The organism is Geomonas diazotrophica, assembly GCF_018919385.1.
In the GTDB taxonomy this organism is placed as follows: domain Bacteria; phylum Desulfobacterota; class Desulfuromonadia; order Geobacterales; family Geobacteraceae; genus Geomonas; species Geomonas diazotrophica.
Genome location: NZ_JAHLMF010000021.1, coordinates 1 through 45,339, shown reverse-complemented (window position 1 = coordinate 45,339; position 45,339 = coordinate 1). Strand labels below are relative to the sequence as shown.

At 61.3% G+C, this 45,339-nt stretch carries 44 protein-coding genes and 1 rRNA gene; 34 read left to right on the top strand and 11 right to left on the bottom strand.

The genetic code is table 11. From position 1 onward, the window contains the following. The 3 genes from rrf to KOM00_RS19030 form a co-directional block, all read left to right on the top strand. Positions 1-114 (top strand): 5S ribosomal RNA (gene rrf, locus KOM00_RS19040); the annotation flags it as partial. A 221-nt stretch (positions 115-335) separates the two neighbouring features. Beyond that, positions 336-674 (top strand): hypothetical protein, encoded by a 339-nt coding sequence (locus KOM00_RS19035; protein WP_236027082.1) that lies wholly within the window; start codon positions 336-338, stop codon positions 672-674. A 14-nt stretch (positions 675-688) separates the two neighbouring features. Beyond that, a complete protein-coding gene (locus tag KOM00_RS19030) occupies positions 689-1,594 on the top strand; it encodes a L,D-transpeptidase family protein (protein ID WP_216500599.1) in 906 nt (301 codons plus the stop codon). Positions 1,595-1,636: 42 nt separating this feature from the next. On the opposite strand, the gene KOM00_RS19025 is transcribed toward KOM00_RS19030, so the two are convergent. Next, positions 1,637-1,966 (bottom strand): cytochrome C, encoded by a 330-nt coding sequence (locus KOM00_RS19025; protein WP_216500598.1) that lies wholly within the window; start codon positions 1,964-1,966, stop codon positions 1,637-1,639. A 323-nt stretch (positions 1,967-2,289) separates the two neighbouring features. Between KOM00_RS19025 and KOM00_RS19020 the strand changes: the two genes are divergently transcribed. Then, positions 2,290-2,748: a response regulator gene (locus tag KOM00_RS19020; RefSeq protein ID WP_216500597.1), complete on the top strand. Its 459-nt coding sequence runs from the start codon at positions 2,290-2,292 to the stop codon at positions 2,746-2,748. Next, positions 2,745-4,292 carry a SpoIIE family protein phosphatase gene (locus tag KOM00_RS19015; RefSeq protein WP_216500596.1) on the top strand — a complete coding sequence of 516 codons (1,548 nt, stop codon included), beginning with the start codon at positions 2,745-2,747 and terminating at the stop codon, positions 4,290-4,292. The genes KOM00_RS19020 and KOM00_RS19015 overlap by 4 nt, the downstream gene beginning before the upstream one ends. A gap of 46 nt (positions 4,293-4,338) precedes the next feature. Here the strand turns inward: KOM00_RS19015 and KOM00_RS19010 are convergent, their stop codons facing one another. Together KOM00_RS19010 and KOM00_RS19005 are read right to left on the bottom strand one after the other, a co-directional pair. After that, a complete protein-coding gene (locus tag KOM00_RS19010; protein WP_216500595.1) occupies positions 4,339-4,755 on the bottom strand; it encodes a secondary thiamine-phosphate synthase enzyme YjbQ in 417 nt (138 codons plus the stop codon). Beyond that, positions 4,712-5,617 carry a D-alanyl-D-alanine carboxypeptidase family protein gene (locus tag KOM00_RS19005; RefSeq protein WP_216500594.1) on the bottom strand — a complete coding sequence of 302 codons (906 nt, stop codon included), beginning with the start codon at positions 5,615-5,617 and terminating at the stop codon, positions 4,712-4,714. Before KOM00_RS19005 ends, KOM00_RS19010 begins: the two co-directional genes overlap by 44 nt. Before the next feature lie 141 nt (positions 5,618-5,758). Between KOM00_RS19005 and mutL the strand changes: the two genes are divergently transcribed. The 4 genes from mutL (at position 5,759) to KOM00_RS18985 (ending at position 10,521) form a co-directional block, all read left to right on the top strand. Further along, a complete protein-coding gene (gene mutL, locus KOM00_RS19000; protein ID WP_456264256.1) occupies positions 5,759-7,765 on the top strand; it encodes a DNA mismatch repair endonuclease MutL in 2,007 nt (668 codons plus the stop codon). A 38-nt stretch (positions 7,766-7,803) separates the two neighbouring features. Then, positions 7,804-8,718: a tRNA (adenosine(37)-N6)-dimethylallyltransferase MiaA gene (gene miaA / locus KOM00_RS18995; protein WP_216500592.1), complete on the top strand. Its 915-nt coding sequence runs from the start codon at positions 7,804-7,806 to the stop codon at positions 8,716-8,718. Positions 8,719-8,730: 12 nt separating this feature from the next. Then, the gene (gene hfq / locus KOM00_RS18990) at positions 8,731-8,955 is read left to right on the top strand and encodes an RNA chaperone Hfq (RefSeq protein WP_012529414.1); all 225 of its coding nucleotides are present in this window, start codon (positions 8,731-8,733) and stop codon (positions 8,953-8,955) included. 267 nt (positions 8,956-9,222) lie between these two features. Continuing rightward, a complete protein-coding gene (locus KOM00_RS18985) occupies positions 9,223-10,521 on the top strand; it encodes a DUF512 domain-containing protein (protein WP_216500591.1) in 1,299 nt (432 codons plus the stop codon). 85 nt (positions 10,522-10,606) lie between these two features. Here KOM00_RS18985 and KOM00_RS18980 read toward each other — a convergent pair whose 3' ends face one another. Continuing rightward, positions 10,607-11,701 carry an AAA family ATPase gene (locus tag KOM00_RS18980; RefSeq protein WP_216500590.1) on the bottom strand — a complete coding sequence of 365 codons (1,095 nt, stop codon included), beginning with the start codon at positions 11,699-11,701 and terminating at the stop codon, positions 10,607-10,609. Positions 11,702-12,002: 301 nt separating this feature from the next. On the opposite strand from KOM00_RS18980, the gene KOM00_RS18975 reads away from it, so the two are divergent. The 5 genes from KOM00_RS18975 (at position 12,003) to KOM00_RS18955 (ending at position 15,873) form a co-directional block, all read left to right on the top strand. Continuing rightward, positions 12,003-12,797, top strand: coding sequence for an amino acid ABC transporter substrate-binding protein (locus tag KOM00_RS18975; protein ID WP_216500589.1), 795 nt, complete (start codon positions 12,003-12,005; stop codon positions 12,795-12,797). A gap of 61 nt (positions 12,798-12,858) precedes the next feature. Next, positions 12,859-13,878: an ABC transporter permease subunit gene (locus KOM00_RS18970; RefSeq protein ID WP_216500588.1), complete on the top strand. Its 1,020-nt coding sequence runs from the start codon at positions 12,859-12,861 to the stop codon at positions 13,876-13,878. After that, positions 13,865-14,644, top strand: a complete 780-nt coding sequence (locus tag KOM00_RS18965) for an amino acid ABC transporter ATP-binding protein (protein ID WP_236027081.1) — start codon at positions 13,865-13,867, stop codon at positions 14,642-14,644. Before KOM00_RS18970 ends, KOM00_RS18965 begins: the two co-directional genes overlap by 14 nt. 189 nt (positions 14,645-14,833) lie before the next feature. Beyond that, positions 14,834-15,562 (top strand): BON domain-containing protein, encoded by a 729-nt coding sequence (locus tag KOM00_RS18960; RefSeq protein WP_216500587.1) that lies wholly within the window; start codon positions 14,834-14,836, stop codon positions 15,560-15,562. Further along, positions 15,559-15,873 carry a transcriptional regulator gene (locus tag KOM00_RS18955; protein WP_216500586.1) on the top strand — a complete coding sequence of 105 codons (315 nt, stop codon included), beginning with the start codon at positions 15,559-15,561 and terminating at the stop codon, positions 15,871-15,873. Before KOM00_RS18960 ends, KOM00_RS18955 begins: the two co-directional genes overlap by 4 nt. A 2-nt stretch (positions 15,874-15,875) precedes the next feature. Here KOM00_RS18955 and KOM00_RS18950 read toward each other — a convergent pair whose 3' ends face one another. The 3 genes from KOM00_RS18950 to KOM00_RS18940 all read right to left on the bottom strand — a co-directional run bounded on the left by KOM00_RS18950 (position 15,876) and on the right by KOM00_RS18940 (position 18,146). Next, positions 15,876-16,307, bottom strand: coding sequence for an archease (locus KOM00_RS18950; RefSeq protein ID WP_216500585.1), 432 nt, complete (start codon positions 16,305-16,307; stop codon positions 15,876-15,878). A 12-nt stretch (positions 16,308-16,319) separates the two neighbouring features. Next, entirely contained in the window at positions 16,320-17,780 is a 1,461-nt protein-coding gene (locus KOM00_RS18945; protein ID WP_216500584.1) for an RtcB family protein, read from the bottom strand. Positions 17,781-17,969: 189 nt separating this feature from the next. Next, positions 17,970-18,146, bottom strand: coding sequence for a GSU3473 family protein (locus KOM00_RS18940; protein ID WP_216500583.1), 177 nt, complete (start codon positions 18,144-18,146; stop codon positions 17,970-17,972). 292 nt (positions 18,147-18,438) lie between these two features. Between KOM00_RS18940 and rpsA the strand changes: the two genes are divergently transcribed. Continuing rightward, positions 18,439-19,641 (top strand): 30S ribosomal protein S1, encoded by a 1,203-nt coding sequence (rpsA, locus tag KOM00_RS18935; RefSeq protein WP_216500582.1) that lies wholly within the window; start codon positions 18,439-18,441, stop codon positions 19,639-19,641. A gap of 3 nt (positions 19,642-19,644) precedes the next feature. Next, entirely contained in the window at positions 19,645-19,872 is a 228-nt protein-coding gene (locus KOM00_RS18930; protein WP_216500581.1) for a DUF3820 family protein, read from the top strand. A gap of 78 nt (positions 19,873-19,950) precedes the next feature. Here KOM00_RS18930 and KOM00_RS18925 read toward each other — a convergent pair whose 3' ends face one another. After that, entirely contained in the window at positions 19,951-20,445 is a 495-nt protein-coding gene (locus tag KOM00_RS18925; protein ID WP_216500580.1) for a BCAM0308 family protein, read from the bottom strand. Positions 20,446-21,498: 1,053 nt separating this feature from the next. Here KOM00_RS18925 and KOM00_RS18920 point away from each other — a divergent pair. After that, positions 21,499-22,164: a protein-L-isoaspartate(D-aspartate) O-methyltransferase gene (locus KOM00_RS18920; RefSeq protein ID WP_216500579.1), complete on the top strand. Its 666-nt coding sequence runs from the start codon at positions 21,499-21,501 to the stop codon at positions 22,162-22,164. Here KOM00_RS18920 and KOM00_RS18915 read toward each other — a convergent pair. Then, positions 22,161-23,072, bottom strand: coding sequence for an RluA family pseudouridine synthase (locus KOM00_RS18915; RefSeq protein ID WP_216500578.1), 912 nt, complete (start codon positions 23,070-23,072; stop codon positions 22,161-22,163). The two genes, KOM00_RS18920 and KOM00_RS18915, sit on opposite strands and share 4 nt — an antisense overlap. 153 nt (positions 23,073-23,225) lie before the next feature. Continuing rightward, complete coding sequence (eno, locus tag KOM00_RS18910) at positions 23,226-24,515, bottom strand: phosphopyruvate hydratase (RefSeq protein ID WP_216500577.1); 1,290 nt, start codon at positions 24,513-24,515, stop codon at positions 23,226-23,228. 250 nt (positions 24,516-24,765) lie between these two features. On the opposite strand from eno, the gene KOM00_RS18905 reads away from it, so the two are divergent. From KOM00_RS18905 to ftsH, 15 genes are all read left to right on the top strand, one after another. Next, positions 24,766-27,141 carry an HD family phosphohydrolase gene (locus KOM00_RS18905; protein ID WP_216500600.1) on the top strand — a complete coding sequence of 792 codons (2,376 nt, stop codon included), beginning with the start codon at positions 24,766-24,768 and terminating at the stop codon, positions 27,139-27,141. Then, entirely contained in the window at positions 27,128-27,493 is a 366-nt protein-coding gene (gene ybeY, locus KOM00_RS18900; protein ID WP_236027080.1) for an rRNA maturation RNase YbeY, read from the top strand. Before KOM00_RS18905 ends, ybeY begins: the two co-directional genes overlap by 14 nt. An 18-nt stretch (positions 27,494-27,511) precedes the next feature. Further along, positions 27,512-28,219: a diacylglycerol kinase gene (locus KOM00_RS18895; protein WP_216500575.1), complete on the top strand. Its 708-nt coding sequence runs from the start codon at positions 27,512-27,514 to the stop codon at positions 28,217-28,219. A 42-nt stretch (positions 28,220-28,261) separates the two neighbouring features. Next, positions 28,262-29,119 (top strand): hemolysin family protein, encoded by an 858-nt coding sequence (locus tag KOM00_RS18890; RefSeq protein ID WP_216500574.1) that lies wholly within the window; start codon positions 28,262-28,264, stop codon positions 29,117-29,119. Beyond that, complete coding sequence (gene lnt / locus KOM00_RS18885) at positions 29,116-30,654, top strand: apolipoprotein N-acyltransferase (protein ID WP_216500573.1); 1,539 nt, start codon at positions 29,116-29,118, stop codon at positions 30,652-30,654. Before KOM00_RS18890 ends, lnt begins: the two co-directional genes overlap by 4 nt. A 57-nt stretch (positions 30,655-30,711) precedes the next feature. After that, a protein-coding gene (gene prfB / locus KOM00_RS18880) for a peptide chain release factor 2 (RefSeq protein WP_216500572.1) occupies positions 30,712-31,828 on the top strand; the annotation gives its coding sequence in 2 pieces (ribosomal slippage) (positions 30,712-30,780 and positions 30,782-31,828; 1,116 coding nt in all). Positions 31,829-31,904: 76 nt separating this feature from the next. After that, positions 31,905-32,711, top strand: a complete 807-nt coding sequence (locus tag KOM00_RS18875; RefSeq protein WP_216500571.1) for an NlpC/P60 family protein — start codon at positions 31,905-31,907, stop codon at positions 32,709-32,711. A gap of 196 nt (positions 32,712-32,907) precedes the next feature. After that, positions 32,908-34,149 carry a DUF1015 domain-containing protein gene (locus tag KOM00_RS18870; protein ID WP_216500570.1) on the top strand — a complete coding sequence of 414 codons (1,242 nt, stop codon included), beginning with the start codon at positions 32,908-32,910 and terminating at the stop codon, positions 34,147-34,149. 31 nt (positions 34,150-34,180) lie between these two features. Then, the gene (locus KOM00_RS18865) at positions 34,181-34,651 is read left to right on the top strand and encodes an FKBP-type peptidyl-prolyl cis-trans isomerase (RefSeq protein WP_216500569.1); all 471 of its coding nucleotides are present in this window, start codon (positions 34,181-34,183) and stop codon (positions 34,649-34,651) included. Between the two features lie 86 nt (positions 34,652-34,737). Continuing rightward, positions 34,738-35,670, top strand: a complete 933-nt coding sequence (locus KOM00_RS18860) for a DUF4140 domain-containing protein (RefSeq protein WP_216500568.1) — start codon at positions 34,738-34,740, stop codon at positions 35,668-35,670. A gap of 87 nt (positions 35,671-35,757) precedes the next feature. Then, positions 35,758-37,041 carry a class II fructose-bisphosphate aldolase gene (locus KOM00_RS18855; protein WP_216500567.1) on the top strand — a complete coding sequence of 428 codons (1,284 nt, stop codon included), beginning with the start codon at positions 35,758-35,760 and terminating at the stop codon, positions 37,039-37,041. 78 nt (positions 37,042-37,119) lie between these two features. Next, positions 37,120-37,494 carry a PilZ domain-containing protein gene (locus KOM00_RS18850; RefSeq protein WP_216500566.1) on the top strand — a complete coding sequence of 125 codons (375 nt, stop codon included), beginning with the start codon at positions 37,120-37,122 and terminating at the stop codon, positions 37,492-37,494. Then, positions 37,487-38,299: an HD domain-containing protein gene (locus KOM00_RS18845; RefSeq protein ID WP_216500565.1), complete on the top strand. Its 813-nt coding sequence runs from the start codon at positions 37,487-37,489 to the stop codon at positions 38,297-38,299. The genes KOM00_RS18850 and KOM00_RS18845 overlap by 8 nt, the downstream gene beginning before the upstream one ends. Positions 38,300-38,311: 12 nt before the next feature. Next, positions 38,312-39,184 (top strand): CRISPR system precrRNA processing endoribonuclease RAMP protein Cas6, encoded by an 873-nt coding sequence (cas6, locus tag KOM00_RS18840; protein WP_216500564.1) that lies wholly within the window; start codon positions 38,312-38,314, stop codon positions 39,182-39,184. Positions 39,185-39,285: 101 nt separating this feature from the next. Further along, positions 39,286-41,136 (top strand): ATP-dependent zinc metalloprotease FtsH, encoded by a 1,851-nt coding sequence (gene ftsH / locus KOM00_RS18835; RefSeq protein ID WP_216500563.1) that lies wholly within the window; start codon positions 39,286-39,288, stop codon positions 41,134-41,136. A gap of 90 nt (positions 41,137-41,226) precedes the next feature. Here ftsH and KOM00_RS18830 read toward each other — a convergent pair whose 3' ends face one another. Beyond that, positions 41,227-41,388: a hypothetical protein gene (locus KOM00_RS18830; protein WP_216500562.1), complete on the bottom strand. Its 162-nt coding sequence runs from the start codon at positions 41,386-41,388 to the stop codon at positions 41,227-41,229. Between the two features lie 136 nt (positions 41,389-41,524). Here KOM00_RS18830 and malQ point away from each other — a divergent pair, with 136 nt between their 5' ends. Next, a complete protein-coding gene (gene malQ, locus KOM00_RS18825) occupies positions 41,525-43,012 on the top strand; it encodes a 4-alpha-glucanotransferase (RefSeq protein ID WP_216500561.1) in 1,488 nt (495 codons plus the stop codon). Between the two features lie 112 nt (positions 43,013-43,124). Then, complete coding sequence (locus KOM00_RS18820) at positions 43,125-44,408, top strand: O-acetylhomoserine aminocarboxypropyltransferase/cysteine synthase family protein (RefSeq protein WP_216500560.1); 1,284 nt, start codon at positions 43,125-43,127, stop codon at positions 44,406-44,408. Positions 44,409-45,339: the final 931 nt, after the last annotated feature.

Here is a 45,339-nt window from a genome sequence, read left to right as displayed (position 1 = left end):
TGTGGCTATGCCGAGAGGGTCACACCCGTTCCCATCCCGAACACGGAAGTTAAGCCTTTCAGGGCCGATGGTACTGCATTGGAAACGATGTGGGAGAGTAGGTCGCCGCAGGGAATTTAATAGAAAAAGCCCCGTCTGAAAACAGACGGGGCTTTTTCGCGTTCTGCGCATGGGCTGCTTGCCCAGAGCCTCTGACGTTGTTCCTTTCTCCTGCAGCTTCGCCCCTCGAAACACGTCCCTCCGCCCCCACTTCAATCTCTCACAGGTTCACGTTGCAAATGCCGGCATGGTGTATAAAATTGGCGAATGTCAATTATTATGCGTGGAGGTTCATCTTGAAGCTCACCTTCCTTATCGTTATTGCAGTCCCCTTCATGGTGTCTGGTTGTGCCACCAAGGGCTACGTCAGCAGGCAACTTGATCAAGTTTCCTGCAAGGTTGATGTTCTCGAAGCAAAGAGTGCCTCGCTCGCCGAGCGAGTTAACTCTTTAGAGAGCAGGCTTGCCACGCTTGAGAACCAAGTCTCTCAGGCGCAACTTGCTAACAAGGCCATGCTCGATGATGCTACAGCTAGGGCGGATGGCAGCGCACAAAGAGCAGAAGCTGCTGCGACCATTGCCACGCAGGCTGCTGAAAGAGCGGAAAAGATGTTCGAGCTTGAGCAGAAGAAATAGCGACGACAATAGCCATGGTTTGCAACGTGCTTGTCGTCCTCTGTGCCGTGGTAGCGGCGCTTGTGCTGCCGACCTGTTCCGCGCGTGCAGGTGAGGCGGCTGCTGCGTTGCCTCCCTACTACGCTGGCGGGTATATTGGACAACTACGCCAGTACAAAGTGCGTCCAAAGGAATCCCTCATTGAAATCGCCCGGAGGTTTGATCTCGGCTACAACGAGATGCGGGACGCGAATCCCGGAGTCGACCCGATTCTCCCTAAGTCTGGTACGGTTGTTACCATACCTTCGGCGTGGATCCCCCCGGCAGTATCTGAACGTCCTTCCATCGTGGTCAACTTGGCTGAGTTGCGGCTATTCGTTTTTCCAACGACCGATGCCTACGGGGTCGAGTCCTACCCTATAGGCATAGGCGATGAAGGCACCGACACGCCGGTTGGAAGGTTTGTCATAGTTGATAAAATCCTCGATCCTAGCTGGCATGTCCCCGCTTCCATCCGGCGTCAGCGACCACAACTTCCCGCGGTGGTCGCGCCTGGAGAGCGTAACCCGCTCGGGCGACATGCTTTGCGCCTGTCCCGCAAGGAAATTCTTATCCACGGGACGAACCGTCCCTGGGGGATTGGCAGACGGTCGAGTCACGGTTGTTTGCGCCTGTATCCAGATGACATCGCGTCGCTGTTTGCCAAAGTTCAGCAAGGGATGCGGGTATGGATTATAAACCAGCCGGTGAAGGTGGGAGTGAAGGAGGGGAAGGTATTCATTGAATTCCACCACCAGGATAGAGACACGGTGGGGGTTGGAGATATCCTGCACATGTTGGCAGATCAGGGACTGCTGCAACGGGTTGACATGGGGAAACTGGTTCGTGCCTATTATGAGAATAAGGGGTATCCGGTGGAAATAACCTGGACAGATCCATAGGTAAGGGGGGGCGGTCCCCCCCCCGGTCCTGGTTGGCGTTGACTATTTCTTTGGTTTCAGCGGACTCTGCTTGTAGAAGATTCCCAGCACGGACTGTTCGTCGGCAGTCAGCTTTACTCCCTTGAGTTCCATTCTGTGCTGGATCTTTTGCATGTCCTTGCCGGCGACGATCGCGCTTTCGATGCGCTCAGCGGTGTGGCACGAAACGCACTTTTTGTCGATAACCAAGTGTGCTTCCTTGAACACGCCACCAGTGACACTGCCAAGATTGGTCCCAGATGTGGGCGCAGATTTGGGTGCTTCCTGTGCAGCCTGGAGGGTGGTGATGGAAAGTGCGGTTACCGCTAATGCCACAACAATCAAATCTTTCATTGCTTCTCCTTTTACTCGTGATGTCGAGCGTAACTTTGCATTAAGATATAGCAGAAAATCATGTCCTTGCTCCTAAGGAAAGGTATTTTCACCACCTGCATAGGGATAAGCCAAACTTGAAAAGGGATGGCAGCCTGTTTTTTCCGTTAAAAATGATCTGTTCCACAGTAGTCTCTGTCCTTCAGTTGTAGGCATGAGGAGTCCCCAAGGGGCAAAGGCCATTGGTGTATCTCAGACAGGACGTGGTAAAATCTGTGTGTCCAACGGATATTTTCCTTGCATGTTTTCCTGGTATGCGGTGAGGGGACTAAGGAGATACGGGGATGTTAAAGCTAAAGCGGATATTGTTGGTTGAGGACAACGCCAATGATGCTGAACTTACCTTGGAGGCCCTCGCTGAGCATAATCTTGCCAACGGGGTCGATGTTGTCAGAGACGGTGCCGAAGCCCTCGATTATCTTTACAGGCGTGGGGCGTATGCCGGTGAGGCGTCATTGAACCTGGCGGTCATACTTTTGGACTTGAAACTGCCGAAGGTGGACGGTCTAGAGGTGCTCGGCATTCTCAAACGGGATGAGAAGCTCAAATGCATCCCGGTGGTTGTGCTGACCTCTTCACGGGAGGAGAGGGATGTTGTGGACAGCTACCGGTTGGGGGTCAACGCATACGTCGTAAAACCGGTGAACTTTTCCGAGTTCATTACAGCTGTCAAGGAAGTCGGCGCCTTTTGGGCCATAATCAACGAGCCTCCTCCGCTACCTCATAAGGGCCATAATCAATGAAACAGGAGCGTCTGCGCATACTGCACCTTGAAGATGATCCAATGGATGCGGAACTGGTTCTGCTGACACTCACCTCGGAGGGGCTCGATTGCGAGGTCCAGGTAGTGTCGAGGCGGGACGAGTTCAGTGTCGCTTTGGAGCGCGGCGGGATGGACCTGATCCTGGCTGATTTTGCGCTTCCCGCTTTCGATGGCATGACCGCCTTGGCGATGGTGCGTCAGAAACTGCCCGATCTGCCCTTCGTCTTTGTATCGGGGAAGTTGGGCGAAGAAGCGGCCATCGAGTCTCTTAAGAGCGGTGCAACGGATTACGTCCTCAAGAGCCGCTTATCCCGGCTGGTTCCCGCGGTGCAGCGCGCGCTTACCGAGGCACAGGAACGGGCCAAGCAGCGGCAAACCGAGCGGGACCTGGAAGTAGCGCACGCCGAAATCGAGAAGCGAGCCGAAGACTACCGCAACTTGTTCAACAGCATTCGCGACGTCATCGTGGTCGCCGATCACAACCGCACCATACTGCATGTGAACCAGCCCGCGCTTCACGACATCTTCGGCTACGATTCGCCGGAGGTGATCGGCAAGAGCAGCAGAATTCTCTATGCCAAGGATGACGATTACGACAGTACCGGCAAGGAGGTTTTCGACGCCAAAACCCGGGTGAAGGGAAAGCTGGTGGAACTGCATTTCCGTAGGAGAAGCGGCGAAGTCTTTATCGGCGAGCTTTACGCGATGAAGCGTCTGGATCGCTTTGGCAACGTCACCGGCAACATCTCCATCTTCAGGGACATCAGCGAACGGAAAAAGGCGGAGGCTGATCTACGGGAGAGCGAGCTGCGCCGCATGCAGCTGCAGCTTGAGTTGGTGTATGCCGCAGAGATCCAGGCCAAGCTCCTGCCGAGGGTATATCCCCAAATCACGAATTTCGAGATCGCCGCCCGCTGTCTCCCTGCCAAACAGGTTGGCGGCGACTACTATGATTGGCAGCAGGTGTCGCCTACGCTCTTCAACCTGACCCTCGGGGATGTAATGGGGAAGGGGATGGCCGCCGCCATGTTGATGGCCACGGTCCGGGCGGCGCTTCATGCAGTCACTCTTTACAATCCGCCGGCGCAAGCTGTGCACCTGGCCGAAAACTCGCTGAACGAGGATCTGGAGAATTCTGAGAGTTTCGTGACCCTGTTCCACGCCCAGTTGGACTCCGCGTCACGAACACTCTCGTTTGTCGACTGCGGTCACGGCTACGTTTTCGTCAGACGTGCCAACGGTGCAGTAGAGACTTTGAACCCTCGCGGGCTCCCTTTGGGGATACAGAGTGATGAGGTGTACCAGGAGGGGGCGGTGCAGTTCGGGAAGGGCGATGTGATGGTCCTCTACAGTGACGGCTTGGTAGATGCGAAGCCGGAACTGGAACTCACTCACGAGAAGCTGGCAAGGAAGCTTTCGGGAAAGAAGAGCGCCCAGGAGATGGCCGACACTCTCATTGCCCTGATAGGCAAGCCTGACCCGCAGCCCGACGACATTACCGTTTTGGTGCTGCACGCTGTGTGAGGGGGGGGGTATAAGTGCTTCGCCCAGTGGCCCGGTTCCCATGTGACTACTCGCCGATGATCTTTACCAGGACTCGCTTTTTGCGCATGCCATCGAACTCTCCGTAAAAAATCTGCTCCCAAGGCCCCAGATCCAGCTTTCCGCCCGTTACCGCAACGACCACTTCCCGCCCCATGATGGTTCTTTTCAGGTGCGCGTCGCCGTTGTCCTCGCCATAGTTGTGGCGGTACCGGCTGTGCGGTTTCTCGGGTGCCAGTCCTTCCAGCCATTCTTCAAAGTCCTGGTGCAGCCCGGATTCGTCATCGTTTATGAAGACGCTGGCGGTGATGTGCATGGCGTTGCACAACAAGAGCCCCTCGCGTATTCCGCTTTCGGCCAGGGCGGCTTCGAGGTCAGGGGTGATGTTGACAAAGCCGCGCCTACTCTTGATTTGGAACCATAACTCCTTCCGGTGATGCTTCATCCTCTCTCCTTCCTGGTGTCGCTGATTCGGTGACTCTTTTTGCGGCATGACGCGGTGAGGAGACCGCGAAGGCGGCATCGAGCAGGGCCGGTGCCGCCTGCCACCTGTTCCTGGAGTGCATGATAACCAGCAGGACCCTCCTGTCCTCCCGCTCGGCCAGAGCAACGAGGCATTGGCCGGCGTTGGGCGTGGTCCCCGTTTTGACTCCAATAGCCCCAGGATACCTGCCGATCAGCCTGTTTTTATTCCTCAGATAATAACTGTGCCTGCCGTCAAGCGTGGCGATGCGCATGTTGGGGCTCGCGACTATCTTCGCGAATTGCGGCAGTTGCATCGCCCTCTCGGCCAGGCGCGCCAGGTCATGCGCATTGGAATAGAGCCCCCTGTTGTCGTGGCCGCAGGCGTTGGCAAAATGGGTGTTTTCCAGGCCAAGGGCCCGGGCCCGCGCGTTCATCTGTATCACGAAATCGCGTTGATTGCCACAGGCGTGCTCGGCGAGGGCTCGGCAAGCGTCGTTGGCCGAAGCGATCAGCGTCGCCGCCAGCAGGTCGCGCACCCGGAACTTCTCACCACGCCTCAGCCCGATCCTGCTGCCGGTTTCCCGTGCGGCGCTGCGGCTCACTACGACCACCTCGTCCAGGTCGCACCTTTCCAGGACGACCAAGGCGGTCATCATCTTGGTGAGGCTGGCCGGCGCCCGGCGGATGGCGGCGTTTCGCTGGCGAAATATCTGGCCGTTGATCTTGACCAGGTAGGTCGTGGCGGGATGGTAGGAGCGTGCAGTGGCTGGCTGAGGAAGGACGAAGCCGTAGATTACTGTCGCGATGAAAATATATCTTTTGGTAGATGAGAAAATTTTCATTCTGCATGTTATAGCATCGTTTCCCGCTCCCGCAATGAGTGCAAAGGCACGCGCGCGGGGTTGCCTGCGACAGCGAATCTTGGATTTACAAAGGGGCGCCCCTTAAGGTATCTTGCTCACTTCGATTACCGCAGCGAGAGGATGACATTGGCAACCAAGATACGAATACTTCCCGAGAACCTGACCAACAAAATCGCCGCCGGCGAGGTGGTGGAACGGCCGGCCTCCGTGGCCAAGGAACTGGTGGAGAACGCCCTCGACGCGGGCTCCAAAGAGGTCGTGGTGGAGATCGAGTCCGGCGGCCGGCGGCTCATAAAGGTCACCGATTCCGGCAGCGGGATGTCGCGCGAGGACGCGCTCCTGGCACTCGAGCGACACGCCACCAGCAAGATCGCCAGCGACGAGGATCTCTTCGCCCTCTCAACCCTCGGTTTTCGCGGCGAGGCGCTGCCCTCGGTGGCTTCGGTGTCCCGCCTCACCATCTCCACCCGCACCAGCGACAGCCTGGAGGGGACCGAGATCTACGTCGAGGGGGGGCGCATCAAGGAGGTCAAGGAGTGTGGCATGGCGGCCGGGACGGTCATCGCGGTCCGCAACCTCTTCTTCAATACGCCGGCGCGACTCAAGTTCATGAAGAGCGCAGAGACCGAAGGGGGACATGTGGGGGAGCTGCTGACCCGGCTGGCCATCTCCCGCCCCGACGTCCGTTTTACCTATAAAAATGACGGCAAGGTGGTGTTCCGCGCGCTCGACGCCGACCTCAAGGAGCGGGTGGCGACCCTGCTTGGCCGGTCCATCGCCTCCTTCCTCTATCCGGTGTCGTACGAGGTGCCGGGGGGCGTGCGGGTGACCGGCCTTGTGGCGGCACCTGAATGCAGCCGCAGCGCCGCCAGTCATCTGTACACCTACATAAACGGCCGGTTCATCAAGGACAAGGTGGTGCAGCACGCCATTCTCCAGGCCTACCGGAACTTTCTGGAGCGCGGGCGTTACCCCGTCGTCGCCGTGTTCATCGATATCGCCCCGGGCGAAGTAGACGTGAACGTGCATCCGACCAAGCACGAGGTGAGGTTCCGCGAACAGGGGAAGGTGCACGACACGATCCAGTACGCGGTGGAAAGCGTGCTGAAGCAGACCCCCTGGCTGAAACGGCCGGCCGTACCGGCTTCAGCTCCGCCGGAGCTGGGTGCCGAGCAGCGCAGCAGCACCGTCAGCGCGCCACTTCGTGCCCCGGGCCCTTCATGCGCATCGCAGGGTGCGTCGCCTCACGCCGTCGCGCCCACTCCGGCGGCGGCAGCAACAGCAGGTCAGGCACCGACGCATCCGGTGCATCAGATGACACAGACGGTACAGCCGGCGACGCAATCGGTCAGCGAGGCCAAGGTGGCCGAGATCCGCGAGCTGCTGGTGGGATATCAGCCAAAGCCCCAGCCCCCGCTGCGCCCCCAGTACCACTTCGAGGCGCCCGCCAGGAGGGGAGAGGAAGCCGCCCCCGCCCCGTGCCCCCAGGGACCAGCCTCCCAGGAGCCGGAGGTTGCGCCGAGCCAGGAGAGCGAGGCACCGGGCTATTTCTCGTCGCTTGCCGTGATCGGCCAGTTCAACGCCTCCTATATCCTGTGCCAGCGGGGCACGGACCTTGTGCTGATCGACCAGCACGCGGCGCACGAGCGGGTGGCCTTCGAAAGACTCAAAGGAGAGTTCGCAGGCAAAGAGGTGGACAGCCAGGGGCTTCTCTTCCCGGAGACCTTGGAGCTCTCCTTCAGGGAATCGGCGGTTCTCGGGGAGAACCTGGAGGAGCTGCGTCGGCTGGGCTTTTCCTTCGAGGAATTCGGGGGCAATACCTGGCTGTTGAACGGTGTGCCACAGATCCTGTCCGGCACAGACTACCTGCGCACCATCCGCGACATCCTCGAGGAACTTTCCAGCCTGAGTCGCAGCCGGACCTTCACGGACATCCAGGAGGACCTCCTGGCGCGCATCGCCTGCCATAGCGTGGTGCGCGGCCGGCGCACCCTGACCGCGCAGGAGATCTCGGCCCTGTTCAGGCAGATGGACGAGACGGACTTCTCCAGCAACTGCCCCCATGGCAGGCCGGTGATGCAGACCCTCACCCTGGCCGAGGTGGAGAAGATGTTCAAGCGGGTGTAGACCGGCAGCCGAACCGCTGCCGCGGTAGATGAGAAACCATGACGCAAGAGAAGATAAAACTGCTGGTGGTGGGGGGACCCACGGGGTCCGGCAAGAGTGACCTGGCCCTTAAGCTGGCCGAGCAGATCGACGCCGAGATCGTCAATGCGGACTCGATGCAGATCTACCGCGGTCTGGACATCGGGACTGCCAAGCCCTCCCCGGAAGAGCTGGCCAGGGTGCCGCACCACCTGATCGACATCGTGTCACCGGACCAGGATTTTACCGCCTCTGACTTCAGGCGCGAGGCGTCTGCCGCCATCGAAGACATCGACCGACGGGGGAAAAGGGCGATCGTGGTCGGCGGGACCGGGCTATACCTGCGCGCCCTGCTGGAGGGGCTTGTCGACTCCCCGACCGGTGACCCGCAATTGCGCCGTCAGTTTGACGATATCCCGGGAGACGAACTGCTCCGGCGTTTGGCAGAGGTCGACCCCGAGACCGCGGCGAGGCTTCACCCCAACGATCGGGTGCGCCTGGTGCGAGCCCTCGAAGTGTACACCCAGACCGGCCGCCCCATTTCCGCCTTCCGGGCCGAGCACGGATTCTCGGGCGACCATTACCGTGCCTTGAAGCTGGCGATCAGCGTGGACCGGGCCGAACTGTACCGGCGTATCGATGCACGGGTGGAAAGGATGCTGGAAAAGGGGCTGGTGGAAGAGGTCCGGAAACTTCTGATCCAAGGGTACAGCCGTGAATTGAAGTCAATGCGCTCCATAGGGTACAAGGAAGTGACGGCCTACCTGGCTGGTGAAATGACGCTGGATGAGGCAGTTACGCTGATCAAGCGGGACAGCCGCCGCTATGCCAAGCGGCAGATGACCTGGTTCGGCAGGGAAAATGATATTTATTGGCTTGAATATCCCGCAGGTTTTGCTAGTATCCTTGTTCATGTGATTGAATTCTTTGGGTAAAGGAGCGGAATCATGCCTAAAACGCCTTTTAACATCCAGGACCAGTATCTCAACCAGTCTCGCAAGGAGCGCGTAAAGGTCTTGGTGCAGCTCATGTCCGGTGAAAAACTGGAAGGGCATATCAAATCTTTCGATAACTTCTCCGTACTCATGGAAGTGCACGGCGATATCCTCATCTATAAGCACGCGATCTGCAGTATCACTTCTGTAGACGGCGTTTTCCGACTGCACCAGTAGCGTGATCACTTGTGCAGGAACCAGGGATCCGGATTAGCCGTATCAATCCGGACGGTACATGCTCGTCACCACGGTACCTCCTTCCAGCCGGCTCTAAAGGGCCGGCTCGTTTTTTATCTGTTGCCAAATTCCTCCTTCTCCACCTATCATTAAAGTCTGCGCGCCGCCGCTCTCACGCCAGTTGCCTCGCGGGGTATCCTGCGACTGCTGTTACCGCAGCCGGAAAATCTCGACATCCGCTGCCGGGCGCGCACCAGGAGGGATTTCATGTCAGGTCTGACTATTGATAAGGTGATGCCTGGAAGCATCGCCGACGAGCTGGAACTCGCACCGGGGGACCGGCTGCTGTCGGTGAACGGGCATCCGCTGCGGGACATTATCGACTACAACTATTTCACTGCCGACGAGGAACTGGAGCTGGAAGTCGAAAAGGCCGACGGGGAGCTCTGGGGACTCGAAGTGGAACGTGAAGAGGGGGAGCCCCTGGGGATCTCCTTTCAGGCGCCGGCGCCGGCACGCTGCGGCAACAACTGCGTCTTCTGCTTCGTGCACCAGCTGCCCCGCGGGCTGCGCGGCCCCCTTTACGTGAAGGATGAGGATTACCGCCTTTCCTTTCTCTACGGCAACTACGTCACCATGGCCAACATCGGCCGGGCCGAGCTGGACCGCATCAAGGAGCAGCGGCTCTCCCCGCTCTACATCTCCGTGCACGCGACCGACGCGGCGCTGCGTGAAAAGCTTCTGGGCAAGTCCGGCATCCTCCCCATCCTGGACGTGATGCGGGAGCTGGCCGAGGCACGCATTACCATGCACACCCAGGTCGTGCTCTGCCCTGGCTGGAACGACGGCGATGCCTTTGCCCGGACGGTGGAGGACCTCGCCGCCTTGCACCCGTGGGTGGCATCCCTGGCGGTCGTGCCGGTGGGGTTGACCGAGCATAGGCAGAACCTCCCGGCGCTGGCCCCGGTCACCAAGGAGTTCGCCGCCGAGTTCATCGGCAAGTGGTACCCGGAGTCCCGGCTGCTGCAAGAGCGCCTGGGCGAACCCTTCCTGTTTCTGGCGGATGAATTCTACATCAAGGGCGATGTGCCGTTTCCCGAACTCGACAATTACGGCGACCTGCCTCAGTTGGAGAACGGCGTCGGGATGATCCCGCTGTTCCTCTCCGAGGCGGACCAGGTGCTCCAGGAGGCCGAGGCACTGAAGCCGGGAAAACTGACCGTCGTTACCGGCGAGTCTCCCTACCGTTACCTCTCAGACTTCCTGGAACGGCTCTCCGGTGCGACCGGGGTGGCCATGCAGCCGGTGGCGGTGCGCAACAGGCTGTTCGGTCCCACGGTCACGGTTACCGGCCTGGTCTGCGGGGCCGACGTCGTTGCCGCCCTGCAGGGGATGGAACTGGGAGAATTGGTGCTCGTGCCTGACGTGATGCTGAAGGAGGGGGAAGGGGTCTTCCTGGACAACCTGACACTGGAGGACGTGGAGCGGCAGCTTGGGGCGGAGGTGCAGGTAGTGGAGTCGACGCCCTACGGCATCTATGACGCATTGGTGCAGAGGCTGGGATAAAAGCGGAAGGCAAAAAGAAAAGCAAAAGAAAAGAGCCGGAGAGGATGCGCGTCCTCTCCGGCTCTTTGTGTTTTAAGGGGGGCTCTTACCGGCTCATGGCGTCGATGACGTCGAAGTCGAAGACGCTCTCTGCGGTGGACTTTATCAGGTCGATCTTTTCGTTGTCATCCGCCGTGATCTTCGAGACATGCTCGGTGAGGGTGATGAAGGTCTCGGCGGTGTTCTGCGAGGTGCGCAGGTAGGGGATGTTGCTGTCGTCCAGGATTCTCTGGGTGATGGCCGAAACCGGAGCCGACCCCGGTATCACAACGCCGGCGAGCTTACGCCGGTATGCCGGGATGTTATAAAGGGCGGACGCGGTCACGATCAATTCGTCCCGGGAACTCGTGGTGATCAGCAGCGTGGAGTCCTGCAGGGTGTCGATCACGCGTTGCGAAGATGCGGCCCCCAACTGGATGTGGTTGATGATCCGGTTCTTGCCCTCCTGGTCTCCCTGCAACGGCAGCTTCAGGAGCTTGGAGAGGTCGAGCAGGGTGGGGTTGGCCAGGGTGGGGGAGTAATCGAAGGCGCCGGCCACGTTCTGCTGGCGGCTCTCGAAGAAGGTCCTCAGGTAGCCCAGCGTCTCCTCGCGCTTGTTGGCCAGCAGCTTGTTCACCAAGACCAGCTTGACCTCGGCGCCCTGCTGCTGGAACAGGGAGAGGTTCAACTGCACCGAGTCGATGACACAGCCGATGCCGCCGCTGGCTACCATGATCACCGGGGCATCCAGGGTGCGGGCGATCTGGGCGTTGTTGATGCCTACCACGGAGCCGACGCCGCCGTGACCGGACCCCTCGATGATCAGGAAGTCGTTCTTGGCTTCCAGTTCGGCACAGGCTTGCTTGATGGCTTCGAGCGGGGCCTCGGGTGCGATCTCGCCGGAGAGGTACCTCTTGGTATAGCCTTTTCCCACCACGACCGGCGACATGAGCTTGCGGTCCGCCTCCATGCCGTAGATGCCGGCGATGAGGGCCGCATCCATGTCCATTTCAACACCGTCCAGCATGAAGACCTTGGGGCCGATCGGCTTGATGAAACCAACGCGTGCATATTTCTTTTTGGCCAGATGAAGCAGCGACAGACTGATGGTGGTCTTGCCACAGTGCTGGCCGGTAGCAGCAATGAAGATTTTCTTACACATATGTCTAAGCCTCGTGGCCTTTCTTACGTGTTGATACGCTATCACCCGGATTATACGTTTTTGGAAAAATAGGGGCAACATGGTATACGGTACCTGCCCGGAGACTGACCCAAAAAGGGGGGGCGCTTTGCCTGCTGAGCCACGATGGAACCCTCCTCTGGAGCCTGTGGCAACTCCCGTTATCTTCTTGACGCTTGCGTGATATTCTGCAATAATCCGTCGGTCCAAACGCCTGTTTGTTTACATCAAATCTTTCTAAGCTTCACCATCACCGACCATAGCGTAGAAAAGGAGCGTAAACGTGAAAAAGATCTGGGTTGTCCTGTCGTCTCTGCTCGTCCTTGCCTGTGCCGTATCCGCCTTTGCCGGCGACGGTTCCTTCAAGAGGGTCAAAAGCCAGGGTGCTCTGACCATCGGCCTCGATGATGCCTTCCCGCCGATGGGGTACCGCAACGACAAGGGGCAGTTGGTCGGCTTCGACATCGATGCAGCCGAAGAAGTGGGCAAGCGTCTCGGCATCAAGATCAACTGGCAGCCGACCGCATGGGACGGCGTCATCCACGCTCTCAACTCCAAGAAGTTCGACTGCATCTGGAACGGCATGACCATCACCGACGAGCGCAAGAAGGAAGTCGCCTTCACCAAGCCGTACAAGATGGACGGCCAGGTCGCGGTGGTCCGTTTCGCCGACAAGAAGCTCAAGAAGCTGGCCGACCTGAAAGGCGCCAAGGTAGGCGTTCAGAAGGGTTCCTCCGCCGTCGAGGCCGTCAAGAAGCTGCCGGCAGCCCCCGCCGAGGTGCGTGAGTACGAGGACAACCCGAAGGCGCTGCTGGACCTCGAATCCGACCGTCTCGACACCGTCATCATCGACGACGCCACCGGCCGCGACTTCATCGCCAAGCGTCCCGGCAAGTTCCGCATCCTGCCGGGCAACATCACCAAGGAGCCGTTCGGCGTTGCCTTCCGCAAGGAAGACGTTGAGCTGCGCGAGGCCGTCCAGAAGACCCTGGACAAGATGGTCAAGGACGGCACCATGGCCAAGATCTCCAAGAAGTGGTTCGGCGAGGACATCACCAACCCGAAGAAGTGGAAATAGTTAACGCTTTCCCCTCCCCGTGCGCGGGGAGGGGGACTGCCACAGTTAATCAGGTGTGCCGATGAAATTTTTTACCGGCAGGGTCGTCAAAAGAGCGATCCTGCTTTTTTCGTGCTTACTGTTACTCCTGGCCTCGGTCTGCTTCGCCACGGATTACGATCAGCTCTTCACCGATGCCAACGACGCCATGGCGCAGGGGGATCTCCCCGCCGCCATCGCCCTGCTCAAGAAGGTGGAGTTCGAGAAGGGTGACGAAAGCGGCGCCTTCGTCAGGAGCAGGATGCAGATCGCCAGGCTGCAATTTGCCCTGAAGGACATGGAAAAGGCGAGTTCCGCAGCCAAGGAAGTGCTTGCCGTCTATCCCGACAACAGCGAGGCGCTCAACTTCCTCGCCTCGGTCAAGCAGGAACAGACGCCCCGCTACCAGGTGTTCATCCAGGACTGCCTCCGCTTCCTGCCGCAGCTGCTGAAGGGGGCGGTGATGACCATCACCCTCGTGGTCTGCATCATCCTGATCTCGCCGGTGGGGGGGCTTTTGATCGCGCTCGGGCGCATCAGCACCTTCAAGCCGATCTCGGCGGTCTGCTGGTTCTTCATCTGGCTCTTCCGCGGCACCCCGCTTCTTCTGCAGCTCTTCTTCATCTACTACGGTCTCCCGTCCATGGGGATCACCTTCAAACCGTTCACCGCCGCCATCCTCGGTCTCGGGCTCAACTACTCCGCCTACCTCGGCGAAATCATCCGTGGCGGCATCCAGAGCATCGAGCACGGCCAGATGGAGGCCGCCAAGGCCATCGGCATGACCTATTGGCAGGCGATGCGCCGGGTGATCATCCCGCAGACCTACAAGCGGCTCATGCCGCCGATCGGCAACGAATTCATCGCGCTCATCAAGGACACCGCGCTCGTCTCCACCATCGCCATGGTCGAGCTGATGCGCTCGGCGGACCAGATGTTCAACGCCTACTTCAACGTGACCGCGCTGATCCTGGCGGCACTCATCTACCTGCTGTTCACCACCATCTTTACCTTCGTCTTCGAGAAGATCGAGGTCCGGGCCGGCATCTATGAAAACCGCTAACCAACCGTTGTTAAGCCTCAAGGGGATCACCAAGCAGTTCGGATCGCTCACCGCCGTGAACGGCGTGGACCTCGACGTCTGCCCCGGTGAGATCGTCGTCATCATCGGGCCGTCCGGCTCCGGGAAGTCGACCCTCTTGCGCTCCATCAACTTCCTCGAGGAGATCGAGGAGGGGACCATCGTCTTCGAGGGGAACGAGATCGGCTACGTGACCAGCAAGCACGGACGCCGGCACCTGGACGCACCGCACAAGATCTGCGCGCTGCGCTCCGAGATCGGCATGGTGTTCCAGCACTTCAACCTGTTCCCTCACATGACCGTGCTCGGCAACGTGATGGAAGGGCCGCTCACCGTGCAGAAGAAGAGCCCCGAGCAGGCGCGCGAGATCGCCGTGGACATGCTGGCCAAGGTGGGACTCTCCGACAAGCGCGACGTCTATCCCGCCACCCTTTCCGGGGGGCAGAAGCAGCGCGTCGCCATCGCGCGGGCGCTTGCCATGCGCCCCAAGCTGATGCTCTTCGACGAGCCCACCTCCGCGCTCGACCCCGAGCTGATCGGTGAGGTGTTCGACACCATACGCGACCTCGGCAAGGAGGGGATGACTATGATCATCGTCACCCACCAGATGGGCTTTGCCAAGGAGATGGCGGACCGGGTCATCTTCATGGAGAAAGGCTCCTTCGTGGCCCAGGGGACCCCGGAGGATTTCTTCGCCAACCAGATGGAACACGATCGCATCAAGTCCTTCCTGAACCGCATCCTTTAAGAGAAAGGCGGCAGTGAACCTGCCGCCGTCGCCTCCCCCCCTGCAACTCCCCCCGTTTCCTCGCACCCGTTCCTTGCCACCCGTCGCACCGTCGACAACCCTTCTGCCCGTGCTACAATGTACCCTTGTTGGCTTGGTGCTTATTAATGCGCTCGGGCCGCCATTCACATGGGAAAAAGGAGGAGTGCCATGATCAGAGCGGAAGAGGTCATCGGAACTATTCGGGCAGGACTCGAGCGGGAGGCGCGGGTAAACCTCCATGACCACCCGATCGAGTTGAGTTTTGCCGACGGCGTCATCACCATTGCGGGCGAAGTGGGGGGGATCGCCGCCAAGAAGCTTGCCCTTGAGATTGCCGCCAGGCCGCAGCCGGTTTCCGGTGTGGTGGACCGACTGCGCGTCGAACCGTCGGAGCAGATGGAGGATGGCGCCATCCGCGACCATGTCTGCAACGCGCTCGCCAGCGAGCCCGCCTTCATGCAGTACGCCGTCCAGGCGATCGTGAAGCAGGGCCTGGAAGAGGTGCGCGGCACCGCGCAACGGGGACTGGAACGGGTGCTCGAGGTCGAGGTCAACGAAGGCGTGGTGACCCTCAACGGCAGGGCCGAGAGCGTCTCGCATAAGCGCTTGGCAGGCGTCCTCGCTTGGTGGGTGCCCGGGAGCAGAGACGTGGTCAACGGTATCGAGGTGTGGTCCGACACCGAGGAGAACGATGATGAACTGGTTGACCTGATCAGGATCGTCCTGGAGAAGGATCCGCTGGTGAACGCGGCGCAGATCACGGTCCGCAGCAACGCCGGCGCCGTGACCCTGGAGGGGGCGGTGCCGACCCCTAACAACAAGCGGGCCGCCGAGTCCGATGCGTGGTACGTGTTGGGGGTAAACGAGGTGGTGAACAATCTTGTGGTGACCGGGTGAAGGAGCGTCCCAGGCATCCCTTCGTCCCGGCGCGGCGGCAGGATACCGTGCGCCAGGAGCTGACCGCCTTGTTGCGGGAGGGGAGTCTCACGGCGAAGGAGCTCTCGGGGCTGGTGGGGATTTCGGAAAAGGAGGTGCTGGAGCACCTCGAGCACCTAAGAATCGCACTCCATGGCCGGCTGGATATGACCCCGCCCCGTTGCCTGGAGTGCGGTTTTTCATTTCAGAAGAGGGAGCGACTGAGAAAACCCGGTCGTTGCCCGGTCTGCCGCGGCGAGCGCATCGTGGAGCCTTCCTTCACTATCGGCTGATCCTACACATCCAGCACTACCGTTGCCTGCCACCTCTGTGCTACCTGCTCCACCTTGTAGCGCAGCATGGTCACCGCCTTTACGTCTATCCCCATCTCGTGCCGCGTCGGGTCGATTTCCTCGCCCGACAGCGTCGCCCGGACCGTCAGCCCGCCATCGGAGGGGGTGATGCTCATCTCGCCGGGGAGCAGGACCAGCCTGCGGGCATCCTTGTAGAAGATGAGTTCGTTCAAGAAGTCGAAGAGAAGCATCTCCTCGTTTTCCTGCTCCAGCTTCAGCGCCAGCGTCTGGGCTTGGCGAATCTGCTCCGGGTTCTCGACCATGACCTGCATGGTGGCCCGTGCCGCTTCGCGGAACAGCTCTTCGAGTGTCGGTGCCCAGGCGTCGAAGGCAACATCGGCGTGCGCGATGTCGCTGCGGTACTCAAACGGCATGGTTTGCCTCCCTTAACCCTTGATGTTCCCGATCGGCACCAGGCGTGCCACCCGTTTGCTCAGCCCCGCCTGCTCGGTTGTCTCCACCACCTCGTCAATGTTCTTGTACGCCGCCCCGGCCTCCTCGGCGAGGCCGCCGAAGGAGTCGGTGCGCACGTAGATGCCGCGCTGTTCCATCTCGCGCTGCAGCTTGTCGCCGCGGAAGCTCCTCTTGGCCTCGTGCCGGCTCATGGTCCTGCCGCTGCCGTGCGCCGTGGTGTACCAGGCGTCCCCCCCGGTCGACATGCCGGCCAGGAGGTAGGAGCCGGTCTCCATGCTCCCCCCGATGATCACCGGCTGTCCCGTCTCCCGGTAGCACTCCGGAAGTCCCGGGAGGCCGGGACCGAAGGCGCGGGTCGATCCCTTGCGGTGGACCAGCAGTTCCTTGCGAGTGCCGTCGACAAGGTGCTTTTCGAGCTTGGCGGTGTTGTGGGCCACGTCGTAGACCATGCGCAGGCCGAGCTCGTCCGGCGCGGCGTGGAAGACGTCGGAGAACACCTCCCGGATCCGGTGCAGGATCACCTGTCGGTTGGCAAAGGCCATGTTGACGGCGCATTTCATGGCGCTGAAGTAGGCCTGCCCCTCGGGAGAGCGGAAGGGGGCGCAGGCGAGTTCCCGGTCCACGATCTTGATGTGGTACTTGCGTTCCATGACCGAGAGGAAGAGCTTCAGGTAGTCGGTGGCGACCTGGTGTCCGAACCCCCTGCTGCCGCAGTGGAACATGATCACCACCTGGTTGGGGACGGTGGTCAGGCCGAAGGCGTCGGCAAGCCCCCGGTCCATGATGTTCTCCGGCCGCACCACCTGTATCTCGCAGTAGTGGTTGCCGCTCCCCAGCGTCCCCAGCTGGTTGTAGCCTCGCTCCACCGCTTTCTCGCTGACATGGGAGGCATCCGCTCCCGGGAAGCAGCCTCCTTCCTCTGTCATCTCCAGGTCGTCCTGCGTTGCAAAACCGTTCTTGAGGCACCAGCGCGACCCCTGCTGCACCACGGTACGGAAATCGTCCTGCTTGAGCTTGACGAAGCCGTGGCAGCCGACCCCGGTGGGGATGCGGGCAAAGAGGCGGTCGACCAGCTGGTGCAGCTTGGGCTGGACCTGCTCGGCGGTCAGGTTGGTGAGCACGAGCCGCATCCCACAGTTGATGTCGAAACCGATCCCTCCGGGAGAGATCACGCCCGAGCCGGGGTCCATGGCGGCGACCCCGCCGATCGGGAAGCCGTAGCCCCAGTGCCCGTCGGGCATGCAGTAGGCGTAGCGCTGGATGCCGGGGAGCGTGGCGACGTTGCTTACCTGCTCGAATACGCCGGCGTCCATCTCGTTGACCAGCTTCTCACTGGCGACGATCCTGGCGGGAACCAGCATCCCTTCCTTGTAGCTCACCGGCAGTTCCCATATCGTGTCGCTGATCCGCTTCAGCGCAGCTGGTACGTTCATAGGACCTCCGTCTCTCTCAGATGGCGATGCACCCGGAGATGTTACCACAACTGGAATTGCCTAGTAGGGACGGCAGGAGGGTTTTTTCGAGATGTTCTGAGGCGGGGCGGGGCCTTGTGCCGCGCGCATGGCGGCCGTTTCGTCCGTGGGCGGCGCCGGGGGCGGTGGCGGCTCCGGCATAGTGCCTCGTTACGCCGAGGTGTGCCTGTGTTGGAAAGTGGCGGCGGGTAGGGGGGCTTCCTCTTTTTTCATCCAGTGTTCGGAGCGGTCAAAGCCGATGATGCAACCGGTCGACAGCAGGTAATCCAGGAAATAGTCGTTGATCACGTCATAGGTAAAGTCGTCGTAGCAGACCAGCACTCCCATTGTCGCCCTCCCGTGTGCATGCGTGAAGTTTCATTGCTATACCTATCGGAGCTTTGCCCCGCGACTTTAAGAAAGTTTTACTTGTTGCCCCGGGCTAAGCTGCCGTCCGGGGCCTCTTGCGTGCCTTCATGTACGGTCCGCGTGCCCCAGTCGGCTCCTTTTACCCTGTTTGGCGGCGCGCACAGTCTTAAAACATGAGTTGGCAGGGGCTCAAGTAGTTGACAAGGGTACGGGGTCCCCTGTATGCTCCATGAGTGCTAAAGCGCAACAATTACGTTGAAGAGGTACTTAAATGGATAACGATCACAGGGAAGAGATGGAAACCGAAGAGGAGAGCTTTGCCGATCTGTTCGAGCGGAGCCAGAAGGACGCCGGCCGACTGGAGCCGGGTGCAAAAGTCGAGGCGACGGTACTGCAGATCGCCAAGGACTGGATCTTTCTGGACACCGGCCGCAAAGGCGAAGGGGTCCTCGACATCAAGGAGCTCCTTGACGCCGATGGCAACCTGAGCGTCAAGGTCGGTGACAAGGTCACCGCCTGGTTCGTCTCTTCGCGCAACAACGAGATGCGTTTCACCACCAAGCTTGGCGGTGGCGGCAGCCACTCCGCCGGCAACGCGCAGCTCGAAGAGGCTTACGCCGCCGGCATCCCGGTCCAGGGCGTGGTCGAAAAGGAAGTAAAGGGAGGTTTCGAGGTCAAGGTCGCCGGTTCCCGCGCTTTCTGCCCGTTCTCCCAGATCGCCCTGAGAAGGGTGGAGGACACCGCGGCCCTTTTGGGCAAGCAGATGTCTTTCAAGATCACCGAGTATTCCGAGAAGGGGCGCAACATCGTCCTGTCCCATCGCGCGCTGCTCGAGGAGGAACTGCAGCAGCAGAAGGACGCGCTTAAGGAAACCCTCAACGTGGGCGACCGCGTGAAGGGGACCGTCACCTCGCTGCGCGACTTCGGCGCCTTCGTTTCCATCGGCGCCGTCGAGGGGCTCCTGCCGGTTTCCGAGGTGGCCTGGGCGCGCGTGAACCACGTGAGCGAGGTCCTCTCCGTCGGCCAGGAAGTAGAGGTCGTGGTGAAAGGGATCGACTGGGAAAAGAACCGCATCTCCTTCTCCTTGAAAGATACGCTGGCTGATCCTTGGGAAGAGGCGGCGAGCGCCTTCCCGGAGGGGTCCTACCAGAACGGCAAGGTGGCAAGGCTCACCCCCTTTGGCGCCTTCGTGACCCTGGCCAGTGGCGTGGACGGTCTGATCCACATCTCGAAGCTCGGGGCCGGCAAGAGGATTCAGCACCCGAAGGAGGTCCTCAGCGAAGGTCAGGAGGTCGAGGTGAAGGTCGAGTCGGTGGATCGCGAGGCTAAAAAGATCTCGCTCGCCCTGGCTTCGGTGAGCCGTGCAGCAGAGGAGCAGGCCCAGAGCATGGACGCCTACAAGAAGACCGTGGCAGAGGCCCCCAAGGGGATGGGCACCCTGGGCGACCTGCTCAAGGCGAAGCTGAAGGGATAGACGTTGGAGGAGCTGTTTCCCGACCCCGCCCAACTGCTGAAGCTTGCCCGCACCCGGATGCCCTACGGCAAGTACGCCGGCTCACTGCTGGTGGACCTGCCTGAGCCGTACCTGGTCTGGATGAGGCAGAAGGGGTTCCCGGAAGGGGACCTCGGAGCCATGCTCGAGTGCATGTACGAGGTGAAGGCCAACGGCCTGGAGTACCTGTTCGATCCGCTGCGTCGCGGCTGATCGGCCGCTCCCTTCAAAAAAGAAAAAGCCCCCCCTGCCGCAAGGCAAGGGGGGCTTTTCGTTTGGGCCTTCGAGGAGTCAGCGGCTCCACTCCACGCGAACCATGCGCTGTTCATGGCTCCACTTGTAGTGCAACTCGCCGCGCTGCGACTTGTAAAGCTCGCGTCCGATCTTCTGGGCCAGCTTGTCCTCCGTCGTGGTGACGATGATGCCGCCATCCTCCTCCCTGATCTCCATGATGCGCCCCAAGGGGTTCTTCTCCCTGTGCTTCGTCTCCTGTTGTTTCACCGTGTTCAGTATCTCCTCCCTGTGCTGTGCCAGGTACGCTCCCGAAAGGGTGACGACGCCGGCCGGATCCTGCCCGACGATGCGCTGGCAGGCGGGGCAGAGTACGTCTCCCTTGGGGGCGGCAGAAGATGCGCCTTCGATTTGCCAGCGTTTGTTGTGGTAGACGATGCCGCACCCCTTGCAGACGGTTCCGTCCACAGGCCCGCGTTTGGGCAGGTAAGGCTCGGGGCTGCGGGCCGCCATTTGTCCTTTCTCTTCCATAGTTATTCTGGATCCGTGTGGCATGGCTACCTCCGTTGTTTGAATTTGACAGGATTAGCGCTGGCTAAGTATAGCACTCCCGGTTCCCGCTGCATCGCGCCTCCAGCCTTCGCCAAGGCTTCGGCCGGCGGGCCTTTTCCCTTCGAATCGGGTGCAAGCCGCATATGACAGGGGGATGCTCCATCCGTGCGCGTCTCCGGCACTTTCAACGCTTGTACAGGGGTGGTTGGGTACGGGGCCCGGTTGATGGCGGGAAGGGAGGGGCGAGGGCGGGGCGAGACGGGCGGGAAGGGCGGGAAGGGCGGGAAGGCCGGGAAGGGCCGGGAAGGGCCGGGAAGGGCCGGGAAGGGATGGGGAGGGATGGGGAGGGATGGGGAGGGATGGGGAGGGATGGGGGACGGCTGCAGGAACCGCGGACACGAAAAAGGCCCGATGCCGATGCATTGGGCCTTCCCTTTAAATGTAACTGGCGCTTAAATCTCGAGATCCTTTACCCCTATCCGCCGGTGGAAGCTTTTCCATCGGGCGTAGAGACATGCTCCGGCAGGACCATGCCACCCGTTTCTCGCGGTTTCTTCCCCTTTTTGAAGCGGTTGTTACGCGCATGACGGATGAGATTTATAGGCCAATCGGCTTGATCTCCTTAAGCGCCAGCTACTAGCTCCAAAGTGCCGTAAAGGTTTATGTGAGACCACGCTCTTTTGTAAAGCATCTCCCCGGGAAACGCTTCAGGCAATTCCTTTAGCAGCATCGGGATTGCACACCACGTCTGATACCTGGGAAATTTTCAGTGTGGAATAATCAGGGTACCTCACGCCACCTTTACCTGTACCCCAGAGCTGTTTTCAAAGAACATCTCTTTGTTACGATTATAGTGTACCCCTGCCTTGCATAAGAGTCAACAGCCTGAATGGGCGTGGTTTTTGTGATTCGAGGCGGTTTTGTCTGATGCTGTAAGACCCGCAGCTGCTACTGTTGCGACGGCTCGGAACACGGCGATCAGTCGTGCAATACTGCCGCCGTGCCGCCGTTGTTACAGAACACCACTGTGGTACCATTGACCTTTCTGGAGGAGCCATGAGCAGCAATGCGAAAAGGGAACTCGAAGCGAGGAAGGAGCAGATGCTGAGCCTGCACCTCGTGGGGCGCGGCATCCGGGACGCGGCGGTGTTGAGGGCGATGCGCGAGGTGCCCAGGGAGTCGTTTCTTCCCGCCGGCCTTGAGCTTTTGGCCTACGAGGACGGCCCGCTGCCGATCCAGGAGGGGCAGACCATCTCCCAGCCCTACATCGTCGCCTACATGATCGAGGCGCTGGAGTTGCAGGGGACCGAGAAGGTCCTGGAGATCGGCACCGGCTCCGGTTACGCGGCAGCCGTCTTGAGTCTGTGCGCGGCCCAGGTCTTCACCGTGGAACGGCTCCCGTCCCTGGCGCACCTGGCCGCGGAGCGCCTGCGCGAGCTCGGCTACGGCAACGTGGCGGTGCGCCTGGGGGACGGCACCCTGGGGTGGCAGGAACATGCCCCTTACGATGCCATCGTGGTGACCGCCGGAGCGCCCGGTGTTCCGGAGGAGCTTGAGCTGCAACTGGCGCCGGGAGGGCGGCTGGTGATCCCCGTCGGGCCGACCCCCCACCTGCAGGACCTGGTGCGTGTGCGCCGCGATAAAGAAGGTGCGCTGCACCGGGAAGCCCTCTGCGGGGTCCGTTTCGTGCCGCTGATCGGCGCGCAGGGGTGGGAGGACTAGGAAAGTGCCAGTGTCTCGGCGGCCGGGACCTCGTTCAGGGTCCTCAGGAAGGACTCGTCGCTCACCGCACCGCAGCGGGTAGCAAGCCGCAGCAGCTGTTCCGGCAAGGGCGCCGGGATGTCGATTTCCTCCCCCGTGGCCGGGTGAATCAGCGTGGTCCGGAAGGAGTGCAGCGCGTGCCCGGTGAAGCCGGAGAGCCCCCTGCCGCCGTAGCGCTTGTCGCCCAGGATCGGGTGCCCGATCATCCTGAAATGCTGCCTGATCTGGTGCATGCGCCCGGTGAGCGGGTACACGGCCAGCAGGGAAACCCCTCCCCCCTGGAAGATCCTCTGGTAGCTGGTCTGGGACTCCTTGCCGTCCAAAGCGGCATCGATGGTTCCCTGTTTCTGCAACTTCCCCTCCACCATGGCAAGGTACAGTTTGCCGAGCCCTTCCTCCTGCACCATCTTGCCGAACATCCCGGCGGCAACCGCGCTCTTGGCCAGGATGATGGCCCCCGACGTCCCCTTGTCCAGCCGGTTCACCGGGCGCAGCCTCCCGACCCCGTCGCGCTTTTTCAGCAGCGCCTCGGCCAGGTCGACCAGGGTGATCTCTTCGGGATCTTCGGTACGGTGCACGGCCAGCCCTGCCGGCTTGTTCAGGCAGAGGATCCAGCTGTCCTCGAACAGTATGTCCAGTTCCGGGGTGAGCCGGGCCAGGAAGGCCGCGGTCTTCGCGCTCTCCTTGAGCGTCACCTGGTCGGCGAAGTGCAGGGCGTCGCCGGGCTCGGCCGGAACACCGTTCACCTTGAGGTGCCCCGAGTTGATCAGCTTTTTGATGTAGGAGAACTGCGCGCTGGGAAGGAGGTTGCGCATGAAGCTGTCCACGCGCCGCAGGTGGTCTTGGGCCGTTATCTGGTAGGTTAACATGGGACGGAGTATACCTTCATGAGGAAGAAGGCGCAAGGGAATCTGCCCCGCATGTGATGATCCCGGGTCCGGGGGGAGGGACAAAGAAAAGGGCGCACCCGCTGAGGGTGCGCCCTTGGTACATCCAAAGAGCTGGCGAATGTTTATTCGCCCCTACTTTTTCACGTTGTAGAAGACCTCGGCCCCTCTGAACAGCGCGACTTCGTCCAGTTCGTCCTCGATCCTGAGCAGCTGGTTGTACTTGGCTACACGGTCGGTACGGCAGAGCGAACCGGTCTTGATCTGCCCCGCGTTGACGGCCACGGCGAGGTCGGCGAGGGTGACGTCCTCGGTCTCGCCGGAGCGGTGCGAGATGACGCAGGTGTAGCCGGCGCGCTTGGCCATCTCGATGGCGTCGAGGGTCTCGGTCAGGGTGCCGATCTGGTTCAGCTTGATCAGGATGGAGTTGGCGATCCCTTTCTTGATCCCTTCCTTGAGGATGGAGGGGTTGGTCACGAACAGGTCGTCGCCCACGATCTGGATGCGCTTGCCCAGGCGGTCGGTGAGCTTCTTCCAGCCGTCCCAGTCGTTCTCGGCCATGCCGTCCTCGATCGAGATGATCGGGTACTTGTTGACCAGGTTCTCGTAGAAGTCGACCATCTGGTCGGCGGTCTTCTTAGGCTCCGCCTCGTTCTCCAGGGTGTAGACCCCGTTCTCGAAGAGCTCGGAAGATGCGACGTCGAGCGCCAGGAGCACTTCCTCGCCCGGCTTGTACCCCGCCTTCACGATGGCCTCCATGATCACTTCGAGGGCCTCCTCGTTGGATTTGAGGTTCGGCGCGAAGCCACCCTCGTCGCCGACGGCGGTGTTGTACCCCTTGCCCTTGAGGACCGATTTCAGCGCGTGGAAGATCTCGGCGCCCATCCTCAGGGCCTCCTTGAAGCTCTTGGCGCCGGCCGGCATGATCATGAATTCCTGGATGTCGACGTTGTTGTCGGCGTGGGCGCCGCCGTTGATGATGTTCATCATGGGCAGCGGCAGCTCTTTCGCGTTGGAGCCGCCGATGTACTGGTACAGCGGCAGGCCTACCTCGTCGGCCGCGGCCTTGGCCACGGCGAGGGAGACGCCGAGGATGGCGTTGGCGCCCAGGCGGCTCTTGAATTCGGTGCCGTCGAGCTCCAGCATCTTCTTGTCGATCCCCACCTGGTCGGTGGCGTCCATGCCGGTGATCTCGTCCGCGATGATGTCGTTGACGTTGGCGACGGCCTTCTCCACGCCCTTGCCGAGATAGCGCCCCTTGTCGCCGTCACGCAGTTCCAGCGCTTCGCGCTCGCCGGTGGAGGCGCCGGAGGGAACCGCGGCTCTGCCCATAGCACCGGAATCCAGGAACACCTCGACCTCAAGTGTCGGATTTCCCCTGGAATCAAGTATTTCCCTGGCGTAAACGTCGGTTATCTGGCTCATCTCTACCCCCCTGGATTGAAATTTTAATTGTGAACGGGCAGCGCCGCCCGTCTTAATGGAGCCTCCGTTATATAACATATCTGCCCTCAAAGGGAAGCAGGTTTTGTAAATTTTTGCTAACATGTCGAAGCGACAGCGGTTCCCAAGGCATTTGGTTTAGATTGACAGTACTCAAATAAACGGGATATATTGTCCCCTTGCTGCTATTCTTGCAGTCTCTGTCCTTACGACACGGGAACCATTGAAGATAATGCCCACCGAAAGCGGCGACAAACAGACAATTCAGAAGAGTTCGCTGATCCGGCTTTGCGACAGCTGGATGGACGCGGTTGCCCAGGGTTTCACCTGCGACCGGTATGAGAAGCGCAGCCGCTTCATCATGCTGTTCCTCACCGCCTTGTTCCTCACCCTGCTCATCATTCCGAGCCCGCAGTTCCTCTCGGTGCAGTACCGCGAGGGGGACATTGCCACCTCCGACATCCGTGCCAGCCAAGATTACCTCATCGAGGACCTGCTGCTGACCGAGAAGAAACGGGCGGAGGCGGAGGGTGCCGCGCCCTTCGTCTACACCCTCGCCGCCAACGGCAACATTGAACTGGTGCGCCGCTTCGATGACGCGCTGGATGTCGTGGACGATCCCACCCTGCACGGGGAGGCCAGGCGCAAGGCGGCAGTCGCCGTGCTCGGCGTCGATATCTCGGCCCAGGAGCTCGCGGCACTTTCCCGCGTCAAGCAACAGCGCGCTTTCCTCGCCGACCTGGCGCGGCAGCTGGCCCCCCTGTACCGGCAGCGCATCGTTGCCGACCGCGGCCACTTCGCCGCCGACCTGCGCCACGGCATCGTGGTGGTGGATGATGCCACCAGGCAGGACGTCGCCGGAGGCGACTACAGCGCGAGCATCGACCTCCCCGCCGCGCGACGCATCTTCTCCCAGGCCGCCCTGACCCAGGGGGCGGCGCCCCACGACCTGGAACTCCTGAAGGGGGTGGCACTGCGCATGATCGCGCCCAACCTCACCTTCGATCGCAACGGTACCGACACCAAGAAGAGCGAGGCGCGCGCCGCGGTGCGCCCGGTGCTCTTCAAGATGAAGCGCGGCGAGATGATCGTCCGGGTGGGGGAGCGGGTGACCTCCGAGCAGGCGATGAAGCTGGAGAAGATCTTCAAGACCAGGAACAGTACCCCCGTTCTCACCGGCCTGGGGATCTTCGGCCTGATCCTGGTGCTCTGCTACGCCCCGTTCCGCTTCGGCCGCAAGAACATCAGGAAGTTCAACCCGAGCAACAAGGACGTCCTGCTGCTGTCGCTTCTGACGGTGGCCAACTTCGCGGTCCTCAAGCTGGTGTCGGCCGTTTCCACCGCCCTTGGCGGGCTCTTCCCCTCCATCGACACGGCGAGTTACTTCTACCTCTTCCCGTTCGCGGCTTCCGCCATCATCGTCAGGATCATCCTGAACTCCGAGGTCGCCCTGGTCTACTGCGCCATCACGGCGCCGCTCACCGGGATCATGCTGAACAACTCGCTGCAGGTGGTGGTCTACGCCCTGCTCGGAGGCATCGTGGGCGCCCACGGGGTGCGCCAGTGCAAGGAGCGGGGGACCATCTACAGCGCGGGGTTCAAGGTAAGCGCGGTGAACATGGCGCTCGCCGTCTGCTTCCACGTCTACAACGACAGCCCGCTTTCCCTGCAACCGCTTTATTGCATCATCTTCGCCTTCCTGGGCGGCCTGATCAACGCGGTCTACGTTTCCGGCACCATCCCGCTCATCGAGGCGCTCTTCCAGTACACCACCGACGTGAAGCTGCTGGAACTGGCCAACCTCAACTCGCCGCTTCTGCGCGAACTGATGATCCGCGCCCCCGGCACCTACCACCACAGCGTCCTGGTGGGGAACATGGTCGAGGCCGGCGCCGAGGCGATCAACGCCAACCCGCTGCTCGCGCGCGTTGCCGCCTACTACCATGACGTCGGGAAGCTGAAGAAGCCGCAGTACTTCATCGAGAACATCCGCGACGGCGAGAACCGCCACGACAAGCTCTCCCCCAGCATGAGCGCGCTGATCCTGATCTCGCATATGAAGGACGGGGTCGAACTCGCCAAGGAGCACCGCATCGGGCAGCCGATCATCGAGATCATCCGGCAGTCCCACGGCACCTCGCTGATCAACTACTTCTACCTGAAGGCGAAGGGGCTCGAGACGCCGGGCTCTCCCCCGGTCGACGAGCGGGACTTCCGCTATCCCGGCCCCAAGCCGCAGACCAGGGAGGCGGGGCTCGTGCTTTTGGCCGACTGCGTGGAGGCCGCCTCGCGCACCCTCACCGACCCGACGCCGGCCAGGATCCAGGGGTTGGTGCAGAAGATCATCAACAACATCTTCATCGACGGCCAGCTGGACGAGTGCGAGCTGACACTCAAGAACCTGCACGAGATAGCCAAGAGCTTCAACCAGATACTGGCGGGGATCTATCACCAGCGCATCGATTACCCCGAGCCTGCCTACAAGGAGAAGACGATTGCCAAGAAGCCAGAGGATAACGATAGCGAATCGCCAAAGGCGGATACCGGTCGCGAAGACGCAGCTGCGAAAGGTGGCGCAGAGGATCTTAGACGCCTTGGGATGTCCTGAGGCGGAACTCTCCGTCAGCATCGTCGGGGACCGGGCCATCCGGGTCCTGAACCGGGAGTACCTGGGGCGGGACAAGGCTACCAACGTGATCTCCTTCGCCATGCAGGAGGGGGAGTTCGGCTCCATCAACCCCGGCCTTCTCGGGGACGTGGTCATCTCCGTCGACACCGCGGCGCGCGAGGCCGAGGAGGCCGGCGACACCTTCCTGAACCGCCTGTACTTCCTGCTTTTGCACGGCGTCCTGCACATCACCGGCTACGACCATGAAAGAAGCGGCGAGGCCGAAGCCGCCCGCATGGAGGCCAAGGAGCGGGAGATCTTCTCCCTGCTGGTTGAGGAAGGGCTTGTCTAGCCGGGGCAGGGGCTTGATATGAAGCCGACCCGCTTCATCGACTCTGTGAACTGCGCCATCGAGGGGATCCTTCACACCACCCGCACGCAGAAGCACATGCGCTACCACTTCCTGGCCGCGCTCGCCGTGCTGTTCGTCGCGCTGCTGTTGCGGGTCTCCTCTATCGAGTTCATGCTGCTGGCCTTGGCCATCAGCTTCGTCCTCTTCGCCGAACTGCTCAACACCGCCATCGAGGTGGTGGTGGACATGATCTCGCCCGACTACCATCCCATGGCCAAGCTGGCCAAGGACGTAGCGGCGGGCGCCGTGCTGGTGGCCGCTTTCGGCACCGCCATCATGGGATACCTGGTGCTCGCCAAGTACGTGCTCCCCTGGCAAAGGCAGGGTCTGGAGATGCTGGGGACGGAGTCGGAACTGGGGATGGTGGTCTCGGCGATCCTGGTGCTCATCGTGGTCGTGATCCTCAAGGCGCGCGGCGGGACGGGAAAGCCGCTCGAAGGGGGGGGCGCCAGCGGCCACTCGGCGGTCGCCTTTTCCATCGCCACCTCGGTGGCGCTGCGCACCCAGGAACCGCTCATCGCGCTTTTCAGCTTCATCCTGGCCGTGATGGTCAGCCACTCGCGCCTGCTGCTCAGGATCCACCGCCCCCGGGAGATCGTGGTGGGGGCGCTGGTCGGGGTGGGGATCACCATGGCGGTGCACCTGTTGTTCCGCGCCTTTTGGTGAGAGCTTTGACAGACAACGCAGCAACATTAAGGAGACAGATCCTTGGAAGAGGGTAACGGACGCAGGGGCCAGGGACTCATCGAATCCCTGACCCGGCTCTTGTACGGCAAAAAGAAGGTCACCGAGGCGGAGATCCAGGAGATCATGGATGCCGGCGAGGAAGAAGGGGTCATCAACCAGGAAGAGAACGCGATGATCCGTTCCATCCTGACCCTCGGCGACTCGATGGTGCGCGAGATCATGCTGCCGCGCATGGAGATGGCCTGCGTCTCCATCGAGGACGAGGTGCGCGAGGTGCTGAAGTCCATCATCGCCTCCGGCCATTCGCGCCTTCCGGTCTACGAGGGGACCATCGACAACGTCATCGGCCTCATATACGCCAAGGACCTGCTGCGCTACTGGGGGGAGCCCGACCACGCCATCGAGCTCAGGAAGCTGATCCGTCCCCCCTTCTTCATCCCGGAAACCAAGAACCTCGAGGAGCTGCTGCACGACTTCAAGAAGCGCCGGGTCCATATGGCGGTGGTCATCGACGAGTACGGCGGCACCGCGGGACTGGTCACCATCGAGGACCTCTTGGAGGAGATCGTGGGGGACATCCAGGACGAGTACGACCTTGAGACCGAGCGCCTCTCGGTGCAGACGGACGGCTCCATCGTCGCCGACGGCAGGCTTCCCATCGAGGAACTGGAAGAGCAGTTCGACGTCGAGATCGCGAAGGAAAACTTCGAGACGGTGGGGGGGCTCCTTTTCCACCTGACCGGCCGCATCCCCGCCGAGGGCGAGGTGATCGAGAACGACTCGCTGGTGCTCACCGTGCTGGAAGCGGACGAGAGACGGATCGCCAAGGTGCACATCGCGAGGAGGCAGGAACAGGCCGGGGAGTCCGAGGAACCGTGACCGCGCGCACCGCCATCGCCGGGGAGGCGACCGCGGGACGCTACCTGCTGGCGCTGTTCTCGGGCGTTTTGCTGGCGCTCTCCTTCCCGCTGCCCGGGATATCGCCCCTGGCCTGGATCGCCTTCGTTCCGCTTTTCCTGGCGACCGATCGCGTCTCGCCCCGGCTCGGTTTCCAGTTCGGCTTCACGGCCGGATGCGTCGCCTACGCGGGCATCCTGTACTGGCTCAACGTGGTGATGATGAACTACGGGAAGCTGCACTGGACGGTGAGCGTGACGCTCTACCTCACCCTGGTCGGCTACCTGGCGCTCTATCCCGGCGCGGTGCTCTGGCTGGTGCGGCGCTGCGAAAGGAGCCGGATTCCGCTCCTTTGCTCCTTCCCGCTTTTGTGGGTGTCGGGGGAGGCGATCCGCTCCTACATTTTGACCGGGTTTCCTTGGGCGAGCCTCGGCTATTCCCAGTACCGGACCCTGCCGCTGATCCAGATCAGCGACGTGACCGGGGTGTACGGGGTAAGCTTCCTGGTCGCCCTGGGCAACGTGGTGTTCTACCGGATCTGGGTGTCGATGCGCCACCGCAAACCCTACCCGGTGCGCGCCCTGTTGCTGCTGGTGCTGCTGCTGGCGGCGACCATGGTCTACGGCGTCACCGCGCTGACCCGCGTCGAAAAGGGGGAGCCCCGGAAGGTCCTCCTGGTGCAGGGGAACATCCCGCAGGACGTGAAGTGGGATCCCGCCTTCCAGGATGCGACGCTTAAGACCTACGAACGGCTCACCCGGGAGGCGTGCCGGGAGCCGGGGACCCTGGTGGTCTGGCCGGAGAGTGCCCTGCCGTTTTTCCTGCAGCGGGAGCCGGCCTACGCGGCGCGGGTGCGGGCGCTGGCCGTAGAGTTGAAGAGCCCGCTGGTGGTGGGGAGCCCCGCCTACGAGCAGGAGGGGGGAAGGATGCGCTACCTGAACAGCGCGTACCTCATCTCCGAACAGGGCGCCATCGCGGGGAGAAGCGACAAGCTGCACCTGGTCCCCTTCGGCGAGTACGTGCCGCTGGCCCCGCTGCTCCCCTTCGTGAACAAGCTGGTCACCGGGATCGGCGACTTCTCCCCCGGCAGGGAGGCTGTTGTGCTGCCGGCCTCGGTCGGGAAGCTCGGCGTACTGGTCTGCTTCGAGGGGATCTTCCCGGAAGTGGCCAACGCCTATGTCGAAAGGGGAGCCCAGGTGCTGGTGAACATCACCAACGACGCCTGGTTCGGGCGCAGTTCCGCCCCTTACCAGCACCTTTCCATGACCGTGTTCCGGGCCGTGGAGAACCGGGTTCCCCTGGTGCGGGCGGCCAACACCGGCATCTCCTCGGTGATAGACAGCAAGGGGCACATCCGGGGCATGACCCAGCTTTTCCAGGAGGCGACCCTGAGCGGCGAGGTGAGGCCGGGGACCGGTCGGACCTTCTATAACCGTTTCGGCGATCTCTTCGCCCTGCTCTGCCTCTCCGGCAGTATCGGGATGGGGATCGCCTGTTACCGCGGGCGCCGTAACTGACGCTTTGCCAATACCAGTGATCGCCTTGCCGGCGATGCGACCATAAGGAGTTTTGAGATGTTCAGAGAAGAAATTGCCAAGATCGAGGACCTTGCCGAGCGAATCCACAAGCTTCGGGGGTCTCTTTGACGTAGATGACAAGCGGGAGCGGATGCACGAGCTCGAGGAGCTGACCTCGCGCGCCGATTTCTGGAACGACGCCGAAAAGGCCCAGAAGGTGCTCAAGGACAGGATGGCGATGGAGAAGGACGTCACCACCTGGGAAACCCTCGAGCGCCAGGCCCGCGACATCCAGGAGCTGATCGAGCTCGGGAACGAGGAGCAGGACGAGGCGACGCTGGCCGAGGTCCACGGCATGAACGAGCAGCTGGAGATCGGGGTGAGCCAGGCGGAATTCCGCAGGATGCTCTCCGGCCCCCATGACGCCTCCGGCGCTTTCGTCTCCATCAACTCCGGGGCCGGCGGCACCGAGTCTCAGGACTGGGCCGAGATGCTCCTGCGCATGTACCTGCGCTACTGCGAGAAGAAGGGGTGGAAGACCGAGATCACCGACTACCAGGAGGGTGATGGGGCCGGGATCAAGGGGGTCACCTTCGCGGCCACCGGCGAGTTCGCCTACGGTTACCTGAAGGCGGAAGCGGGCATCCACCGGCTGGTGCGCATCTCCCCCTTCGACAGCAGCGCGCGGCGCCACACCTCGTTCGCGTCCGTGTTCGTCTTTCCGGTGATCGAGGAGGATGACATCGAGATCAAGATCCCTGAGAGCGACCTGAGGATCGACACCTACCGCTCCTCGGGCGCCGGCGGCCAGCACGTCAACACCACCGACTCGGCCATCAGGATCACGCATCTTCCCACCGGCACCGTGGTGGCCTGCCAGAGCGAGCGCAGCCAGCACATGAACAAGGCCACCGCCATGAAGGTGCTCCGCTCCAAGCTCTACGAGATGGAGCTCCGGGAGCGCGAGGCGAAGGCGGCCGATATCGCGGGCGAGAAAAAGGAGATCGGCTGGGGGAGCCAGATCCGCTCCTACGTGCTGCACCCCTACAAGATGGTCAAGGACCTGCGCACCGGCGTGGAGAGCGGCAACCCGGACAACGTGCTGGACGGCGCCCTGGACGACTTCGTGGTTCCCTACCTGATGGGCGTGCGCCGGGAAACCAAGGACATCTAGGGGCTCCGACCTCCTCCCTGCAAGCGTACGAGCTGTACCTCTCCCCCTCCGGGGCGGGACCAGACAAGGAACCATAATGCTTAAGACGGCAAGACTGTTGATTATATATCTCCTCCTCCTCGCACCCGCGGCCACCGGCTGCGCCGCGCAGCGCGCCGGCCTTTCCAGCGTCGGCTTCGCCATCCAGGTGGGCGCCTTCTCAGACGTGAAAAACGCCGAGCGCCTCACCAGGAAACTGCAGGAGCAGGGGATCGAGGCCTTTTACTTCAAGCGGGAAAACGGCATCTACGCGGTCCGTTTCGGGGACTTCCCCCGCCGGGAAGAGGCGCGCAAGGCGGCCCAGAAGCTGGTGAAGGAGCGCACCATCGGCTCCTACTTCATCGCGCCGCCGCAGCCCGACCGCACCGCGCTGGTGCGGGAGACCGTGATCGAGAAGGCGCCCGCGCCCTCCATCACCACCCCGGTGAAGCCCGGCAGGAAGCGCGAGGAGCCGGTGAAGCGCGACCGCAGCGACATGGGGAACATCGCGGCCCGCACCGCCGAGCGCTTCGTGGGCATCCCCTACCGCTGGGGCGGGGACACCGTGGTGGACGGCATGGACTGCAGCGGATTCGTGCGCGCGGTCTACAACCTGTGCGGCGTCAACATCCCGCGCACCTCGCGCGAGCAGTACCGGGTGGGGGACGCGGTCGGGCGTGAAGAGCTCAAAGACGGCGATCTGGTCTTCTTCGGGGCCTCCTCCGATGAGATCAACCACGTCGGCATCTTCGTCGGCAACGGCCGGTTCGTGCACGCGCCGCGCCGCGGCGACGACATCAAGGTGAGCTCCATGGACGAGTCCTACTTCCAGAAGAAGTTCGTCGGGGCGAAACGGTATTTTTAATCCCTACGCCCCCGGTGCCGATAAGGTCTAGGCCCGGCAAGGCAGAGCAAAGGGGACCGCAAAAAGGGGACAGGCACCTCCGGGGACAGGCACCTCCGGAGCCAGTCCCCACAGGCCCGAGCCTTAAACGTAGAACGTAGAACATAGAACGTAGAACTTGATTCATAGTTGAACCAAAACCGAGACAGGAGCAGTTATGGCATTTATCAAGCCGTTCAAGGCGGTACGCCCCAAAAAGGAGCTGGCCGAGAAGGTCGCCGCCCTTCCCTATGACGTGATGAACACCGAGGAGGCCATCCAGATGGCCGCCGGCAACCCGGTGAGCTTCCTGCACATCTCCCGCCCCGAGATCGATCTTCCCAGGGAGGTCGATGTGCATTCGGAGCCGGTGTACCTCAAGGGGCGTGAAAACCTTGAGCGATTCCTGGCCGAGGGGGCGCTGCTGCAGGACGAGACCGAGCGCTACTACGTGTACCGCCAGAAGATGGGGAGCATCACCCAGACCGGCCTCGTGGTCTGTGCCGGCGTGGACGACTACCAGACCGGCACCATCAAGAAGCACGAGCTGACCAGGGCTGACAAAGAGGAGGATCGCGTCAAACATATCGACGCGCTCAACGCGAACGACGAACCGGTCTTCTACACCTACCGTCACGATGCCGCGATCACGGCGACCATCGATCGGGTGACCCAGGGGACGCCCCTGTACGATTTCACCACCGATGACGGCGTCTCCCACGCCCTTTGGGACATCGCCGACCCGAAGCTGATCGAATCCCTCACCGTGAGCTTCGCCGCCATACCGACCCTCTATGTCGCAGACGGGCATCACCGCAGCGCCGCAGCGAGCCGCGTGCGGGACCTGAGAAGGGACGCCAACCCGAAGCACACCGGCAGCGAGGAGTACAACTACTTCCTCACCGTGATCTTCCCGGACAACGAGATGACCATCATGCCGTACAACAGGGTGGTGAAGGATCTGAACGGCCGCAGCGTCGCCGAGTACATGGCGCGCGTCGGCGAGCGTTTCGAGGTCACCCCGGTTTCCGGCGCGGTCAGCCCGGGGGAGCGCCACCAGTTCGGCATGTACCTGGGAGGCAAGTGGTACGAGCTCACCCCCCGCGAGGATTCCTTCCAGGAGAACGACCCGGTCGCCTCCATGGACGTCTCCATCCTGCAGGACAACCTGCTCAGCCCGGTCCTCGGGGTGCGCAACCCCCGCACCGACCAGCGCATCCACTTCGTCGGCGGCATCCGGGGCGTCGAGGAACTGGAGCGGGTGGTCAACTCCGGGGAGTACATGGTGGCCTTCTCGCTGTTCCCGACCTCGATCGAGGAACTGATGTCGCTTGCCGACGAGGACAAGATCATGCCGCCCAAATCGACATGGTTCGAGCCCAAACTCAGAAGCGGCCTCTTCATCCATTTGCTGGATTAACTGCATACCAAAACCTCACGGAGGAAAATTGATGCGCAACGTAGAGAAGTTCCTCGTGCTGCTGCTGCTCATGGCGGCGGTAGCCATACCCGCCTGCTCCCAGAAGGATCCCGCCAAGCAGCCGGCAACCGAAAAAACCGCAGCCAAGGTCGCCGCGGGGGCGGTGACCACCCCCTCCGGTCTTTCCTATACCGACCTCGTGGTAGGTACCGGCCCCTCCCCGACCTCTGGCAAGGGGGTGAAGGTGCACTACACAGGGACCCTGGAAAACGGCACCAAGTTCGACAGCTCGCTCGATCGCGGCCAGCCCTTCATCTTCAGGATCGGGGCAGGCGAAGTGATCCCGGGCTGGGACGAGGGGGTCATGTCCATGAAGGTGGGGGGCAAGCGTAAGCTGGTGGTCCCGCCGCAGCTGGGCTACGGTGCCAACGGCGCCGGCGGGGTGATTCCCCCGAACGCCACCCTGATCTTCGAAGTGGAGCTTCTCGACGTAGAGAAGTAATCATACCGGCTGCTTGCAATGGTACCGGGGCGCTGTAAAGTTGTGCTTTGTGCTTTTTAGCCCCAGGCTTCGTTGCGAGGTGCCCCATGCGCCTGATGCCGCTTGCCTTGTTTCTGCTCCCGGTGCTGCTCTGCCAGCAGGCCGTCGCCGGGCAAAAGAGCGTCACCCTGTACCTGGACGGGGCGCGGGTGGAGCAGGAGTTTTCCGCCTCCGGCGGCTACCTCGAACTCCCGTTGCCGGACGGCTTCGCACCGGGGTCGCTCCGGGTGAAGGCGCCGGGGGGGAGCGTGCTGAGGGTAGAGCTGGTCCCGGCCGAACAGGACCGGCGCCGGGCGGGCGAAATAGCCAAGCTCCGGGAACGCCGCGGCGAGTTGCAGGACCGCATGGACGCCCTGAACCGGCGCGAGGAGATCTTCTCCGCCGCTGCCAGGTCGCAAAGTGGCAAGGCCCCCAGGAAGACGAAGGCCAACCCCGATCCGGTGGTCACGCTGCAGCAGGGGACCGAGTTCGCTCTGAACCAGATGGAGGCGGTTTACCGCAGCAAGCGCAAGTGCCGACTCGCCCTCGACGCCGTGGAGCGGGAGCTGGCGATGGCCGCCAAGGGGGTCGCGTCGGCGCGCATCTGGGTCACCGGCAGCAAAACCCGCGTCTCCTACCTGGTGGGTAACGAGCGCTGGATCCCCAGTTACGATCTCCGGTTCTCGGGGGAGGGGGGCGCCGAGTTGCTGCTGCACGCGAAGCTCCAGCAGCGCGAGAAAGGTGTGCAGTACCAGGTGGCGCGAGGAACGACGGCAAAGCCGGGAGCGGTCGATGCGGTGCGGGGAGATTTCCCGGTCCTGGCCCGCTACCCGCTCACGGTCACCGGTGCCGCCGGTGCGGAGCCTCCCGAGCGTTTCGCTTTCGCCCCGGTCGAGGCCGGTCTCCCTGCCGGGGACGCCGCCCTTTACTGGAAGGGAGAATATCTAGGCAGCGCGCCGTTCTCCGGGGGAGGCAGCACCGTGTTCACCCTGGGGCAGTAGCGAAGGTCCTTGCCTTTGTATGATTAAGATGCTATAAGAAAGCGGCTTTTTTCATGTGATTTGATATTCCCACCCAAAGGAGGAGATATGACTGCAACATCTTCAGATTTCGTCAAAGCGCTCGAAGTAGGGCGTCCCCCCAACGTAGCGAAACTCTTCCCCAATTCCAAAGCACTGCTCGTAAGCGGCAAGGTCGTCGACCGCGCCATGAACGCCAAGGGACATGCCCTGGCCCTGGCTGCCAACGGCCGCAACCACTTCGTCATCCGCGGGGTGCTCGCCGCGGCCCAGCGCGCCAACGCCGCCGTCATCATCGAGATCGCCAAGAGCGAAGGTGGCCAGAAGGCATACTGCCCGGTCAACTACTGGAACATGGCCCGCCAGGTCGACGCCGTCGCCAACGAGCTCGGCATCACCATCCCGGTAGCCATCCACGCCGACCACTACGGCATCAAGGGGGAAGGGGACGTCAAGTCGGCCAAGGTCGAGATTCCGAGCATGTTCGAAGCCGGCATCACCTCCATCGCCATCGACGCATCGCACCTTCCCGACGAGGAGAACCTCCTCGCCAACATCGAACTCAGCGGCGTGATCCCGGCCTGGGCCGGTCTCGAGACCGAGGTGGGCGAGATCAAGGGGAAGGAGGGGCTTTCCACCGTTCCCGAAGCGCTCTTTTTGATCCGCGGCCTCAACGCCCACGGTATCTTCCCGGACTGGATCGCTCTGAACAACGGCACCACCCACGGCATCGAGGCCTCCGACGCCGGCATCCAGGTCGACCTCACCGCAGAAATCCACGAGGCGATCAAGCAGTACGGCGTTAACGGCGCCCAGCACGGCACTTCCGGCAACAGCTACGACAGGCTGCGCCAGATCGCGCAGAACACCCGCACCACCAAGGCCAACGTGGCGACCGCCCTGCAGTTCATCTCCTGGGGGCTCGAGGTCAACGACTACGGCAACGCCAAGCTCGATGAGAACGGCAACTTCATCAAGGTGAAGGGCGAAGGGATGAGCGAGGAGCTGTGGGCCGAGATGGTGGCATTCGCCGAGTCCAAGGGGTGGAAGAAGGGGGACTACAAGAACCTCAACCTCCCGTTCGAGAACAAACTTTTGGCCCAGCCCAAGGAAGTGCGCGAGCGCATGAGCAAGAGAGTCGAGGATTTCGCCTACAACCTGATCGCCAACGTCTTCAACTCCGCCGACACGGCGCCGCTTGCCATCGACGCCATCCTCAAGGCCGGATCCTACGACCTCGGCCCCAAAGGAAAGCGGATCGAGAACCCGGCTGAGTGGACCAAGGAGCAGCTCCCCAAGCAGGCCCAGGGACTTACCCGGGACAAGGGACCGGAAGGCAACTTCGAGGACTAGCACCGCCATCAAGCTGAGAAACACCGAGAGGGGGCCTCGCGCCCCCTTTTGTAGCTGGCTGTCTGAAGGGGGAACACGATGAAAGAAAGGCGCAACTTTTCACGGGTCGATTTCAGGGTCTCCGCCTTGCTGCAGGCGGAGGGAGTGGCAGTCAAGGGAGAGGTGACGGACGTGAGTCTGCACGGCCTCTACATGGAGACGCAGGAGCTGATTCCGGTCGGCACGCCGGTCGAGGTGACCATCTACCTCTCCGCGGCCCCCGACCCGGTCGTCATCAACGTGAAGGGTACGGTGGCGCGGCTGGTCCCCGGAGGCCTCGGCTGTGCCTTCGACAAGATGGACGTGGAGTCCTTCGCCCACCTGCGCAGCATCATCTCCTACCAGGGGGGCGACGAGTCCAAGGTGATGGCGGAGTTCTCGGAGTACGTGGTCAAGAAGATGCACGATGAGTGAAGCGGTACCTCTGCCGGACCTGGCGCCGCTGCGCGACTGGTTCACCTCCTACTGCAATTCCTTCCGCACCTCGGACCGGGAAGTGCAGCGCAACTTCGACCTGAAGGAAGAGCATACCCGTAACGTCTGCCGGGATGCCCTGCTTATCGCGCAGGGGATGGGGCCGCGCTTCGAGATGCTGGCCGAAATCGCCGCGCTGTGCCACGACCTCGGCCGCTTCCCGCAATTCAGGGATCACCACACCTTCAAGGACAGCGACTCGCTGAACCACGCCCACCTCTCCGCGCAACTCATGAAACAGCACCAGTTGCTCGAGTTCCTTCCCGGGGAGGAGCGTGCCTGCATCGAGATAGCGGTGCGGATGCACAACGCCTTTCAGGTGCCCGATGGACTCCCCGCCGTTACCACCGACCTGCTCAGGCTGCTGCGTGATGCCGACAAACTCGACATCTGGCGCGTCTTCATAGAGTACTTCAATGCCCCCGCAGACCAGCGCGCCTCCGGCGCCGGGCTTGGCTTCCCCGATCTCCCCGGCTGCTCCGCCGAACCTCTCGCCGCCGTAACCGCCGGGAAGATGGTCCAACTCTCCACGCTGAAGAGCCTCAACGATTTCAAGCTGCTGCAGGTTTCCTGGATCTACGACATCAACTACCCTGCGACCTTGCGGCTGATCAGGGAACGGTCGGTGCTGGAACGGTTCCGCGCGATGCTCCCCCAGGGTCGCGAGGTCCAGGACGTCCTGGCGCAGGTCGGCCGGTACCTCGAGCGCAGGCTGCGCGAATCGGCGCACTTCCCCCAGCAGTAAAAGGAAATACCAGTGGAACTGCATTACGCGAGGCTGTGGTTCAGCTTCACCCTCAGGCAGGATCTCGGCGATCCCTACGCCTTCTACGCCACCAGGGCGGACTTCGAGACCGCCTTCCGTACGGCCCTCTCCTGCAAAAGGGGCGACTGCGCCGGTTGCCGTAACGTGGAATGTGCTTTCCCGGCGACGTTCGACCAGCAGATAGCGGAGGACCCGGAGGCGGTCCGACGCCACCAGAAGCCGCCCCTTCCTTTCATTTTCGACTTCCCGGTGCTTTTGCCACCCCCAAACCGCGGCCGCGTCTGCGAACTTGTGCTCACCCTCGTCGGCAGCGCCATCCAGCACCTCCCGACCTACCTCGCGGCGGTCGGACTCCTCATCGAACAAAAGGGAGGCGCCCCGGTCGGTGTGACGGCCGAATCCCCGGGGGGAGAGCGCACCGCATACTCCGGCGACGGCTCCCTTTCCCTCCCTCTGCTGGGTTCCCTGGACCCGGCCCTTACCGGACCGCTGCCGACGGAAACCGTCGCTATACGTCTACTGACCCCCCTGAAGCTGGTGCAGGATGGCCGCCTGCTCAAGACCTTCACCTTTGCCAACTTCGCCCGCACCCTGATGCGCCGGGTGTCCTCACTCGCCTACCACTATGAAGGCGCCGAACCTGCCCTGGATTACCGCTGGCTGTCCCAGCAGAGTGAGTCTGTGCGCACCGTGGAGTCGGACTGCCGCTTCGTATCCTGGAACGGCCGCCCGGCGGGGATCCTCGGTAGCGCCCGCTTTGCCGGCGACTTGGAACCGTTCCACCTGTTGCTGCAGTTGGGACAAGCCACCCATCTCGGCAAAAGCGCATCGTTTGGCTTTGGCTCCTACCGCGTGGAAGGGTAAGGGGCGCGCCGGTCCGAGCTACGGTTAAAATCTTGTAATGTTCTCCAACTTGGTTAGAATACCGAGGTGCCTTTTTCAGCCCGAGTTGAAGGAGCAGGGTCATGGCCCACACCTTTTGGAGGCCGTTGCTGATCACCGCCTTGTTTGTTTTGCTGCTCGATCTCTTCTACGGGACGATGGTGAAGCAGACGGCGGAGCGTGGGGCGGAAATCACCTACAGCCGTTTCCGCGCCGAGCTTGCCGCCGATAACATTGCCAAGCTGACCCTGAGGGGAAAGAGCGCCAAGGGGCAGTTCCGCACCGCCATCAAGGTGCCGGCTGCGACCGTCGAACAAAAAGGTCAGAGTGTCGATGTCGCCACCTTCAGCACCACCCTCCCTGCGCTGGAAGATCCCACCCTTTTGCCGGAGCTGAGCGCCCGGCGCGTCGACGTGAACGTCATTTCCACCGAAGGGTCTCCTCTGGGGTCCATCTTCCTGTACCTGCTGCCTTGGCTTATCATCATCGGTGTCTGGCTCTTCGTGATGAGAGGGATGCGCAAGCAGGGGGCGAGCGGCATGATGGGAGGCTTCTCGCGCTCAGGGGCCAAGGCCTACACCTCCGAGCGGATCGATGTCACCTTCGCGGACGTGGCAGGGATGGAAGAGGCAAAGCAGGAACTACGCGAGGTGGTGGAGTATCTGAAGGAGCCCAGGAAATTCCAGCAGATCGGGGGGAAGGTGCCGAAGGGGGTGCTCCTGGTGGGTCCCCCGGGAACCGGCAAGACGCTCCTGGCCAGGGCGGTGGCGGGGGAGTCCGGCGTTCCCTTCTTCTCCATTTCCGCCTCCGCCTTCATCGAGATGTTTGTCGGCGTCGGCGCCAGCCGGGTCCGGGACCTGTTCGCCAGCGCCCGGAAGGTGCTGCCCAGCATAATCTTCATCGACGAGCTCGATGCGGTGGGGCGAAGCCGCGGCGCTGGTTTCGGCGGCGGTCACGACGAGCGGGAGCAGACCCTGAACCAGCTACTCTCCGAGATGGACGGCTTCGATCCTCACACCGAGGTCGTCGTGATCGCGGCGACCAACCGGCCGGATGTGCTCGATCCGGCCTTGCTCCGCCCCGGTCGCTTCGACCGCAATGTGGTCATCGAGCGCCCGGACTGGCGGGATCGGGAGAAGATTCTCAAGGTGCACACCAGGAGGATTCCCCTGGCGCCGGAAGTGGACCTGGCCGTGATCGCCAAGGGAACCCCTGGCATGACCGGGGCCGACCTGGAAGGGCTGGTCAACGAGGGTGCCATCCTGGCCGCTCGCGACAACAAGGTCGTGGTGGGGTTGGAGGAGCTGGAACGGGCGAAGGATAAGATCCTCATGGGGGGGGAACGCCGCATGGTGATCTCGGATGAGGAAAAGCGGATCACCGCCTATCACGAGGCGGGCCACGCGCTGGTGGCACGCTTGCTTCCCAGTACCGACCCGGTGCACAAGGTGACCATCCTGCCCAGGGGGCGCGCCTTGGGCGTGACCCAGCAGTTGCCCGAGGATGACCGTTACCACTACCCGCGTGCCTACCTGGTGAACCGCCTCTGTGTGGCCTTGGGGGGACGGGTCGCGGAGCGCATCGTGTTCAACGACGTCTCTTCAGGTGCTCAGAGCGATCTGAAGCACGTCACCGAACTCGCCGAGAAGATGGTCTGTCAATGGGGGATGAGTGAAAAGATAGGGGCCATGACCTTTCCGCGCGGAGAGGAACACCCGTTTCTGGGGATGAAGCTTGCGGAGGAAAAGACCTTTTCGGAAGAGATGGCCTGGCTGATTGATCAGGAGATAGCAACCCTGATCCATTCCGCTGAGCTGAAGGCGATGGAATTGGTCAGCGGCAACCGCAGCAAGCTGGATGCGCTTGCCGTAGCCCTGCTCGAGGAGGAGACCCTGGATGGAGTGCGCGTGGACGAGATACTGGCCGCCGCATGACCGGCCACAAAGACGCCGCCGCCCACTCTCGCTCCAACCAGTCAGAAAAGTTCCGATCAGTCAGAAAAGGCCGACCAGTCCCGTCCGCTCCTAATAGATGATGATGTACCCTTTCCTGCTGGCGATCCCTGTTATTTCAAGAGTGTCCTTGATCCGGAAAGTCTCACCATCCAGGGTGAAGATGTACCCATCCCCATCAGGTACCGCGAGTTCGATCAGCGATTCGAAAGATGCAGTCTTTATGGTTTCCATGGGCGGCACTATACCATTTGCCGTCCGTGCCGTAAAGTCTTTGCATCATTGCATTACAGGCGTTTTATGTCATAGTGATTTCTGCTCATTTCCGGCACCACCTTCTGTTGCCCATTTCGATGTTATCGAGGTCTACATGCTGAGAAAGAGAAAGAGTGGGATCCTGTTGCACCCCACATCTTTGCCCGGCCCGGGCGGGATTGGTTCCTTCGGTGAAGAAGCAAAGAGATTCGTAGATTTTCTGCACAAGTCAGGACAGTCCCTGTGGCAGATCCTTCCCCTTGGCCCCACAGCCTACGGCAACTCGCCATACTCCTGTTACTCGGCCTTTGCCGGCAACCCCTTGTTGATCAATCTTGAGATGCTGCAGGACGAGGGCGATCTGCTGACGGAGGATTTCAAGCAGGAACTTGATTCAGAGCGGGTCGATTACGGCGCCACCGAGATATATAAGATGGCTAGGCTCAAGGATGCCGCCGCCCACTTCTTCATGGAGTCGCCACAAAAGCGCAAGGAGGAGTTCTGGCATTTTTGCGACAACACCTTCTGGCTGCATGACTACGCGCTTTTCATGGCGCTTAAGGAACAGTTCAAGGAGGTCAGTTGGAAGGATTGGCCGGATGACCTGGCAAACCGGGAACCGGAGGCGCTCTCCTCCTGGAGCGAGAAGTTGGGAACGGCCATCGGCGAGCAGAAGTACATGCAATGGCAGTTCTCCCGGCAGTGGAAGCAACTGAAAACCTACGCCAACGTTCTTGGCATCTCCATCGTCGGCGATCTTCCCATATTCGTAGCCTACGATTCAGCCGATGTATGGGCCAACCCCCACTTGTTCCATCTGGACGAGAAAGGCGTTCCCATCGTCGTCGCCGGGGTCCCTCCCGACTACTTCAGCAAGACGGGGCAGTTGTGGGGCAACCCGCTTTACAACTGGGACAGGATGGCTCAGGAAGGGTACGGCTGGTGGATAGCCCGGCTGCGCAACGATCTCTCCCTCTACGACATGGTTAGGATCGACCACTTCCGAGGTTTCGAGGCATTCTGGGAGGTGCCGATGTGGGAGAAGACTGCCGTCAACGGTCGCTGGGTCAAGGGGCCGGGCGAATCGCTCTTCCACGCTCTGCGTAACGCCTTGGGAACCCTGCCGATCATCGCAGAGGACCTCGGGGTCATCACTCCTGAGGTGGAAGCGCTGAGGGACCAGTTCGGCTTCCCCGGAATGAAGATCCTCCAGTTCGCCTTCGGTTCCGGGCCCGACAACCCGTACCTGCCGCACAACCATGTCAGGTCGTTCGTAGTCTATACGGGGACTCACGACAACGACACTACCGCCGGGTGGTTCAGTTCCTTGAAGGCGAAAGAGCAGAAGAACGTGCTGGCCTATTTCGACCGGGACGGAAACGATATCGTGTGGCAGATGGTGAAATGCGCGCTCGCCTCGGTGGCCGATTACGCCATCATCCCTATGCAGGACCTCTTGGAGCTTCCCAGCAGCGGCAGGATGAACATGCCGGGGGTGGCGGGGGGCAACTGGAGCTGGCGGTGCCCGTCCGACGCCTTCTCAGGGAAGCTGGCCACTAAACTCGCACGGGCAACCGAGCTTTACGGAAGGCTCCCGGACTAGATCGGTAGAGTTTTTAATGGCAAATTTGTTGACAAGGTGGCTGATGTTTTTGTATAGAGGATACATCGCGTATTCTTTATAAAAAAGCTTCAGAAAAGGACGGGAGAGAACTATGCCAGAAAAATCTTTTGGATTTGACACCCTTGCACTTCATGCCGGTCAGGCGGTAGATCCGACCACCCTATCCCGTGCCGTGCCCATCTACCAGACCTCCTCCTATGTCTTCAAGAGTTCGGAACACGCGGCCAACCTTTTCGGGCTCAAGGAGTTCGGCAACATCTACACGCGTTTGATGAACCCGACCACCGACGTGCTGGAGAAGAGGGTAGCCGAGTTGGATGGAGGTGTCGCCGCTCTCGCCGTGGCTTCCGGCCAGGCTGCCACCACCTATGCCGTCCTCAACATCGCGAGCGCAGGCCAGAACATCATCTCTACGAGTTACCTGTACGGCGGAACCTATAATCTGTTCCACTACACCCTGCCGAAGCTCGGCATCACGGTGAAATTTGTCGACTCCTCCGATCCGGAGAACATTCGCAAGGCCATCGACGAGAACACCCGCCTGGTCTACAGCGAGGCCATCGGCAATCCCAAGAACAACGTCGACGATTTCGAAGCTATCGCCAAAGTCGCCCATGATGCCGGCATCCCGTACATCGTTGACAACACAGCGGCGACCCCGTTCGTGTTCCAGCCGCTGAAGCACGGAGCTGACATCGTCGTCTACTCCTTGACCAAGTTTCTCGGCGGGCATGGCACCAGCATTGGCGGTTGCGTCGTCGATGGCGGCACCTTCCCCTGGAACAACGGCAAATTCCCCGAGTTCACGGAGCCCGATCCGTCCTACCACGGTCTCAAGTTCTGGGATGCCTTGGGCAATATCTCCTATATCATCAAGATGAGGGTGGAACTGTTGCGCGACATGGGAGCCTGCATCTCCCCCTTCAACGCCTTTCAGATACTGCAGGGGATCGAGACCCTGCATGTGAGGATGCAGCGTCACGTGGAGAATGCGCAGAAGGTTGCCGAGTGGCTGGAGCAGAACCCGTTGGTAACCTGGGTGAACTATCCCGGCCTGCCGAGCCACAAGGATCACGGTAATGCCAAGAAATATCTGAACGGCGCCGGTGCCATTATCGGCTTCGGCATCAAGGGTGGACTCGAGGCAGGCAGGAAGTTCATCGATAACGTGAAGCTGTTGTCGCATCTGGCCAACATCGGCGACGCCAAGAGCCTGGTTATTCATCCGGCGTCCACTACCCACCAGCAGTTGAGTGCCGCGGAGCAGTTGGAGAGTGGTGTAAGCCCCGACTTCATCAGGCTCTCCGTCGGTATAGAAGACGTGAAGGACATCATAGCCGACATAGAGCAAGCGCTTAACGCCGCGCAAGCCTAGTTCTGGCACATCCAACCGACCACGAGGGCGATGCGAAAGCATCGCCCTTTTTGTTCGTATCTGTTGCCCGGTCCATTGTTTCAGCAAAGCCAACCGGGGGCACGACTGTCCCCCAAAGGGCAACTCTTTAGTCATCACAGTTGCTTCTGACTGGTTAAGGAAAACAAACAACAAACCCGTTGACGCAGGCAAAGGCATTTGTTATAACCACCCTCCGCTGACGAACGAGGCATTTCAATTCGGCAGCGGCCAACAAAAAAGCATTGACAGCCGAAACGGCCTTTGCTATAAAGTTGAGCTTCGCAGTCACGACGTTCTTTGCAACCGAATAGACCACCCGGCAGGAAGAAGGGCCACAGTAGCACCTCGCGGTGCGATGGAAGCCTTTCGGGACCGATCAACTGGATCGGGCCACTGCGAAAACCTCGAAAGTTTTTTGAAAGAAAATCTTGACAGGCGGTTCGGGTTCAGGTAGGGTGCTGAGTCTGTCGCAAACGGCGGCTTGGTCTTTGAAAACTAAATAGTAGACGAAACAGCATTTGCGAGTTTCAAAATGTAACAAGTCAGTTGTTTCAAACTAGAATCGGATTTTCCGGNCTATAAAGTTGAGCTTCGCAGTCACGACGTTCTTTGCAACCGAATAGACCACCCGGCAGGAAGAAGGGCCACAGTAGCACCTCGCGGTGCGATGGAAGCCTTTCGGGACCGATCGACCGGATCGGGCCACTGCGAAAACCTCGAAAGTTTTTTGAAAGAAAATCTTGACAGGCGGTTCGGGTTCAGGTAGGGTGCTGAGTCTGTCGCAACACGGCGGCTTGGTCTTTGAAAACTAAATAGTAGACGAAACAGCATTTGCGAGTTTCAAAATGTAACAAGTCAGTTGTTTCAAACTAGAATCGGATTTTCCGGTTTCAAATTAAACTGGAGAGTT

Bases quoted from the DNA above. Each gene is read 5' to 3' on its own strand.
- KOM00_RS18960 (WP_216500587.1), top strand. From the start codon at position 14,834: ATGATCAGAGCGGAAGAGGTCATCGGAACTATTCGGGCAGGACTCGAG.
- KOM00_RS18845 (WP_216500565.1), top strand. From the start codon at position 37,487: ATGAGTGAAGCGGTACCTCTGCCGGACCTGGCGCCGCTGCGCGACTGG.
- ftsH (WP_216500563.1), top strand. From the start codon at position 39,286: ATGGCCCACACCTTTTGGAGGCCGTTGCTGATCACCGCCTTGTTTGTT.
- KOM00_RS18920 (WP_216500579.1), top strand. From the start codon at position 21,499: ATGAGCAGCAATGCGAAAAGGGAACTCGAAGCGAGGAAGGAGCAGATG.
- hfq (WP_012529414.1), top strand. From the start codon at position 8,731: ATGCCTAAAACGCCTTTTAACATCCAGGACCAGTATCTCAACCAGTCT.
- KOM00_RS18865 (WP_216500569.1), top strand. From the start codon at position 34,181: ATGCGCAACGTAGAGAAGTTCCTCGTGCTGCTGCTGCTCATGGCGGCG.
- KOM00_RS18985 (WP_216500591.1), top strand. From the start codon at position 9,223: ATGTCAGGTCTGACTATTGATAAGGTGATGCCTGGAAGCATCGCCGAC.
- KOM00_RS18925 (WP_216500580.1), bottom strand. From the start codon at position 20,445: ATGCCACACGGATCCAGAATAACTATGGAAGAGAAAGGACAAATGGCG.
- eno (WP_216500577.1), bottom strand. From the start codon at position 24,515: ATGAGCCAGATAACCGACGTTTACGCCAGGGAAATACTTGATTCCAGG.
- miaA (WP_216500592.1), top strand. From the start codon at position 7,804: ATGACGCAAGAGAAGATAAAACTGCTGGTGGTGGGGGGACCCACGGGG.
- malQ (WP_216500561.1), top strand. From the start codon at position 41,525: ATGCTGAGAAAGAGAAAGAGTGGGATCCTGTTGCACCCCACATCTTTG.
- KOM00_RS19025 (WP_216500598.1), bottom strand. From the start codon at position 1,966: ATGAAAGATTTGATTGTTGTGGCATTAGCGGTAACCGCACTTTCCATC.
- KOM00_RS18820 (WP_216500560.1), top strand. From the start codon at position 43,125: ATGCCAGAAAAATCTTTTGGATTTGACACCCTTGCACTTCATGCCGGT.
- KOM00_RS19005 (WP_216500594.1), bottom strand. From the start codon at position 5,617: ATGAAAATTTTCTCATCTACCAAAAGATATATTTTCATCGCGACAGTA.
- KOM00_RS18965 (WP_236027081.1), top strand. From the start codon at position 13,865: ATGAAAACCGCTAACCAACCGTTGTTAAGCCTCAAGGGGATCACCAAG.
- KOM00_RS18950 (WP_216500585.1), bottom strand. From the start codon at position 16,307: ATGCCGTTTGAGTACCGCAGCGACATCGCGCACGCCGATGTTGCCTTC.
- rpsA (WP_216500582.1), top strand. From the start codon at position 18,439: ATGGATAACGATCACAGGGAAGAGATGGAAACCGAAGAGGAGAGCTTT.
- KOM00_RS19015 (WP_216500596.1), top strand. From the start codon at position 2,745: ATGAAACAGGAGCGTCTGCGCATACTGCACCTTGAAGATGATCCAATG.
- KOM00_RS18850 (WP_216500566.1), top strand. From the start codon at position 37,120: ATGAAAGAAAGGCGCAACTTTTCACGGGTCGATTTCAGGGTCTCCGCC.
- KOM00_RS18830 (WP_216500562.1), bottom strand. From the start codon at position 41,388: ATGGAAACCATAAAGACTGCATCTTTCGAATCGCTGATCGAACTCGCG.
- KOM00_RS18915 (WP_216500578.1), bottom strand. From the start codon at position 23,072: ATGTTAACCTACCAGATAACGGCCCAAGACCACCTGCGGCGCGTGGAC.
- KOM00_RS18970 (WP_216500588.1), top strand. From the start codon at position 12,859: ATGAAATTTTTTACCGGCAGGGTCGTCAAAAGAGCGATCCTGCTTTTT.
- KOM00_RS18905 (WP_216500600.1), top strand. From the start codon at position 24,766: ATGCCCACCGAAAGCGGCGACAAACAGACAATTCAGAAGAGTTCGCTG.
- KOM00_RS18940 (WP_216500583.1), bottom strand. From the start codon at position 18,146: ATGGGAGTGCTGGTCTGCTACGACGACTTTACCTATGACGTGATCAAC.
- KOM00_RS19030 (WP_216500599.1), top strand. From the start codon at position 689: ATGGTTTGCAACGTGCTTGTCGTCCTCTGTGCCGTGGTAGCGGCGCTT.
- KOM00_RS18980 (WP_216500590.1), bottom strand. From the start codon at position 11,701: ATGTGTAAGAAAATCTTCATTGCTGCTACCGGCCAGCACTGTGGCAAG.
- KOM00_RS18895 (WP_216500575.1), top strand. From the start codon at position 27,512: ATGAAGCCGACCCGCTTCATCGACTCTGTGAACTGCGCCATCGAGGGG.
- KOM00_RS19010 (WP_216500595.1), bottom strand. From the start codon at position 4,755: ATGAAGCATCACCGGAAGGAGTTATGGTTCCAAATCAAGAGTAGGCGC.
- KOM00_RS18875 (WP_216500571.1), top strand. From the start codon at position 31,905: ATGCTTAAGACGGCAAGACTGTTGATTATATATCTCCTCCTCCTCGCA.
- KOM00_RS18870 (WP_216500570.1), top strand. From the start codon at position 32,908: ATGGCATTTATCAAGCCGTTCAAGGCGGTACGCCCCAAAAAGGAGCTG.
- KOM00_RS18945 (WP_216500584.1), bottom strand. From the start codon at position 17,780: ATGAACGTACCAGCTGCGCTGAAGCGGATCAGCGACACGATATGGGAA.
- KOM00_RS18855 (WP_216500567.1), top strand. From the start codon at position 35,758: ATGACTGCAACATCTTCAGATTTCGTCAAAGCGCTCGAAGTAGGGCGT.
- KOM00_RS19020 (WP_216500597.1), top strand. From the start codon at position 2,290: ATGTTAAAGCTAAAGCGGATATTGTTGGTTGAGGACAACGCCAATGAT.
- mutL (WP_456264256.1), top strand. From the start codon at position 5,759: ATGACATTGGCAACCAAGATACGAATACTTCCCGAGAACCTGACCAAC.
- KOM00_RS18860 (WP_216500568.1), top strand. From the start codon at position 34,738: ATGCGCCTGATGCCGCTTGCCTTGTTTCTGCTCCCGGTGCTGCTCTGC.